A 56,252-nucleotide genomic window follows, 5' to 3' on the forward strand; every position below is an offset into this window, starting at 1 on the left:
GACATCCGTTGCACCACAAAGTGAAACGCCGTCGCATCAAGACGATTATTCAGACGGTGATCACGATGGCAGGGCGACTCGTCCGTCGATCACGACAGATCTGGATGAAACTGACGCGAAGGAGTGGGTACAGTATACTCCTACTGAATGTGTATCAAAAATGGAAAGAGGCAAGATAACAAACAGATGTTCGGGTACTCATATCCATCACTCCCCCCTGTACTTTTTTTGTCTCTTTTTTGGTTTGTATCTCCATAAAAGAGGATTTATCTCGTTTTCAAACATGAAAGTGGTGCAGGGAATCATCAAAAAAAGGGATGTATGGATCATATATCCATAGAACTAACACCAAAATCAAAGTTGATTTCCAACCATCACGGATTCAGGGACTGTAAAAGATCCTGACAAAACTCAAAATGGCTATACAGAGGCCATTCCTGGGACGGATCAAATTACTGCTGATCTTGATGTAAGCGGAAGTCCAATTAAAGATGGCTCTGTGGATGAGCCGGGTTCCGGGTCTTATGTCATTATCATAAATGATAATAATAAACTTTATTATCGCGTAAAACTAGTAAATGCGCAACGCGGGGTGCAAACAGAAAATGACAAGAAAGCTGTTGCGGAAGATAATTTGAAACGTTCTGAAGTCCGTTCATAAAAGGTGTTTTACGTAGGTTAGTTTAGAAATGGTAGAGTTAAGTATTTTCCTCTACTCCCTCCTCCTCGCCTCGTTCTTTAACGTTGTCGGGCTGCGGGTGCCGGTCGGGGAGTCAATCATCAGGCCGCGGTCGCATTGTCCGGCGTGCGGACGGACGCTATCGGCGGGGGAGCTCATTCCGGTTGTGTCGTATGTCGTGCAGCGCGGGCGGTGCAAAGGGTGCGGGGGGCGCATCTCCCCCCTTTACCCGGCGATGGAATTGGCCACCGCTGCCTTGTTTACGGCCGCGCCGATGTGGGTCGGCTGGGGCGGGCGGCTCGTTGTGGCGTGGACGTTGATCAGCTTGTTTGCCATCATTGTCGTCTCCGACCTTCGCTACATGCTCATCCCCGACCGGGTGCTTTTGGTGTTTGCCGGTTTGTTTTTGGTTGAACGGCTTGTGATCCCGTTTTTGCCGTGGGCCGATATGCTCCTTGGGGCGGCGGTCGGATTTTCGCTTTTATGGCTGATCGCCGTTTTGTCCAAAGGCGGGATGGGGGGCGGCGATGTGAAGCTGTTTGCCGTGCTTGGGTTTGTGCTCGGTTGGAAAATGGTGTTGCTCGCGTTTTTCTTGGCGACGTTGTACGGAACGGTGATCGGGCTTGTCGGCATGGCGTTGGGCCGCGTGCGGCGCGGCAAGCCGATGCCGTTTGCGCCGGCGATCGCACTCGGGGCGTTGACCGCGTTTTTCTTCGGAGAAGCGATCGTGCGCGCGTATATTTCACTCATGATGTAAAGACGGCAGAAAGGAAGCGGAATGAAGATGGCGTTATGGCGGCGAAAGGCGAAACAGGCGAACATCATCATCAAAGATCATGTCCTGCGCTATGTGGAAGCAAAGCCGGGGCAGCCGCCCGAGGCGAGGCGATGGGGCGAGCGAGCCTTGCCGCCCGGCATCATTCGCGATGGAAAAATCGCCGATCGGGAAACGTTGGCGATGATTTTGGACGAATGTGTTGACGAATGGAAACTTGACGGGCGGCGTGTCCGCTTTGTCGTTCCCGATCCGTTTGTGATGATCCGCCATTTGCCGCTTCCCGCTCATTTGTCGGACGAGGACATACGCGGCTATTTGTTTATGGAGCTTGGTGAATCGATTCCGCTTCCGTTCGCCGATCCGGTGTTTGACTACGTCGTGGCCGAGAGAACAAACGAGGTGCTGAACGTGCTGTTGTTTGCCGCGCCGGAAGAGGCGGTGGCCGAATATGCGGCGCTCTTGGAAGACGCAGGCCTGCGCCCGGTGGCGGCCGATGTGTCCCCGCTTTGCGCCTATCGCCCGTTTTTTGTTGCCGGACAAGCCGCGGCGGACGACCACATTTTGCTTGTCCAGTTTGACGAATCGGCTGTCAATTTGAGCGTCTTCCACCGCCATTTGCCGCAGTTTATGCGCCATGTGCCGCTTGAGGCGCCCGGGGAGCCGACGGCGGCGATCGTCGACCCGTTTATTGACGTGTATAAAGAAATCGAGCGGATGATGAGCTTTTATTCGTTTTCCATCCAGCAAGGAAAACAGCAAATTACGCGCCTCTTCCTCACCGGCGACCATCCGCGGCTTGACGATGTGTTTGCCGTTATGTCAGAGCGGCTTGATGTGCCGCCGGAGCGGCTTTCTCGCTCGATTGATCCGTTGCCGGACCGTTATCATCTCGCCTGGGGATTGGCGTTGAAAGAAGGAATGGCTGACCATGATCGTTGACATCAACTTGCTGCCGCGCAAAGAGCCGCGCCGTGCGGCGGGCGCCGTGCTGGCGGCCTTCGCGGTTTTGCTTCTGCTGCTTGGCGCTGGGGGAGGCTACTGGCTGATGGAGCGTGCGAATCAACGGCTCGCGGCGCTTGAAGGGGAGCTTCGGCAAGTGCGCGCCGAGCAGGCGGCGATGGAGGCGAAGGGAAAAACGACGGAGCAGCAGCAAGCTGAGCAAGAGCTTGCTAAAGCGGTCGAATGGGCGAACCGTTATCCGCTCAAAACGGTGCCGCTGTTGCGTGCGTTGGCCAAACAACTGCCGGAGCGCGGCTTTATCATGAACTTTTCGTATGCTGGTCAAAAGACGGTGACGATGACAGTGCAGTTTGATGCGGCGGAAGAAGCGGCCTATTATTTAGATCGGCTTGAGGAAGTTCATTTGGTCAAAGCCGTCAAATTGACCGGCATCTCGGCCAGCGGCGAAAGCGGCGGGGCAGAGGGGGAAACGATCGTGCCGCGGTATATCGCGCAATATGAGCTGGAACTTCAGCCGACAGGAAAAGAGGGGGACAACGAATGATGGGCCGTTTTGGAAAATGGCCGCTCGTGTTTACCGGGGTGTTTCTTCTTGCCGCTCTTTTGTTTGCCGCTTTCTATGTTTTTGTGCTCATGCCGCGCTACGAACAAATGGATCGGCTCGAGGCGGTCGTACAAAGCGAGAAAAACGTGTTGGCTGCAATGAAAAAGCAGGCGGCGGGGAATCGAGAAGAAACGGCAGAGAGCCTGGCGGCTTTGCAGAGGAAAGTGCCGGTGCGCCCGTTCGCCGACCAACTGTTGCTGACGTTTCAAAAAGCGGAATATATTTCTGACAGCCGGCTATTGAGCGTCAGCTTCGCTGAAGGGCAAGGAACCGGAGAATCTCCTTCGCAAGGGAACGCGAATGGAGCGGAAAGCAAGGCGTCCGGAGACAAGGCGTTGATTCCTCCAAGCGGCATCCAGTCTATTACCGCCCAATTGACGGTGGAATCTCCCTCCTATTATCAGCTTGAACGGTTTTTAGAGGTGCTTGAGCACTCCGAGCGCATTTTGGCGGTGGAAGGATTGACGTTTACCGGCCCGCCGGAGTTGACGTCCACCGCTGTCGACGTGCAACCGCTCGCCTATTCCATCAATGTCCGCGCCTTTTACGCGCCGCAGCTTGAGAAATGGAAGCAGCTCATTCCCATCCGCGATGTCCCTCCGCCAAGCGGTAAAGACAATCCGCTCGTGGAGGTGGCGCCGTCTTCGGACCGATAGAGAGGATGGTGGAAGTCCGATATGCTCATTCGCATGAAGAGGGGAATGACCCTCATCGAGCTCTTGGCTGTGCTTGTGATCATCGGCATTGTGGCGATGATCGTCGGTCTTGCTATGTGGACGGTGATCGACCGTGCGCGCGAGCGGGCGTTTGTTTCCAATGCGTATGGACTATGTCAACTACCCCCACTTAGCTAACGCTTGAAGTGGGGGCTTGCAACTCCCCAGAAGTACAAGCGGACTTCGTCCTCCTTCCTTGACTTGGGGTTGCATCAGGGCAGGTTGACAACTACCCAACGACGCAGGTCATGCCTGCATCGTTACCGATTCTCTCGGTGTGTCTGTTGGCAGTACTTGGCTTCCACACACAACAGACGGATCTACGCTCGATGTTTTACGGTTACAACGTTTCCTGTAACCAACTCCATACATCGAGTAGCCGTTATTGGAGTGCCTTTATTAAACGGTTTTCTCCACGCCTTTATTATATCATACACAAAAGAAAAGGGGAACGCGCATTCCTCTCCCACTTACTCCCTTTGGTCGTTGAAGTGGGAGTCTCCTGCGCGAAATAGGATGAAGCGGCGCGGCTGTATGTCGGCGCGGAAAAAGTGGAGTTTTTGCCAGCCCGTTCTTCTGCCATATTGTTGTATGGCGAATTGGTGGGCAACGGTTTGTTGGATCCAATCGAAGATCCGTTTACCGGAAATGTATTGCCGCCGGAAACAAATCCATCGTACGTGCTTGCCACAAAGCGGGAAGACGGCGGGATTGAGTACGCTGTCTGCTTGAAAGGCGAGACAAAGCAGCTTTGCACCTATGAGGGGCGCGAGCAGCCGATTCCTGTCGAAGCGCTGGGGACGGAGATGATTCGTGACCGATAATGTCGGAAAATGAAGAAAAGAAGCAGGAACAAGGCGACAAATGTCTTGTTCTTTTTTTTTCTCTTTATGGTAAGATAGGCGAAAGAAATCGAAGTGTGAAAAAGGACGGTGGCAAAATGGACAAGCAGCGTCCGGGCATTACGGTGAACATTAACGGACAATCGCGGCCGTTTACCATTGAACAACCATCGGACGAGCAACAGGATGAACCCGGCGGACAGAAGCACAGAGCGGCTTCGCCGGCCGCTTCTTCCGTTGGTGGAACCTCGGTCGGACACCTTTCGCTCAGCCCTCGGCAGGGGGGCAGCCTTCCAGACGGTGGAGACGCAACGGATCGCGGGCGCAACGGCGGACAAGAAACGGAAACAGAAGTGATGGCCGTTGCTGAAAAGGAGGGGGCTGCCGCTATGGAAGCTGATGAACCGATCTTTTCCGTTTCAGAGGCAGTCCCCAAGAAGAAAGTCGGCAAAACGCGCCGGCCGTGGCTGCCGTCGCACGTCAAGCCGCTGTTTCTCGCGGCGGCAGTCGCGGCGCTTGTCGGCATGGCATTTGGCATGGTGATGCTTCGTCTTGTCCCGAAGGAAAAAGCGGAGCCATCGCCGGCGGCGGAAGCGTTGACAGAACTGACGGAGGATGGAGCGGTTTCGGGCAGAGGACGTGCGGAAAGCGAGTTGCCCGCCCCGTTTTCGGTCGATGTCATTCAGGCCGGCGTCTACTCAAATGCGGATTCGGCGGCGCGGGCAGCCGAATCGATTCGACAGGCCGACGTGCCGGTCGTGGTGGCTGGAAAACAGCCGGCGGCTCTCTATATTGCGGTTGGCGCGGATAAGGAAGCGCTGCGGGCGGTCAACGACCAATACCGAGGAGCGGTGCCGAGCACGTACGTGAAGGAGCTGTCGTTTGCGGCCGACACGAAGGCGCGCCGGTCGGATATCGTCCAAAAAGGAGAGGCGCTATACGGAAGCATGGCAGCAGTTTCCGCCGCTTTGCTCGCCGGCAAGGATGTGAGCGACGGGGAATGGAAGGCGCTGAGCAAGGTGTACGGCTCGTTTGAAAAAAGCGAAACACCCAACGACAACACGGTCAAGAAATATGCCGAGTCGCTGAAGCAGGCGTATTTGGCGCTTGTTGCCTACAAGGAGGGGGAGGAAAAAGAGCTGCTGAACAAAACCCAGCAGCTGCTGCTTGAGGCGCTTGCCGTTTACATGGAGTTGGTTCCCCTGCGGAGCTGAACGGCTCCGTTTTTTGTTTTTTCGCCCGCCTGCAGAAATTGCCTTTCACCGCAAAATTTGCTACGATACAAATGAATCTTCCGAACCGAAACGAAGGAAAGGAGAATGACGATGCCCCCACGGTTCGTGCTTGCCTCCCGTTCCCCGCGCCGCAGGCAAATCCTCGAGCTGGCTGGCTGGGCGTTTGACGTGCAGGAAAGCCAGGCCGATGAGACAATCCCCCCCGGAATGCCGCCCGATGCAGCCGTTCAATTGCTGGCCCGCCGGAAAGTGGAAGCGGTCGCGCCGTCTGCGCCCGGTGCCTTCGTTCTTGGCGCCGACACGATCGTCGTGTGCAACGGACGCTTGTTGGGAAAACCGCGCACCGAAACAGAAGCGTTTGACATGCTGCGGCTTTTGTCCGGACGAACGCATGATGTTTGGACCGGTGTCGCGATCGCGGCGCCGCACGGAGAGATTGTGTCGTTCGCTGAAAAAACAGCGGTGACGTTTTGGGAGTTGAGCGATGAGGAAATCACAGCCTACATCGCCACCGGAGAGCCGATGGACAAGGCGGGGGCGTACGGCATTCAAGGACGGGCCGCCTTGTTTGTCAGGCGGATTGAGGGGGATTATTTGACGGTCGTCGGCTTGCCGCTGTCGCGGACGGTACGGGAGCTGCGCCGGCTTGGATGGCCGCCTTACGGAATGGAGACGTGATTGTTTCAGCAAAGGATGTTCAGTCTGGGGCTTCGCCATGGCCGCGAGACGGCATGGGGACGCGATGTGGCCAAGCAGCTGGGCGCCCGCAGCGCGCCAGCCGTTTGGTCGAACAAAAATACGAAAAGGGAGGAATACAATGGCGTGGATGATCCGCGATGTGCCGAAAGACAGCCGTCCGCGCGAACGGCTGTTGTCGTCGGGGCCGGAAAGCTTGGCAGACCATGAACTGCTGGCGATTTTGTTGCGCACCGGAACGAAGGACGAGTCGGTCGTGCAGCTTGCCCAACGCTTCCTTCGCCACTTTGAAGGGCTAAGGCTGCTCAAAGACGCAACAGTGGAAGAAATGACGAATATTAAAGGAATCGGGCCGACAAAAGCGGCGCAAATTTTGGCGGCGTTGGAACTCGGCCGCCGCATCCACCAATCCGGCTACAACGACCGCTATGTGATCCGCTGTCCGGAGGACGGAGCCAAATATGTGATGGAAGATATGCGGTTTTTGTCGCAAGAACATTTTGTTGCGATTTATTTGAATACAAAAAACCAAGTTATTTATCGCAAAACGGTGTTCATCGGCAGCTTAAACGCTTCAATTGTCCACCCGCGCGAAGTGTTTAAAGAGGCGATCAAACGATCCGCCGCCTCTGTCATTTGCGTGCACAACCACCCCTCCGGTGATCCAACCCCAAGCCGCGAAGACATCGATGTCACCAAACGGCTCGCGGAATGCGGCCGCATTATCGGCATCGAGCTGTTGGACCATCTTATCATCGGCGATCAAAAATTCATCAGTCTGAAAGAAAAAGGCTATGTCTAACGGTTCTCATTTTTTGTCGAATCAGTTATAATATCAACTATGAGTTTTTCCGAATCCGTTTAGGCGGTGCTGTACAATTTATAAATGACTGACATCCGACCAATTTGGCCAATAGAAAAATGATAATACGCATTTCGTTTCGGAAAGGAAGATCAACGATATGTTTGGGATTGGAACGAAAGATCTTGGGATCGATTTAGGGACAGCGAACACGCTTGTTTATGTCAAAGGAAAAGGGATCGTCTTGCGCGAGCCGTCCGTCGTCGCCATTCAGCGCGACACGAAGCAAATTGTTGCGGTCGGCAACGAGGCGAAAAACATGATCGGGCGCACGCCGGGCAACATCGTGGCGCTTCGTCCGATGAAAGACGGCGTCATCGCCGATTATGAAACGACGGCGACGATGATGAAATATTTCATTCGCAAGGCCGTCAAAACGAAAGGGTTGTTTGCCAGCAAGCCGTATGTGATGGTATGCGTGCCGTACGGCATCACGGCCGTAGAGGAGCGGGCGGTCATCGATGCGACGCGCCAGGCCGGAGCGCGCGACGCCTATACGATTGAAGAGCCGTTTGCGGCTGCAATCGGCGCTAACTTGCCGGTATGGGAGCCGACTGGCAGCATGGTCGTCGACATCGGCGGCGGCACGACCGAAGTGGCGGTCATTTCGCTCGGCGGCATCGTGACGAGCCAGTCGATCCGCATTGCCGGTGATGAAATGGATGAGGCGATCATTCAATACATCCGAAAAACGTACAATTTGATGATCGGAGAACGGACGGCGGAGGCGATTAAAGTCGAGATCGGCTCAGCCGGAAATCCGGAAGGAATCGGAAACATGGAAATTCGCGGCCGCGACTTGCTCACTGGGCTGCCAAAAACGATCGAAATCAGCGCCGAAGAAGTGGCTGAGGCGCTGCACGATACGGTCTATGCGATCGTCGAGTCGGTGAAAAACACGCTCGAAAAAACGCCGCCGGAGCTGGCGGCCGACATTATGGACCGCGGCATCGTCCTGACGGGCGGCGGAGCTTTGTTGCGCAATTTGGACAAGGTCATCAGCCAAGAAACGGATATGCCGGTCATCGTCGCCGAAAATCCGCTCGACTGCGTGGCCATCGGCACAGGAAAAGCGCTCGACCACATCGACTTGTTCAAAAACAAGGCGAGAGACCATCGCTGACAGCAAGAAGGTGCCGACGCATGCCACAGTTTTTCGGAAATAAGCGCCTCATTTTTTTGCTTGTCAGCATCGTCATTCTCGTCATGTTGATCGGGTTTTCGCTGCGCAGCCGCGAAGAGTTGACGTGGCCGGAGCAGTTTGTGAAAGACACGGTTGGCTTTGTCCAGCTTCTGTTCGGGAAGCCTGCGCAAGTGGTCGCGGGCTTCCTTGAAAATGTGAGCGACCTTCGCCATACATATGAGGAAAATCAATTGCTGAAGGCGAGGCTTGAGGAGTATGCGGCGCTGCAGGCCGAAGTGGAGTCGCTGCGCCAGGAAAACGAACGGTTGCGGGCGCTTCTCGATAAAAAAGAGAGTTTGCGCGATTTTATCCCCATTCAAGCGACCGTGATCGGACGGAATCCAGACCGTTGGCGGGAGACGGTGATCGTCAACAAAGGTGCGCAACACGGGGTGAAAAAAGATATGGCCGTCATTACCCCGGCTGGACTTGTCGGCAAAGTGCAGCATGCTTCCCAATTCACATCCACCGTCCAGCTGTTGAGCGCGCTTGACCAAAACAACCGCATTTCCGCGTATGTCCAAGGAAACGAAAATGTATTCGGCTTAATTGAAGGGTATGACAGCAAACGACGCGAACTGATCCTTGGCGAAATTCCAATTGACGCCAAAGTGAAGGAGAAGCAAAAAGTATTGACTTCCGGCCTCGGCGGCGTGTTTCCAAAGGGATTGCCGATCGGTGAAGTGACGGAAGTCAAACCGGATCAGTACGGGCTGACGCAAGTCATCTATGTCAAGCCGTTTGCCAACTTGTACGATGTGGACGACGTTATGATTGTGAAACGGACGATCGATGCAACACTGCAAGAAGAGGAGGAGGCAAAGTGAACAAGTGGCGTCTCCCTTTCCTTGCGGTGTTATGTTTTGTCAGTGAAAGCATTTTGGTTGATGTATGGCCGAAAGGCGATGTATACATCCGGTATTTTTTTGTTCCCCGCTTTTTTCTCATTTTTTTGGTGCTGATGGCTGTGCACTTCGGCGGAACGCGGGCGATGGGGTACGGGTTTATCTTCGGGTTTCTGTATGACGTCGTCTACACAGAGCTGCTCGGCGTTTACGCGTTTGCCTATGCGCTCATCGCCTATGGAGCGGGCAAAGTGATGAGATGGCTTCACCAGAACTGGCTCGTTCTTTTTTTGTTGTCGTTGTTGGCTGTCGCGGTGCTTGACAGTTATGTGTACGGCATCCAGCTGTTGATCGGACGGACGGATTGGCCGTTTGCCGTCTTTTGGGGGCGCCGCTTATGGCCAACGCTGCTGTTAAACGCCGTGTTTTTGCTCGTCTTTTTGCACCCGCTTGAACGGTGGATGGCAAAAATTCGCCGGTCGGAGCAGGAAGAATAAAAGAGGAAAAACGGCCCGTTTTGTAGAATTATTCGTTGGGGTGAACGTTGTGGCAAAGCAAAAGCAGCAGTACGTGACGATTAAAGGGACGAAAGACGGGCTGACGCTGCAGTTGGATGACCGCTGTTCGTACGAGGACTTGTTGAAAGAAATCGAAGAGCGGCTCATCAAACGCGCCGGCGTTGCGCCAAACAGTCCGCTCGTCTCCGTGCATCTCAAAGTCGGGAATCGTTACTTGACGCCCGAACAAGAAGAGGAGCTGCGCGCGCTCATCCGCCGTTCCAAAAACTTGGTCGTCGATTCAATCGAAAGCAATGTCATATCGAAAGCGGAAGCGCTCGAATGGGTGCAAAAAATGAAAATTTCGGCTGTCCCGCGCATCGTCCGTTCCGGGCAAGTGCTTCATGTCGAAGGGGATTTGCTGCTGATCGGCGACGTCAACCCTGGCGGAACAGTCATCGCCGGGGGGAACATTTTCATCCTCGGCGCTTTGCGCGGCATTGCTCATGCTGGGTATAGCGGGAACAAAGAAGCTGTCATCGCCGCGTCGGTGATGAAGCCGATGCAGCTGCGCATCGGCGATGTGATGAACCGCGCTCCCGACTACAAAACGGACGAAGGAAATGAAATGGAATGCGCTTATGTTGATGAACATAACCAGATTGTTGTCGACCGCTTGCAGCTGCTCATGCATTTGCGGCCGAATTTGACGCGCTTAGAAAGGAGAATGTGACCGTGGGAGAAGCGATCGTCATCACTTCCGGGAAAGGCGGCGTCGGCAAAACGACGACGACCGCGAACCTTGGGACGGCCCTTGCCATTTTGGGGAAGCGGGTGTGCCTGGTCGATACGGACATCGGGCTGCGCAACCTTGATGTTGTGCTGGGGCTTGAAAACCGCATTATTTACGACTTAGTCGATGTCGTCGAAGGGCGCTGCACCGTGCAAAAGGCGCTTGTCAAAGATAAGCGGTTCGAGAACCATTTGTATTTGCTGCCGGCTGCGCAAACGAGCGATAAATCGGCGGTCAATCCGGGGCAGATGAAAGAGCTGATCGAGCAGCTGAAGCAAGAATACGACTATGTGCTCATCGACTGTCCGGCTGGCATTGAGCAAGGATACCGCAACGCCGTCGCCGGCGCGGATGAGGCGATCGTCGTCACGACGCCGGAAGTGTCGGCCGTCCGCGACGCCGACCGCATCATCGGCTTGCTTGAAGCGGAAGAGCACGTCAAGCCGCCGCGCTTGATCATCAACCGCATTCGCAGCCATATGGTGAAAAACGGAGATATGCTCGATGTCGATGAAATCGTCATGCATTTGTCGATCGAGCTGCTCGGCATTATCGTCGACGATGAAAACGTGATCAAAGCGTCGAACCGCGGCGAACCGATCGTGCTCGACCCTAACAGCAAGGCGTCGATCGCTTACCGCAACATCGCCCGCCGCATCCTCGGCGAATCGGTGCCGCTGCCGCCGCTTGAGGAAGAGGAGAAAGGGTTGTTCTCAAAGATTCGAAAAATATTTAGCCTGAAATAGAGGAATGAGGGCAATTCCGGTAGGGAAATTGCCCTTTTTGTTTTGCCCCTCGTCTGTGCCAAGCGCCGCCAAGCTGTGCGAAAAGCCTGCTTTTCACCGCCTTTTGAGTCGCAAACCATCATTTTTCGCCGCCGCGGCTGATCACGTCTGCACCGATGGGCAGATTCAGCGCCGCGAAAAACGCCTGCTCATATTCAAACGGGTTGTCTCATAAACTAGTACAAACGTTGTTAGAAAGGTGGAGGGGGGACGTATGGACCGACGCGTTCGGGAGATGAAAAAACGGATTGAACAGCGGCGGAAAGAGCGCCGTTACCAGGTGCGGGAACGAAGGGAACCGGAGTGGGGGATGGCGGATGAAGAGCGGTACGGGCTGCCGGTCGTTACGTACGACCGCTATTCGTTTGAATCGGGGCCGCACCCGCTGTTCCGCAAAGAGTGGTTTCTTTTTCAAACGCTCATCGCCGCTTGCCTTGTGCTCGTCACCGCCATTTTGTTCAAACATCCGTCCGCTTCGCTCGAGCCGGCCCGGCAGTTTGTCGCTCGGACGATGGAGACGGAATTTCAGTTCGCCGCTGTCTCGGCTTGGTATGAACAAACGTTTGGCGAGCCGCTCGCCTTTTTTGCACCGAAAAAAGAACAAGAAACAAAAACTGCCTCATCATACGCGGTGCCCGCATCCGGCCGCGTGCTGGAGAGCTTTGAAAAAAACGGCCAAGGGGTGATGATTGAAACCGCAAACGGCGAAAGTGTGGAAGCGATGAAAGAAGGGATCGTCACCTTTTCCGGTATGAAAGAGAATCTCGGGAAAACAGTCGTCATTCAGCATGCCGACGGCAGCGAGACGTGGTATGGCCATTTAGGGACGATATCGGTGAAACTATACGATTTTGTCGAAATGGGAAAAGAGATCGGCACCGTCCAAGCGAGCGAAACGGATAACCAAAAAGGGCTGTTTTATTTTGCCATTAAGCAGGGAGATAAATTTATTGACCCCATCCAGGTGATCTCCTTTGAATAAGTATATCGGGCTGCTTGGCAAACTGCACGTTCATCCGTTGTTATGGCTGATCGGCGGCATGGCGGTGCTGACCGCCCATTTTAAGCAGCTTTGTTTGCTGTTTTTTATCGTCCTTGTTCATGAGCTCGGCCATGCGGCGGCCGCGGCGTTTTTTTCGTGGCGGGTGAAACGGATTTTGCTGCTGCCGTTTGGCGGGGTAGCGGAAGTGGAAGAGCATGGAAACCGGCCGTTTCGCGAGGAGTGGATCGTGACGCTCGCCGGGCCGGCGCAGCATCTTTGGCTCGGGGCCGCAGCGTTTTTTTTCTGGAAGGCCGGTTGGATGGATGACGGGAGCTGGGAATTGTTTTTTCGTTATAACGTTGCTGTCTTCGGGCTGAACCTGCTGCCGGTTTGGCCGCTTGATGGCGGCAAACTGTTGTTTTTGCTGCTTTCGTATCGCCGCCCGTTCAGTGAGGCGCACCGGAATATGGTCGCCATCTCAGCGGCGGTGCTCGTTGTCGGCGTGATCCTTTTGCTCGTCGCGGCGCCGCGCCAGTTGGAGTTGTGGGTGATCGCCGCTTTTTTGGCGCATGCTGTCTGGCAGGAGTGGAAGCAGCATCCGTATATCGTGATGCGCTTTTTGCTTGAACGGTATTACGGAAAAAAAGGCGACTATACAAGGCTGCAGACGATCACCGCCTCCGCCGAGGAGCGCATCTCGGCCGTGCTGCACCGCTTTTACCGTGGACAAAAGCATGCGATCGTGGTCACTGGCGGGAGCGGCGAGCGGATGACGCTCGATGAAAATGAGCTGCTGCATGCGTTTTTTGCGGAAAAGCGGACCGATGCGCCGCTAGGTGCACTCATTTATTAAAGCGGCGACCGCCGCTTTTTTGTTGGCTTTTGTGGGGAAAATAGTGGTTGACGATGGGCTGTTTCTATGTTACTATAAATGACATTGTAGACTTTTTGTCCCTTTCGGAAAGGACAAAAGAGGGCGGCTGTCGCAAAAAGACGCACCCGTACTACAACCGCTCAGCGCGGGTTGTGAAGCGTTCCATCCGGAACCGCCTTGACGCTGGCGAGTCTGAGTATTATGAAGGAGGTGCGATGCATGTACGCAATTATCGAAACTGGCGGCAAACAATTGAAAGTGGAAGAAGGCCAAGAAATTTACATTGAAAAATTGGATGCCAATGAAGGCGATACGGTCACGTTTGACAAAGTGTTGTTCATCGGCGGGGAAACGGTGAAAATCGGAAACCCGACGGTCGAAGGCGCAACCGTGACGGCGAAAGTGCAAAAACATGGCCGGCAAAAGAAAATCATCGTCTTCAAATATAAAGCGAAAAAGAACTATCGCCGCAAACAAGGCCACCGTCAGCCGTACACCAAAGTCGTGATCGAAAAAATCAACGCATAAGATGATTCGCGTCACGATTGAACGGGAGGCGGACGGTTGCATTCGCGCGTTTACGATGGAAGGGCATGCCCATTTTGCGAAACGCGGAGAGGACATTGTATGCGCCGGTGCTTCGGCGGTTTCGTTCGGCACGATCAACGCCATTGAGGAGCTCACCGGCGTCCGCCCGAATGTGTCGCTCGGCCAAGACGGCGGCTATCTTCGCTGTGAGCTTCCGGAGCTGGAAGAAGCAGCGACGGCAGAAAAAGTGCAGCTTTTGCTCAAAGCGATGGTCGTCTCGCTGAAGACGATCGAACGCGATTACGGAAAATTCATCCGTGTAACATGGAAGTAGCAGGAGGTGACTGCCATGCTGAGACTCGATTTGCAATTTTTCGCTTCGAAAAAAGGGGTCGGTTCGACGAAAAACGGCCGCGACTCGATCGCGAAACGCCTTGGCGCGAAACGCGCTGACGGCCAATTCGTCACGGGCGGCTCGATTTTGTACCGCCAACGCGGAACGAAAGTCCATCCGGGCTTGAACGTCGGCCGTGGCGGCGATGACACGCTGTACGCCAAAATCGACGGCATCGTCCGTTTTGAACGGCTCGGCCGCGACCGCAAACGCGTGAGCGTCTATCCGGTCAGTCAAGAAGCGTAATATTGTTTCGAAAAACTCTAACCGTGGCGGTTAGAGTTTTTCTTTTTCCCCTCGAAAAACCGCTCCCGTTCGCTGTCAGAAAATGCTATAGTAAAAGTAAACTGTCCTCTCTAAAAAGGGAGAAGGAAACAACAGGCGGCGCGGGAAGCTGCGCTGCATTGAATAGGGGAGCGTTGCATGGAAAAGCGATGGACTGTCGTCGAAGTGATGCGCCATGCCCGCCATGACTGGCTGAACAAAATCCAGCTCATTAAAGGCCATTTGGCGCTCAATAAAGTGGAGCGGGTGCAAGAAATCATCAACGGCATTATCGGCGAAGCGCAGCAGGAAACGCGGTTAACGAACTTAAAGGCCGAACGGTTTGCTGAGCTGATGATGACGTACAACTGGGAGCCGCACCCGATTTTTCTTGAGTATGAAATTGTCGGCGGCGAGGCTGATTTGTCGCCGTATGACGAACAATTGAGCGAATGGTGCCGCCGGTTTTTTCGTCTGCTTGAGGCGCAGGCCGATGAGCAGGCGGAAAACCATTTATGCGTGACGATTGAGATTGCGGATGGGCGGGTGGGGCTCTTTTTTGACGGCCGCGGCGCATGGCGGGATGGTGATGCCATTCGCGCCTGCCTCGAGCGCTGTGAGCCATCAGCACCGCTTCGGCTCGTGTCGTTTGCTGTCGGGGCGGACGAATTGACGGTGGAGCTCGAGCTGCCGCTCGGCTCCGGGTCGCCTTATTGGTAAGCACATATTGACAGCATTGAATTGGCTCTGTATACAATAATAAATATTAGCTACACTCATTTTGTCATGATGGAAGCGAATCGGAGGAACAGCCATGTTTGTCGATCAAGTGAAAATTTATGTAAAAGGCGGGGACGGCGGCAACGGCATGGTCGCGTTCCGCCGGGAAAAATACGTCCCGAAAGGCGGTCCGGCCGGCGGGGACGGCGGCAAGGGCGGCGACGTCGTCTTCGTCGTGGACGAAGGGCTGCGAACGCTAATGGATTTTCGCTACCAGCGCCATTTTAAAGCGCCGCGTGGCGAAAACGGCATGTCGAAAAACCAGCATGGGAAAAACGCGGAAGACCTGCTCGTCAAAGTGCCGCCTGGGACGGTCGTTATCGATGCCGATACAAATGAGGTGCTCGCCGATTTGACGGAAGCCGGACAGCGGTTTGTCGTCGCCAGAGGCGGGCGCGGCGGGCGCGGCAACACCCGGTTCGCGACTGCGGCCAATCCGGCGCCGGAAATCGCCGAAAACGGCGAGCCGGGCGAAGAGCGAAACGTCATTTTGGAATTGAAGCTGCTTGCCGATGTCGGGCTTGTTGGCTTCCCAAGCGTCGGCAAATCGACGTTGCTGTCGGTTGTTTCCGCCGCGCGGCCGAAAATCGCGGAATATCATTTTACAACGCTTGTGCCCAACCTAGGCGTTGTCGAAACAGAAGACGGCCGCAGCTTTGTCATGGCCGACTTGCCGGGGCTGATTGAAGGCGCCCATCAAGGGGTGGGGCTTGGGCATCAGTTTTTGCGCCATATTGAACGGACACGCGTCATCGTCCATGTCATCGACATGGCGGCGGTGGAAGGACGCGACCCGTATGACGATTACGTCGTCATCAACGAGGAGCTGAAGCAATACAACTTGCGTTTGACGGAACGGCCGCAAATTGTCGCCGCCAATAAAATGGACATGCCAGGTGCCGAAGAAAACTTGCGCCGCTTCAAAGAGAAAGTCGGCGAGGCGGTGCCGGTCTTTCCAATTTCAGCCGCGACAAGGCAAGGGGTGCGCGAGCTTTTGTTTGCCATTGCGGATTTATTGGAAACAACGCCGGAGTTCCCGCTCCATGAACCGGAAGAGCCGGCTGTGCAGCGCGTCGTCTATAAGTATGAGAAAGAGAAGCCGCCGTTTACGATCACCCGCGGCAGCGACGGAGCGTTTATTCTATCTGGCGATAAAATCGAAAAGCTGTTGAAAATGACCGATTTCTCGCGTGAAGAATCGGTGCGCCGCTTCGCCCGCCAGCTGCGAGCCATGGGGGTGGACGATGCGCTGCGCGAGCGCGGGGCGCAAGACGGCGACACCGTCCGGCTGCTCGATTACGAGTTTGAGTTTGTCGACGACTGGGATGAACGGTAAAAAGCGGGGGAAGGTGCGGTGGAGAAAAAATTTTACTTGGTGCGCGAAGATGTCCTGCCGGAAGCGATGAAAAAAGTCGTGCTGGCTAAGCAGCTGCTTGAGCGGAAAAAAGCCGCCTCGGTCGCCGAGGCGGCGCAACTTGCGAACATCAGCCGCGGCGTCTTTTACAAATACCGCGACGCCATTTTTCCGTTTCAGGCGGTGACGAAAGAAAATATCGTGACGTTGTTTTTCCATTTGGAAGACCGCTCGGGCACGCTGTCACAGCTGCTTGGCGTCGTGGCGGCGGCCGGCTGCAACGTGTTGACGATCCACCAGACGATCCCGCTGCAAGGGCGGGCGAACGTGACGCTTTCCGTCAGTACGAACGATATGCATGAAGACATCGATGACCTGTTGGGGAAGTTGAGAAGGCTTGAATTTGTCGAAAAAGTGGAAATTGTCGGTTCAGGAGTGTATTAAAGCAAGGGAGAGGCAAACGAAATGAAAATCGGCTATTTAGGACCGAAGGCGACGTTTACCGAAGCGGCGGTCGCGGCGCTGTTTCCGTCGGAGCCGCGCGAGCCGTACAATACGATTCCCGACTGCATCGACGCCGCCGCCGCTGGGGAAATTAAGGCGGCCGTTGTGCCGCTTGAGAATGCATTGGAAGGGTCGGTCAACTTAACGCTCGATTATTTGATTCATGAACAGCCGCTGCCGATCATCGGCGAAATTGTCGTCCCAATCGAGCAGCATTTGCTTGTGCACCCGTATCATGCCCCACACTGGCGCGAAGTGAAAGAGGTGTACTCGCACGCACACGCCATCGCCCAATGCCGCAAATTTTTACATACGGTGCTCAAAGGCGCCAGTCAAGTGCCGATGACATCGACGAGCGCTGCCGCCAAATTTGTGAGCGAACACCCCCACTTGCCGGCGGCCGCGATCGCCAACCGGCTCGCTGCCAACGAATATGGGCTGGTGATCGTCCAAGAGAATATTCACGACTATGACTACAACCATACGCGCTTCATCGTTGTCAGCCGGCGGAATGAGCCGCTTTCGCCCAACTCGCCGCTTTATGCCGGCGACAAAACGACTGTCGTTGTGATGTTGCCGCAAGACCATCCTGGCGCGCTCCATCAGGTGCTGTCGGCGTTTGCCTGGCGGCGGCTCAACTTGACGAAAATCGAATCGCGCCCAGCGAAAACGGGCCTTGGAAATTATTTCTTTATTATTGACATCGACGCGCCGATGGATGACGTCCTCATCCCGGGGGCGATCGCCGAAATCGAAGCGCTCGGCTGCACGGTGCAGCTGTTGGGCAGTTATCCATATTATTTTGCCTAAAACAGTGAAAAACGCGAACGGTGTGTTCCTGTCCGCGTTTTTTTTTCTTTACGTGCATGCGGTTTCCGTTTAGGCTTCAATTAAAAAGCCGGCTTGTTTCAAAGCGCGGCAGGCGGCATCCAGTTTCAGCGGCGAGTCGGCCTCAAGCGTATGCAAATGCGTCCCATCCGTCAGCTGGAGCAAATACGACGATTTCGTCGCTTCGATTTTGGCGATAAACTGGTCCACTTCCAGGCGGTTGCTGACCATGATCGACGCGGTCAAGTCGCCGTAGACCGGATGTTCGATTTTGACGTCTTTCACCGTCACGCCGCAGTCCACGAGCAAATACAGCTCTTCTTTCGTCCGCTCGGGCGTATGGAAGCAGGCGACCGTTCGCGTATACGTTTTGGCCGGCTCAGCCGGCTTTAAATACAGATATCCTTGGCTTGTCGCGATAATCGGTTCGTTGCGCGCCTTTAACAGCGAAATGTCTTGGACGATCACCTGGCGGCTGACGTTCGTTTTCGCCGCCAACTCGGCGCCGGTAAGCGGTGTGTCGCTTTCTTTCAGCCACTGCAAAATGAGCTGACGCCTTGCTTCCCCTAAAATTTTCTTTTCCTCCTTCATCCTGTCCATCCCCCCTTTTGCGGCAAGATCATCTGTTCGAGCGTGGATACGAGTTCGTCAATGTCAGATTGTGTCGTCGCCATGCCGAAGGAGATGCGGACGAACTGCTTCGCTTCTTCCGGCGTTTTTCCGACGGCGAGCATCGTCCGCGACGGCGCCTGCTGTCCAACCTGGCAGGCGCTGCCGGTGGAAATGGCGATGCCGGCGCGGTTGCATTCGAGCATCACCAGCTGCCCGTCCAACCCGTTAACGGTCAAACCGACAATGTGGGCGAGCCGGTAGTCGGGATGGCCTTCGACCGTGATCGGCAGCTGTTTGACGGTGATGGCGTCAAGCAGCCGGCGGCGCAGCCGTTCGAAGTGCGCTTGCTCGCTTTCCATCCGATCGTACAGCTGCTTTGCGGCTGTGATGAAGGCGGCGATGCCCGGCACGTTGACCGTTCCCGGGCGAAAGCCGGATTCATGCGTCGCTCCCCGAAACACCGGACTCCAATGGCGGCGCGGATCGATATACACCGCTCCGACGCCTTTCGGCCCGTACACTTTATGGGCGGACACCGAGATGCTGTCAATCGCCATGGCTTTGACGTCTAGCTGTATTTTAGCAAAAGTTTGGACGCAATCGCTATGGAAAAGGACGCCGCGCGCCCGCAGCAGGCGGCCGATGTCGGCAAGCGGCTGGGTGGTGCCGATTTCCGAGTTGGCGTGCTGGATGGAAGCGAGAATCGTCTGCGGCGTGATCGCCCGCTCCAAATCTTCGAGACGGATGCGTCCAAAACGGTCGACCGGCAAGTAAGTGACACGGTACCCCTCTGTTTCCAACTGTTTGAACAGATGATGGAGAGAGGCGTGCTCGATTTCCGTCGTAATCAAATGATTTCCGTTCTGCCGGCGGGCGGCGACGAGCGAACGGACCGCGAGCACGTTCGCTTCCGTGCCGCCGCTTGTGAAATACACCCCTTCCGCTTCTCCGTTAATCATGGCGGCGAGTTCGCGCCGGCATAAGGTGAGCAGTTGTTTTGCTTTCGTTCCGACGTCATGCAGGCTGCTTTCGTTGCCAAAATAAACAGCTGCTGCTTCGGCGTAGGCCGCAATGGCTTCTTGGCACATCGGTGTAGTCGCTGCATAGTCCAAATAAATCATCGTTTCCCGCCTCACTTCATTTTTTTCAGCAAACCTCTTGCCATTAGTTTAAATGTGTGTAAATATAGATGTCAAGACAGGTGAAAAGAAAGGAGCATCCCAACATGGGAGAAGGCGGCGTTGTGATTGTCGGCAGCGGACTGGCGGCGTTAACGGTCGCTTACTATTTGCCGCGGCATGAAAATGTGATGATCTTCACAAAGAAAGGCCGATCGGACAGCAACTCATGGCGGGCGCAAGGCGGGGTGGCGGCGGCGTTGGCGGAAGGGGATGGCTGGCGCAGCCATTTTCACGATACAATGACCGCCGGTTGTCTCCATAACGATGAACGAATGGTTGAGCTCATCGTCCGCGAGGGGCCGGAGCGGCTGCAGGAATGGATGAACGCCGGCATGGCGTTTGATCTCGACGAATCAGGCCGGATTTCTGTCGGTCTTGAGGGCGGGCACAGCTTCCGCCGCATTTTGCATGCCGGCGGCGACCAAACCGGAAAGGCGCTCGTTTCGTTTTTGCTTCAGCAGCTGAATGACCGTGTGCCGATCGTCGAGGGGGAACAAGTGATTGACTTGTTGATCGAAGACGGCCGTTGCGTCGGGGTGAAAACGAAGCGGGAAGACGGCCGTGTTTCGGTCTGGCGTGCGTCCGCTGTCGTATTGGCGTCCGGCGGCTGCGCGGGGTTGTACACGTTTACTTCGAATGCGCCAACGGCAACAGGCGACGGCATTGCCATGGCGTATCGCGCCGGTGCGGCGGTGGCGGATATGGAGTTCATCCAGTTTCATCCGACGATGTTGGCCGCCATGGGAAAAGCGGTCGGGCTTGTATCGGAGGCGGTGCGCGGCGAGGGAGCGGTGTTAGAGACGGAAGACGGGCGGCGCGTGATGGACGGCGTCCATCCGCTTGGCGATTTGGCGCCGCGCGATATCGTCGCGCGCGCCATCGCTGCCGAGATTGACCGCGGCGGCTGCGTCTATTTGAATATTTCCGCTGTCCCCCATTTTCGCCGCCGCTTTCCCACGATTGCCGCGCTGTGCGAAGCGCATGGGATCGATTGGGAAGCCGGCCGGCTTCCGGTCGTGCCGGGCGCCCACTTTGTCATGGGCGGCATCGTCGTCAATGAGTGGGGGCAGACGACCGTACCCGGTTTATACGCTGTCGGGGAAGCGGCATGCACCGGCGTGCACGGCGCCAATCGGCTCGCGAGCAACTCGTTGCTTGAAGCGATCGTCTTTGGATTCCGTGCGGCCTGCGCCATCCGCCGTCAAGCAGCGTGGCCGGAAACGGTGCACCGAGCGGATTCATCCAGCCCGCGTCGTTTGATTGTACCACGGCTGCCAGAGCGGGCGTTGCTCCGCGAACAGCTGTCAACGTTTGTCGGCATCGTCCGCAACGGCGATCGGCTTCGCGAAGCGGTCGACTGGTTGGAACAGTTTTCGTTGCCGGATTGGCTGGATGGCGACCTTGAACGATTGTCGGCAGAGGAGATTGAAACAGGATATATGTTGCTAGTGGGCTGGCTTGTCGCTTCATCAGCGCTTGGGCGCACGGAAAGCCGCGGCGGCCATTACCGGAGCGATTTTCCGCGTGAACGCCCGGAGTGGCGGGGGCGGCGCCTCGTGCGGACGAAAGAAGAGTGGGCCCGCCTTGGGGCTGGGAGGTAAAGCGGCAAAGAAAACGGAGGGATGAAAGATGAACCGGTTGAAGCTCGAACAACTGTTGCGACAGTTTTTTCTTGAAGATATTGGCGACGGCGATGTGACGAGCGAGACGATTTTTCCGGCTCATGAACGGGCATCAGGCATGTTTATGGCCAAAGCGGACGGGGTGGTGGCCGGCGTCGGCATTATTGCGGCGGGCTATCAGCTGCTGGATCCGCGCGTCGAAGTAACCATCATGAAACGGGACGGCGAGCGGGTCGCAGCCGGCGAAGCGATCGCCGCTGCATCCGGCCCGGTCAGAGCGCTGTTGTCCGGCGAGCGCGTCATTTTGAATTTGCTTCAGCGCCTAAGCGGCATCGCCACCGTGACGCGCCAAGCCGTCGATTTGCTCGGTGACAGTCATACGCGCATTTGCGACACAAGGAAAACAACTCCCGGGCTGCGCATGCTTGAAAAGTATGCCGTCACGTGCGGGGGCGGCTACAACCATCGCTTTGGCTTGTATGATGGTGTCATGATCAAAGACAACCATATCGCCTTTTGCGGATCGATCGCCGACGCGGTCAAAGCGGTGCGGGAGCGGCTCGGCCATATGGTGAAAATCGAGGTGGAAACGGAAACGGAAGCGGAAGTGCTCGAGGCGGTCGAAGCGGGGGCAGACGTCATTATGTTTGACAACCGGACGCCGGATGAAGTGCGTTCGTTTGTCCGGCTCGTGCCAAAGCCGATCATCACCGAAGCGTCCGGGGGAATTACGCTCGCCAACGTAGCAGCGTACGGCGCGACCGGCGTCGACTACATTTCGCTCGGATTTTTAACCCATTCCGCTCGAGCGCTTGACATTAGTTTTGATTTACAATGACGGGGGGAGAAAATAATGAACGTACTGGAGCAGCTAAAACGGCTCGATGACATGCCAGAGCGCTATAGAACGATGGAAAAAAGCGAGCTCGAGGCCCGCGCTCGGTCGATAAAAGAGCGGCTCGGCCGCCGCTTGTTTATCCCTGGGCATCACTACCAAAAAGATGAAGTCATCCAGTTTGCCGATGCGACCGGCGATTCGCTTCAACTGGCCCAACTGGCGGCAAAAAACGATGAAGCGGAGTATATCGTATTTTGCGGCGTCCACTTTATGGCGGAAACGGCCGACATTTTGACGAGAGAGGAACAAGTGGTCATTTTGCCCGATATGCGCGCTGGCTGTTCGATGGCCGATATGGCTGATCTTTTCCAAGTCGAGCGGGCGTGGGCAGCGCTCACGGATCTATTTGGCGAAACGATCATCCCGCTTGTGTATGTCAACTCGACGGCGGCGATTAAAGCGTTTGTCGGCCGCCATGGCGGGGCGACGGTGACGTCATCCAACGCGAAAAACATGGTCAAATGGGCGTTTTCGCAAAAAGAGCGGGTTTTCTTTTTGCCGGATCAACATTTAGGGAGAAACACCGCCTATGCGCTCGGCGTCAGTCTCGATGAGATGGCGGTCTGGGATCCGCGTGAAGAGTCGCTGCAATGCAGCGGGCCGGTTGACAATGTCAAAGTCATCCTTTGGAAAGGGCATTGCTCGGTGCATGAAAACTTCACCGTCCGGCAAATCGAACAAATTCGGAGGACGAAACCGGAAATGAACATTATCGTTCACCCGGAATGCAGCTGGGAAGTCGTCCAGCAGGCGGATTACGCCGGATCGACGAAATATATTATCGAAATGATCCGCAACGCCCCGCCCGGCAGTCAATGGGCCATCGGGACGGAAATGAACTTGGTCAACCGGTTAAAGAACGAACATCCGGATAAGGAGATTATTTCTTTAAATCCGTACATGTGTCCGTGTTTGACGATGAATCGGATTGATTTGCCGCATTTCGTTTGGGCGCTTGAATCACTGGAACAAGGTGTGGTCGTCAACCGCATCACCGTTCCGAACGAAGTGGCCTGTCAGGCGAAAGCGGCGCTTGACCGCATGCTTGCTCTTGCCTAGTTCCCCAACCCGGCGTGACGGAATCGCTTCCGTCCGGCCGGGGATTTTTTTATCATAAATGGGCGCTCATCGTCATACATTGTGTTGAAAGACGATATCGGGAAACAAGCATCGGTCGGATAGAGTACAAACAGTCTCGGTGTAGGAGGGGGAGCGGAGTGAAAATCCATACTGTTCAGAAGGGAGATACTCTTTGGAAAATAGCCCAAAAATATGGGGTTGATTTTGAACAATTGAAAAAAATAAATGGGCATGTAAGCGACCCGGATATGATTATGCCCGGAATGAAAATCAAAGTGCCGACGGCGGGAGTGCCGGTCAAAAAAGAAACAAAATGGCAGGCGCCGCCGAAAAAAGCGAAAATAGAAGAGCACCCATACGCGGAAGCCAAACCGTTCGTTTCGATCGACATTGATACAGAGTTCGGCGCCGTTGCTCCAGAAGGCAAAACGCCGGCGAATGACGCACCGGACAACGAAGCGCCGAAAGCGGTGGTGAAGGAAGCACCGAAGGCGCCGGACAACGAAGCGCCGAAAGCGGCGGTGAAGGAAGCACCGAAGGCGCCGGACAACGAAGCGCCGAAAGCGGCGGTGAAGGAAGCACCGAAGGCGCCGGACAACGAAGCGCCGAAAGCGGCGGTGAAGGAAGCACCGAAGGCGTCGGTCAGCGAAGCGCCGAAAGCGGCGGGGAAGGCGCCAGTCAGCGAAACACCGAAAGCGACGGGGAAAGAGGAGCTGAAAGTACCTGTCAACGAAACACCAAACGCACCAGTAAATGAAACACCGAATGTGCCGGTCAATGGGGCGCCAAATGCCGCGAACGCCGAGGGAGCGAAAACGCCGACTGTCGAACCGCCGTTTGTGCATACGATCCCGCCGGCCGCTGCGTCCTCTCACGTTTCATTTGCCAAATCGTTGTCGAATCTGCCGCCGATTCCGCCGAAGCCGAGCAATATTTTACCTGGCATTATGAAAGAGGAAACAGGAGAAAGCCCGGATAAACTGAAAGGGGAGCAGATGGAACCGGAAAGTGATGAAGCGCCGCCGCTTCCGAACATTCCATACGTTCCGGTCGCGCCGCCGCCAGCGTCGGCGTTTGGCAGTGATCAAGGATGTGTGCCGGTGACGCCGATTTTGCCGGGGCCAGGGTTTTATGTGCCGCCGTTGCCAGCGATGCCGCCGTATTCTCCGTTGCCCAATCCGCCGGCCGGGGAAAGCCCAGAAAGCGGTGCAGCACCTTATCCAGGCATCAGTGAAAGCAGCAGTGAATCGGCGGAGTCCCCACCGCTTCTTGGGCCGGGTGGACATGGGGCTGCCATCCCGCCGGCGCCGCCAGCGGGAGCCGCTTTCGCTTCGCCGGGATACGCGCCGCCCGGGGTGTATGCGCCTCCGGCTGGGTATCCGCCAGTTGCCTATATGCCTGTATATTCGCCGGTTCCGCACTATGGGGGGTATGCACCGCCTGGCATGTACGTGCCGCCGGCTCCATACGGGTATGCCCCACAACAGGCGGCGCCGCTTCCGTGGCCGGGCGTCGTCTACCCGACAAGCCCGCCTGGGTATGCGCCTTCGCCTGCTCCGCCGGCCGCCAGCCCGCGCCTGTTTGCCGGGCCGCCGGATGAGGAGAGCGAACATGGTGAAGAACCATAATCCAATCGAAAGAGACGCCGTCGGCCGTCTCTTTTTTCTTCTTGACCGCCAATATCGGCTTGTTATTCAACAAGTTGTGGCATTGAAACCGCATGTCTTCGCCATTGCCGCCCGGCAAGGAATGTTTGTCGCCAAAGCGTATCGCTTTCCTGTTGCGGCCGCGCGGCACGCCTGGCTTCTTGCCGCATTAAGGAAGACCGGTTTTTCCGCCGCGCCGGCCCCTATGCCGATCGGGCGCGGAGGAGTGGTTGAAGCCGGCGGATGCTATTGGCTGCTGACGGAATATGTAGCCGGAGCGCGTCCAATCTCGTTTGCCGCTTGGGCTGACGCCGCTGACGGACTTCATTTGCTCGAACGTTACCATACCATAACGGCAAACATCGCCAGCAGCAAGCAGGAGGCGATGGGGCTGCCGCGTGCGCAGCTGTATGACAAATGGCGGCGCCGCTATGAGGAGTTTTGCCGACATTTGCCTGTTGTTGAAACGATCATGGACAAAGAAGACATTTTATTTACGCTGCGCTGGGCGGATTACTGTCTATCAACGTGTCGCGAGCATGCTCCAGAGTTGACGGCGGATTCTGCTGCCATCATTCATGGTGATGTCGCCTCCCATAATTTTTTGCGCACCACAACCGGCCAGATGTACCTCATCGACTATGACGCGGCCGCTCTTGCCTCGCCCGGGCTTGACTATTGCCAATACGCCAATCGCCTCTTGCCGTATATCGGTTGGTCATATTCAACACTCGCCCGTTTCGCTCCGCTTCGCCGTTGGTTGGAAAAACGCTGGTTTTTGCATGCGCTCTTATTTCCGGCTGATGTGTTTCGTGAATGGCGGTCAGCCGCCGCGCGCCGCCGCCCTCTTGTGTTTGACCGCAAGCGGAGAGAACGGTTTGTCCGCAGCCTTTATGCTATGCTACAATGAGAAATGGAATCTTTGGAAAAGGAGTCGAGGGCGGATGCAAGAAAAAATTGACAAACTCGTGCAATGGTTGCGTGACCAAGTCTCCTCAGCCGGTTTAAACGGGGCGGTCGTCGGCATCAGCGGCGGCATCGACTCGGCGGTTGTCGCCCATTTGATTAAGCGTGCCTTTCCGGACGATTCGCTGGGGCTGATCATGCCTTGCAAAAGCAATCCGAAAGATATGGAAGATGCGCTGAAAGTGGTGAAAAGCTGCGGCATCCGGCATTTGGTCATCGATTTGACCGAGGCGCACCGGACGTTGTTTGGCGCGGTCGAGGCCGAGCTGAAAGCCATCGGGGAATGGAGCGAAGAGCGCGCGCGTCTCGGAGATGCGAATACAAGGGCGCGTTTGCGCATGACGACGTTGTATGCGGTCGCCAACAATTACGGCTATCTCGTCGTCGGTACGGACAACGCCGCCGAATGGCATACGGGCTACTTTACGAAATACGGTGACGGTGGAGTCGATTTAGTGCCGCTCATTCACTTTACAAAAGGCGAAGTGCGCGAAATGGGCCGTCTGCTCGGCGTCCCGGAAGAAATTATCAAGAAAGCTCCAAGCGCCGGACTGTGGGAAGGGCAGACGGATGAAAGCGAAATGGGCACGACGTATGAAATGATCGATAAATATTTAAAAGGGGAAGAGATTCCAGAACGCGATCGGAAAATTATTGAACGGCTTCATGAACGTTCGCATCATAAACGGCAGTTGGCGATTGCGCCGCCGAAGTTTTAGCTGTCATCTCGTTGGGTTGAACTGACAGCGATAAACCCCCCGCGTTTGCCGCAAGCTAAACGTAAGGCTGGCTTCATGCCAGCCTTGGGCGAAGGAAACCAAGGGGGGTTTTCCATTGAGATACGCGGTCAGATGGATCGGCGCGTTGTCGGTCGCCGGATTGCTCGCCTCATGCACCAACTACCGGGCGAATGAGGAAGGGGCGCAGCGTTATCATGATGCGGCGAGACCGATCGGTTTTTACTCGACGGAGCGAGGCGACGATTTCCGCTATGGCCGATATGGGACGAATGCGCTCAATTATGACAACCGTTATATACGGGCGCGCCGCGGTCCGGTCACCGATTATTTGACGGACGACGGCCGCCTCGGAGGACCAGCAGCGACCCGGTTTGACACGGACGTTCCGGCTCTTCCGCCCGACGTCGATTTCGGTGACAGTGATTACAACTACCATGGGCATTTGCACTCGCTAAACGTCGATCCGCACCCGTCGTACTACCGAAGCTATGCCGGCGGTTTGGCTGAGAAGCTCTCCCGCCGCGCCGCAGCGGTGAACGGAGTCGACGATGCCCGCGCGGTTGTGTATGGCGATCAGGCGCTCATCGCGATTGCCACAGACGCCCGCCATCCCGAGCGGCTTGAGAAGCGTGTCGAGCAAGCGGTCGCTCCGTACGCGGACGGCAAGCGGGTGCGCGTCACCTCGAATCCGAGCATGTACCACCGCATTCGCACGATTGACAACGCGCTTCGACGCGGGACTCCAATCAATATGGAAGAAATCCGCCGTGATTTGCGCACCATTTTTATCGATGGCACGATTCAAGAACGGCCGGAAAACACTCGGTGACAAACCGAAAAAGGCGTCCCAAAAAAGCGGGGCGCCTTTTTTCATGGCTGCTCCTTCGCTGGAGCTTGGCTGACAATTTCCGCGTTTTTTGCTATAGTAATAGTCGGAACATTCCGTTGCGATGAGAGGAGAACTGTCGATGGCTGGACATTCGAAGTGGAAAAATATCCAACGGCGGAAAAATGCTCAAGATGCCAAACGCGGCAAACTGTTCATGAAACTGGCGAAGGAAATTTATGTGGCCGCCAAAAGCGGCGGAGGCGATCCAGCGTCCAATCCGAGCCTGCGCCTTGTCATTGAGAAGGCGAAAGCGGCCAACATGCCGAGCGAAAACATCGAACGGGCGATTAAAAAAGCAACTGGAACCCAAGAACATACCAACTATGAGGAAATTCGCTACGAAGGATATGGACCAGGCGGCGTTGCCGTCATGGTCGTTTGCCTGACGGATAATAAAAACCGCACCGCCGCCAACGTGCGTGCGGCGTTTTCGAAAAACGGCGGCAATTTAGGGGAAACGGGGTGCGTCTCCTACTTGTTTGAGCGTAAAGGGCTGCTGATCGTCGATCGCGAGCAGCACGATATCGACGAGGATGAGCTGCTGCTGTTGGCGATCGAAGCCGGTGCTGAGGAGATGGAAACGACCGATGAGTCGTTTGAAATTTATACAGCGCCCGAGTCGTTTGAATCGGTGAAGGAGCAGCTGGAACAGCATGGGCTGACGTTTGCAAGCGCAGAGATCACGATGATTCCGCAAACGTATACGACGCTCGAAGGCGATGATTTGAAAAAAATGCTGAAGTTGATCGATACGCTTGAAGATGATGACGACGTTCAGGAGGTATACCATAACCTGGACGAATCGGTGCTTGACGAATGACAGCGCCCGCCAATTGTTGCTTGAAAAAGGGGTGTACGTCCGTCCGCCGTATATGGTCTATCCAAAAGAGGTGGAATTTTGTCGATCGGCGGCAACTCGCTTTGCAAAAAAGCTAAGCAGAATAGGAATAAAATGGAGAGCAACGGTGAAACTAAGAGCGTAAGGGAATCACCATGCTGGAAGAGAGGAACGGGATGATGCGAATTCTTTCCACCCTTCTGTTGGCTGTTGCCGCCGTGCTGCCGGTCCATGGGGTGTCGGCTGCGCCGGTCAAGATGACCATTGTGTTACAGCAGCATTACTTAGACGGAGAGATGAGCGAGGAGAAAGTCACGGAAACGGTCGATTCATTGACGGAAATATGGAAGAAGTACCGCGACTGGCAGCTTATCAATCTTGATGACCGAACGATCGTCTTTCGCAAAACGGTCAACGACATTTCGCCGCTGTTGAAAACGAACGGCTATTTCGGGATTACAGACGATGGCACGTTGTCCATTTTTAACGGCAAACCGGGCCGATCGAGCGAAATTATCCAGTCGTTTTTCCAAATTGACGTACAAAAGCTCGAAAGCCGTCAGCAAGAAAAGCTGAAGAAAGGAATTCGCGTCCTCTCGAAAGAGCGGTATGAACAAGTGATCGAAATGTACCACCATTTTGCGGTCGTCCAATAAACCAAGCGAAAGCCCGTGGTGCAAAGCGCATCGCGGGATTTCTTTTTGCTATAATGAAATCATATGATACAATGAAAGGACGAAAAAAGGAGAGGAGCATCCATTGATCGAGTTTATCCGCGGGTACGTCGACTACGTCTGTCCGGAATATATCGTCATCGACCATAACGGCATCGGCTACGAGATCTTTACGCCGAACCCGTTTGCGTTTCAGGAAAGCCGCGAGGCGGCGGTGACCGTCTATACATACGAATATGTACGCGAAGGTGTGCACGCCTTGTACGGGTTCCCAACGCGCGAGGAGCGCAACTTGTTCACAAAGCTGCTTCAAGTGTCGGGCATCGGGCCGAAAGGCGGCCTCGCCATTTTGGCGGCCGGGCGTCCGGATGAACTGGCGCGGGCCATCGAGGAAGAAAACGAGGCGTTTTTATGCAAGTTTCCAGGCGTGGGCAAAAAGACGGCCCGGCAAATGATTTTGGATTTAAAAGGGAAGCTCGGGGCGCTTGCGGCGCCGGCGGCTGCACGTTCGGCCGCACCGCTTTCCGGTGCGCTCGCCGAGGCGGTGGCGGCGCTCAAGGCGCTCGGCTACGCTGAACGGGAGATCGAGAAAATCATTCCGGCGCTCCGCGAAGAAGCGATGTCGACGGAACAGTATGTGAAGCGGGCGCTGGCGCTGCTTTTGGGATAAACAGCGGCCAAAGGGAGGAATGACGGTGGAGGAACGGCTTGTATCCGGGGAGGTCTTAGGGGAAGAAACTGCGCTTGAACCGAGTTTGCGCCCGCAATATTTGCATGAATATATCGGGCAAGATAAGATCAAAGAAAACTTAAAAGTGTTCATTGAAGCGGCCAAGCTCCGCGAAGAGACGCTCGACCATGTGCTGCTGTACGGACCGCCGGGGCTTGGGAAAACGACGCTCGCCGTGATCATCGCCAATGAAATGGGCGTCAAGCTGCGAGCGACATCTGGACCGGCGCTCGAGCGGCCGGGAGATTTGGCGGCGCTTCTCACTTCGCTTGAGCCGGGGGATGTGCTCTTTATTGATGAGATCCACCGGCTGCCGCGGGCGGTGGAAGAGGTGCTCTATTCGGCGATGGAAGATTATTGCTTAGATATCACGATTGGCAAAGGGCCGGATGCGCGCACGCTTCGCCTCGACTTGCCGCCATTTACGCTCGTCGGGGCGACGACGAGAGCCGGGGCGCTGTCGGCGCCGCTTCGCGACCGGTTTGGTGTCATCAGCCGGCTCGAATACTATCACGTCGACCAACTCGCCCAAATCATTGAGCGGGCGGCGGCCATCTTGCAAATCGGCATCGAGCGCGAAGCGGCGCTTGAGCTTGCCCGTCGGGCGCGCGGCACGCCGCGCATCGCCAACCGTTTGCTGCGGCGCGTCCGCGATTTTGCGCAAGTGCGCGGAGAGAGGGGAATTACGCTGCCGCTTGCTGTCGAGGCGCTCGAGCGGCTGCAAGTCGACCGGCTCGGGCTCGACCAAATCGACCATAAGCTGCTTTTAGCGATGATTGAAAAATTCGCCGGCGGCCCGGTCGGGCTTGAAACGATGGCGGCGGTGATCGGGGAAGAGGCGCAGACGATTGAAGAAGTGTATGAGCCGTACTTGATGCAGATCGGTCTCTTGCAGCGGACGCCGCGCGGGCGTGTCGTCACGCCGGCTGCGTACACCCATTTAGGAATGGAGGTTCCGAAGCGGTGAACAGCTTGCCAAAGTTGATCATGACGATTGGCGTTGTGCTCATCATTGTCGGGTTTGTCATGCAGTTTGTCAAACTCGGCCGCCTGCCGGGGGATATCGTCATCCGCAAAGGGAATATGACGTTTTATTTTCCCGTTGTGACATCCATCTTGCTGAGCGTTGTGTTATCGTTGATTTTTTACGTGCTCGGACGATTTCGCTGAAGGAAGGAGAACTGCGTCAACTACCCCCACTTAGCTAACGCTTGAAGTGGGGGCTTGCAACTCCCCAGAAGTGCAAACGGACTTCGTCCTCCTTCCTTGACTTGGGGTTGCATCAGGGGGCAGGTTGACGACTACCCAACGACGCAGGTCATGCCTGCATCGTTACCGATTCTCTCGGTGTGTCTGTTGGCAGTACTTGGCTTCCACACACAACAGACGGACCTACGCTCGATGTTTTACGGTTACAACGTTTCCTGTAACCAACTCCATACATCGAGTAGCCGTGATTGGAGTGCCTTTATTGAACGGTTTTCTCCACGCCTTTATTATATCATACACAAAAGAAAGGGGGGAACGCGCATTCCTCTCCCACTTACTCCCTTTGGTCGTTGAAGTGGGAGTCTCCTGCGCGAAATAGGATGAAAGTCGATTTGTTTGATTTTCATTTGCCGGAAGAGTTGATTGCGCAAACGCCGCTTCCAGACCGGGCGGCATCAAGGCTCATGGTGCTCGATAAACGAACGGGCGCCATTCGCCATGAAACGTTTCGCAACATTATTTCGTACTTGAATCCGGGCGACTGCCTCGTTTTAAACGATACGCGCGTCATGCCGGCGCGGCTTTACGGCGAAAAAGAGGAAACGGGCGGAACGGTCGAAGTGCTGCTGTTAAAGCAATTGGACGGCGACCGTTGGGAGACGCTCGTCAAGCCGGGAAAACGAGTCAAGCCAGGAACGAAACTCACCTTTGGCGAGGGGAAGCTTGAAGCCGTCTGCCTCGATACGCTGGAACACGGCGGGCGAGTGCTTGAGTTTTCGTATGACGGCCTGTTTTATGAAGTATTGGCCGAACTTGGGGAGATGCCGCTGCCCCCGTACATTAAAGAAAAGCTTGACGACCCGGAACGGTATCAGACGGTGTACGCCCGTGAAATTGGTTCGGCAGCGGCGCCAACCGCCGGTTTGCATTTCACCGAAGAGCTGCTTGACGCCATTCGCGAAAAAGGGGTGCATATCGTCTTCATCACCCTTCATGTCGGGCTTGGCACGTTTCGGCCAGTGCAAGTGGACGAAGTCGAGAAGCACGATATGCACGCCGAATTTTATCAAATGAGCGAGGAAACGGCTGAGACGTTAAACCGCGTCCGGGAGCAGGGCGGCCGCATCATCGCCGTCGGCACGACGTCGACACGGACGCTCGAGACGATCGCCGGCAAACATAACGGCCGATTTGTTGCAGAAAGCGGCTGGACCGACATTTTCATCTATCCGGGCTATGAGTTCAAAGGGATTGATGGGCTGGTGACGAACTTCCACCTGCCGAAATCGACGCTCATCATGCTCGTGAGTGCGCTCGCCGGGCGCGAAAATATTTTGCACGCGTATCAAGTAGCGGTCAAAGAGCGATACCGCTTTTTCAGCTTCGGTGATGCGATGCTCATCATTTGAGAAAGGAGACGAGCACGTTGACGACACCGATTCGCTTTGAACTGATCAAAACGTGCCGGCAGACGGGCGCGCGCCTTGGCATCCTCCATACGCCGCACGGCTCGTTTGAAACGCCGATGTTTATGCCGGTTGGGACGCTCGCCACGGTCAAGACGCTGTCGCCGGAAGAGCTGAAGACAATGGGGGCCGGCGTCATTTTAAGCAACACCTATCATCTTTGGCTGCGCCCGGGGCATGACATTGTCGCGGAAGCGGGCGGATTGCATGCGTTTATGAATTGGGATCGCGGCATTTTGACGGATTCCGGCGGCTTCCAAGTGTTCAGCCTCAGTGAATTCCGCCGCATCGAGGAAGAAGGCGTCTATTTCCGCAACCATTTAAACGGCGATAAGCTGTTTTTATCGCCGGAAAAAGCAGTCGAGATTCAAAATGCGCTTGGCGCCGACATCATCATGGCGTTTGATGAGTGCCCGCCGTATCCCGCGACGTACGACTATATGAAACGGTCGGTTGAGCGGACGAGCCGCTGGGCCGAGCGCTGCCTGAAAGCGCACCGCCGGCCGGACGAGCAAGGGCTGTTTGGCATCGTCCAGGGCGGCGAGTATGAGGAATTGCGCCGCCAAAGCGCCCGTGATTTAGTGTCGCTCGATTTTCCCGGCTATGCGGTCGGCGGATTGTCGGTCGGCGAGCCGAAAGACGTGATGAATCGGGTGCTTGAGTTTACGACGCCGCTTTTGCCAGCGGACAAGCCCCGCTATTTAATGGGCGTCGGTTCGCCGGATTCGCTCATCGACGGGGCGATCCGCGGCATCGACATGTTCGACTGCGTATTGCCGACGCGCATCGGCCGCAACGGCACCGTGATGACGAGCGAAGGACGGGTGGTGATCAAAAATGCCCAGTACGCTCGCGACTTCTCACCGCTCGATCCGAACTGCGACTGCTACACGTGCCGGAACTATACGCGCGCGTACATCCGCCATCTCATCAAATGTGATGAAACATTTGGCATCCGCCTCACGTCTTATCATAACGTCTATTTTTTGATAAAATTGATGGAGCAGGTGAGACAAGCGATCCGCGAAGATCGACTCGCCGATTTCCGCGAGGAATTTTTCGAACGCTACGGCTTCAACAAGCCGAATGCAAAAAACTTTTGACGACCGGAAAGGAGGGGGATTGCATGAACGCAGTGATCGCCAATTTGTTGCCGATTGTGCTGTTTTTTGTGATTTTCTACTTTTTGCTCATTCGCCCGCAACAAAAACGGCAGCGCGCCATCCAGCAAATGCAGGCGAATTTGAAAAAAGGCGATAAAATCATCACGATCGGTGGATTGCACGGCATCATCGACTCGGTCGATGAGGACAAAATCATCGTTCGCGCCGGCGACGGCACGCGACTGACGTTCGACCGCTCTGCGGTAAGAGAAGTGGTGGCGGAAAGCAAGGCATAGTGGAAGCTCAGAGGGCGGCGCCTAAGCCAGGCCGCCGTCAAAAAAGCGGCTGTTTCCCAATGAAACAGCCGCTTTTGCATTGATGCGCCCGCTTACGCCCGCTCGCGGCGCACCGGAGACAAGTTGACGCCGACGATGCCGCCGAGGGAGGCGGCAATCAAAAAGCCAAGATGGTATAGCCATTGTTCGATGGTAAACGGTTTTTCGATGCCGAGAAACTGAAACAAAAAGACAATTGCCGTAAACGAAAGGCCGGTCAGCCCGCCGGCGAGCCATCCTTTTTCTTGGCTTTTTCCGCCGGCGACAACGCCGCCGATAAACAGCGAGACAACCGAGGCGGCAAACACGATCCAGGTGAGCGATGATTCGTGAATGTCCGTCCATTTGAGCAACAACGAAAAAATGAAGCTGACGAGCGCCGCCAACACAAAAACTGTGGCGATTCCATACACCAGTGCGCTGCCAAGCCGTGACACCGCGATCCCTCCTTGGCCCAAACGCTTTTTACCACAATATATTCACCGCCGGACAGGTTTAGACGTTTATTTTCGCTTGTTTTTGCCGGCCAGCCAGTGCAGCCCCGGAAGGTAGACGAGCTCTTCGCGCCGGATGAGCCGGAACAGAACGAGGCAGGTGGCATATAGGGCGGCTGTGGCGGCCATGGCAAGCAGCGTCCAAAGCGGTGCGGGCACCGCCAAAAGCGGATGGCGGGAGAGCGCATAGCCGATTGCGCCCGCAGCGATGATGGCGCCAAGCGCTTTGATGTACTCGCGCGCATCGATGGAAAAAGACACCATCTTGACGACCGTGGCAAAGTGAAGCAACGTCACAAGAACGGTGCTGACTGCAGTCGCCAGCGCCGCGCCCATAATGCCCAAACTTGGATGGGAAGCAAGGACGAAGATGCACACGAGCTTCACCACTGCTCCGATCAAGCTGTTCGTCATGGCGGCTTTCGCCAAGTCCAGTCCTTGCAAGATCGCCTGCAGCGGGCCTTGGAAATAATACAATAAGAAAAACGGCGCCATCACTTGAATAAAGATCGCGGCTTCACTTGTGCCGTACATCCAGCGCATGAGCGGCTCGGCGAACAAGTAAAGAATGACGGTGGAAAGGCCGCCGGTGATAAGCGACAAGCGCATCGCCTGGGTGATCCGGTATTCGACCAAAAGCAGCTTGCGTTGCGCCATGGCTTCGCTGATGGCCGGCACCAGGGTGGTCGAAAGCGCGTACGTAATAAACGACGGCAACGTCAACAATGGCAGCGCGTAGCCGACAAGCTGTCCGTATTGCCTTGTGGCAGTGGAGGCGGCGATGCCGGCCAATGCCAAGCTGTTGGCGACGACGATTGGCTCAAAAAACCAAGAAAGCGAGCCGATCAAACGGCCGCCGGTCGTTGGCAAGGCAATGCGCATGAGGCGGACGAACGTCTCTTTGCCGGCTTGGACGTAGTGAAAAAACTTTGTCCGCAGGCGAATCGATTTTTTAACCTTAAATAAAAACAGCAAATACAATAATGCTGCCAGCTCGCCGAGAACGGAAGACGCCATAGCGCCGGCGGCGGCATATTCGACGCCGTACGGCAAAAGAGGCTGTGTGCATAAGGCGATCAAGCTGATGCGGACGACTTGTTCAATCAAAAGCGAGTAGGCGTACGGTTTCATTTGCTGGCGTCCTTGAAAGTAGCCGAGCAGCACCGAAGAGATGGCAGCGATCGGCACAATTGGAGCGATGGCAAGAAGCGGATAGTACGTGCGCGGGTCGGTGAACATCGTCCGGGAGAGCCATGGCGCAACAGCGATGAACGCCGGCAGAAGCACGATGCTTAGCGCGCCGGTGGTGGCCAGCGACACGACGAGAATTTGTTTCACCCGCTGCCGGTCGCCGGCCGCCTCTGCTTCGGCGACGAGTTTGGAAATGGCGACCGGCAGCCCGATCTGCGTCGCGGTAATCGCTAAAAAGAGCGTCGGCACGGCCATCATGTACAGCCCGACTCCTTCATCGCCGATCATGCGGGCGACGACAATTCGGTTGATGAAACCGAGAATTTTCGTAATAAAGCCAGCGACGATTAAAATGACCGTACCTTGTAAAAATTTAGACATTTTCTCCCCCTGCCTTCTCAAATGCCTCCATCTTTTATACAATATATGCAAGGCCCATGGCCAAGCATGACAAGATTGGCAGGCGGCAATGGATACAAGGGGGTATGGGGGATGGATGAAAACCGGAAGCTGCGCGAACAGCTCATGCCGGCGCTCGAGTCGAAGTGCGATGAGTTTCGTCTTCTCGGCTATACGCAAGTGACGATGGACGGGCTGTGGGAATGTTTATGTTCCCGCAAGTGGAAACATCGGCCGGCGGAAAAAAAACTGCATGAGTTGGTCAGCGACATTTTCTCTCTTTCGCCGAGCGAGTATATGATGTTTTTGACGATGCGTTCGTATAAGCAGCAGGCGGCCGGCGATGATGAGTTGGAGCGGGTTTTAAAGGAATTGTTATAGTGGAAAATTGACACTTGCCGGCTGCTGTTTCATAATGGAAGGCGAGGCCAATGTTTTGCTTGGCGTTGCGGCGGACGGCGCCGAGGCAAGTTGAAGGAGGATCTTAAGGAGAATGGTAAAACGAAGCCGCATCGTCGCCTTTTTTCTGCTCCTGCTTTTGTTCGCCGGAGTGATGGGGCCGACGATTCAAGGAATTGTACATAACATCAAACTGGGCCTTGACTTGCAAGGCGGTTTTGAAGTGCTGTATGAAGTGAAGCCGGCCAAAAAAGGCGATAAGATTGACCAAGAGACGCTGCAAAGCACCGTCAGCGCGCTGAATAAACGGATCAACGTCCTTGGCGTCAGCGAGCCGCGCGTTGACATCGAGGGAGGAAACCGCATCCGCGTCCAGCTCGCCGGGGTGAAAGATCAAAATGAGGCGCGCGAAATTTTGTCCACGCAGGCGAAATTGACGTTCCGCGATGTCAATGACAACGTGCTTATGGATGGAAGCGACCTCGTCCAAGGCGGAGCGAAGCTGTCGTTTGATGAAAACGGCCGGCCGAGCGTCGCTCTGAAATTGAAAGACGCCGACAAGTTCCGCCAGGTGACGGAAAAAGTATATAAAATGGGGCCGCCAAACAACATTTTAGTCATTTGGCTCGATTTTAAAGAAGGGGTGGACTCCTACCGGAAAGAAGCGGGCAAAGCGGATCCGAAATTTATTTCCGCCGCTTCAGTCAACCAAGTGTTCAATCAGACGGATGTGTCGATCGTCGGCAATTTTACGGTCAAAGAAGCGCAACAGCTGGCCGATTTGCTCAATGCCGGCGCGCTGCCGGTCGAGCTGCATGAAATTTACTCCACGTCCGTCGGCGCTCAGTTTGGGAAAAACGCCCTGCAAAAAACGGTGTTGGCCGGCATCATCGGTATCGCTGCCATCTTCGTGTTTATGATTTGGTTTTACCGGCTGCCGGGAGTCATTGCCGTCATTACGTTGTCCGTCTATATTTATTTGATTTTGCTGTTGTTTGATTGGATGAACGGCGTCTTGACGCTGCCGGGCATCGCCGCTCTCATTTTAGGGGTCGGGATGGCGGTCGATGCCAACATTATTACGTACGAGCGAATCAAGGAAGAAATTAAGCTCGGCAAGTCGATGCTGTCGGCGTTTCGCGCCGGCAACCGCGGCTCGTTTGCGACGATTTTTGATGCCAACCTTACGACGATCATCGCCGGCGCTGTTCTTTTTATTTACGGGACAAGCTCGGTCAAAGGGTTTGCGACGATGCTCATCATCAGCATTGTCGTCACCTTCGTCACGGCGGTTTACGGCACGCGTCTGCTGCTCGGACTGCTTGTCTCGAGCCGCTGGTTGGATAAAAAGCCGGAATGGTTCGGGGTGAAACGGTCAGAGATCTTAAACATCGCTGAAACGACCGATGAAACGGAAGTGCCGACGAAGTTTGACCGCTGGGATTTTGTCAAACATAGCAAAAAGTTTTTCCTGTTCTCCGGCGCCTTGACGCTTGCCGGCGTCATTTCGCTGGCAGCGCTCGGGTTGAATCTCGGCATTGATTTTACAAGCGGGACGCGCGTTGAGGTGACGAGCAGCCAGCCGATCGATGCGAAAGAGTTGAGCGGCTATTTCGAGCGGCTCGGCTACAAGCCGGAGGATGTCGTCCTGTCCGGCACGGATGGGAAAACAGGCGTCGTCCGCTTGATTGGCGTGCTCGATAAGCAAGAAATTGCCAAGCTGAAAAATGAATTGAAGCAAGCGTATGGCAACGAACCAAACATCAGCACCGTCTCTCCGGTCGTCGGCAAGCAGCTGGCCCGCAATGCGCTCATTGCTGTGCTGATTTCCTCGATCGGCATCATTCTTTACGTGACGATCCGTTTTGAGTGGCGGATGGCGTTGGCGGCGATCGTCGCCCTGTTGCATGACGCCTTTTTCATTGTCACTGTGTTCAGCTTGACGCGTCTTGAAGTCGATTTGACATTCATCGCCGCGGTGCTGACGATCATCGGGTACTCGATCAACGATACGATCGTCACGTTTGACCGCATCCGGGATTTGATGAAAAAGCGGAAAGTGAAAACGGTTGACGACTTGAAGTATATCGTCAACCGGGCGTTGCAGCAAACATTTACGCGCTCGGTCAATACCGTATTGACCGTCTTGTTTACGGTCATCGCGTTGCTCATCTTTGGCAGCGAAGCGATCCGCAATTTCAACCTCGCCTTGCTCGTTGGACTTGTGTGCGGCGTCTATTCGTCGCTTTGCATCGCGTCTCAGCTTTGGGTCGTTTGGAAAGGACAGGAGCTCAAAAAAGGGAAAGGAGCCAAAAAAGCGGCGGCCGAGGCCGAACCGCAGGTGTAACAGCGCGCCGGAAAAGTGAATGTGCTTTTCCGGCGCCTTTTTTGTTCGGGGCAATGCTCGGGGCGAAAAATGGATACACTAACCGTCAGATGCAACATAGGCAGCGTGTGAGGCTGCTGAATGCAAAGGTGGGGGAGATGGCCATGGAACACGAACAGCGATTCAAGCAGGCGAAAACAGCAGCGGTCGTCGGCATCGCCGGCAACATGGCGCTCGCTGTCGTCAAGGCGGCCGTCGGCATATGGAGCCAAAGCCAGGCGTTAATTGCTGACGCCGCTCATTCGGCGTCCGATGTCGCCGGCTCGTTTGCTGTTTGGGTCGGGCTGCGCGCCGCGGCGTGCCCGCCGGATGAAGACCATCCGTACGGGCACGGAAAGGCGGAATCCATCGCCGCCATTATTGTGGCGGTTCTTCTGTTTCTCGTCGGGCTCGAGATCGGGCGTTCCGCGCTTGAATCCTTTTTTGCCCCGCTGTCTCCGCCGGGGGTCGCGGCCATTTATGTTCTGTTGTTGTCGATCGTTGTCAAAGAAGCGATGTTCCGCTACAAATACCGGCTCGGAAAAAAACTGCAAAGCGATGCATTAATCGTCAACGCTTACGAGCACCGCTCCGACGTTTTCTCTTCACTCGCCGCGCTCGCCGGCGTCGGCGCCGCCATTCTCGGCGGAAAATGGGGGATCGGCTGGCTTGTGTACGCTGATCCGCTTGCCGGGCTGTTCGTGGCGATTCTTGTGTTGAAAATGGCATGGGAGCTTGGACGCCATTCGATCCATACGGCGATTGACCACGTGCTGCACGAGGAAGAAACCGGCTATTTGCGCGAGGCGGTCTTGTCCATTCCCGATGTGCGGCAAATCAATGAGCTGCATGCACGAGAGCACGGCCATTACGTCATCGTCGATTTGAAAATCGCCGTCGATCCGCGCTTGACGGTCGAAGAGGGGCACCGGATCGGAAAGAAAGTGAAAGAAAAACTGCTGACGCTGCCGCGCGTCCGCAATGTCATGGTTCACATCAACCCGTACAACCCGGAAAAAAAACCGTAATGTCGTTGCCTGCCCTTTTCTCCTTTTTGTATAATAAGGAGAGTTGAGGTGGGAGACATGTTGAAAGCGAAAACGCGTTGGGAGGTGGAGCGCCTCGATGAGCAGGCGGTGAGGCGGCTGGCTGAGGAAGCCGGCGTCACGCCCTTATTGGCGAGGCTTCTCGTCCGCCGCGGGGTGCGGACGGTCTCGGAGGCGGCGTCGTTTCTCAATCCGCTTGAGCAATCGTTTCATGATCCGTTTTTGCTTGACGGGATGGAGCGCGCGATTCAGCGTCTAAAGCGGGCGATCGACGCGGGTGAACGCGTGTTGGTATACGGCGATTACGATGCCGATGGCGTTTGCAGCACGTCGGTGATGGTGAGTGCTCTCAAGGAGGCGGGAGCGTCGGTCGAGTTCTACATTCCGAACCGATTTACGGAAGGATACGGGCCGAACATGGCGGCGTTTCGCTCCGCAAAAGAGCGCGGCGTTTCCGTCATTGTGACCGTCGACAATGGGATTGCGGCGGTCAAGGAAATTGCGGCCGCCAACGAGTGGGGGATGGATGTCATCGTAACGGATCACCACGAGCCAGGTCCGGTGTTGCCGGAGGCGCATGCGATCATTCATCCGAAGCAGCCGGGAAGTACATATCCGTTTCGCGATTTAGCCGGCGTCGGCGTTGCGTTTAAGGTAGCCCATGCCTTGCTTGGGCGGGTGCCGCGCCATTTGCTTGATTTGGTGGCGATTGGAACGATTGCCGATTTAGTGCCGCTCGTTGGGGAAAACCGGATTCTCGCCGCCCAAGGACTTGAAGCGCTGCGAGAAACGAAGCGCGCCGGTCTGCGCGCCCTTTGGCGGCAATGCCGCATTGATGCGGCGGCCATCAACGAACAGACGGTCGGATTTGTCATCGCTCCGCGCTTGAACGCGGCGGGGCGCCTCGGCGGCGCCGACCCGGCGGTGGCGCTCTTAATGACGGACGATGAGGACGAAGCGGCGCAACTGGCGGCGGAGATGGACGAGTTAAACCGCGAACGCCAGCAGTTGGTGGCGCAAATTGCGGACGAGGCAGCCGAGATGGTGCGCCGTCAGTTTCCCCCTGAAGAACACCGCGTGCTTGTTGTCGCCGGCGAAGGGTGGAATGCCGGGGTCGTCGGCATTGTCGCCTCCAAGCTCGTCGAGCAGTTTTACCGTCCGGCGGTGGTGTTGGCGGTTGACCGGGAAAAAGGGATCGCCAAAGGGTCGGCACGCAGCATCCACGGGTTCGACTTGTTCGCCAGTTTGTCGCGGTGCCGCGACCTGTTGCCGCATTTCGGCGGCCATCCGATGGCCGCAGGAATGACGTTGGCGCTTGACGATGTAGAACCATTGCGGCGGCGGCTGAACGCCATCGCCGCGGAAACGCTGTCCGATGACGACTTGACGCCGCTGACGTTTATTGACGCCTCTTGTTCGGTCGCTGAGCTGACGCTCGACGCCGCCCGCGGGCTCGAACGGCTCGCTCCGTTTGGCGTCGGCAATCCGCGGCCGCTTGTTCTCATTGAAGGGGCGTCCGTTGAAACGATGCGGCGCGTCGGAGCGAACGGCGCCCATATGAAGGCGGTGTTTGCGCAGGAGGGCGCCTCAGTCGACGCCATTGGTTTTGGCCTCGGACCGCTGTGTGAGGAAATCGCCCCGGGGGCGCGCGTTTCGGCAGTCGGGGAGCTTTCCGTGAATGAATGGAACGGGCTGGCGAAGGCGCAGCTGTCGCTGTGTGATCTGGCGGTCAGCCACTGCCAGCTGTTTGACATCCGCGGCTGCCGCGACGTCCGTCCCTTTCTTGAGCGGTTGCCAAAAGAAAAGCGGCTGCTTGTCATGTTTCGCCAAGGAACGGGCGCGCGCCCTGATTTAGCCTCGTTTCGCGGGGAACTTCGCTGCGTGCTGACGGACGAAGAGGCGGGTGCGCTGGAGATTAGCGGCCGTTACGTTGTGCTGCTTGATTTGCCGCCGACGCTCGGGCGGCTTGCCGCCTTGCTTGGGGGCAAGGAGCCGGCGCGCATTTATGCGCTGTTCGCCCAGCCGGAAGCCCGATTTTTCCGTACGTTCCCGACGCGCGATCATTTTAAATGGTTTTATGCGCTGTTGCACAAATACCGTTCGTTCCCGCTTGCCGAGCGGGGCGGGCAATTGGCGCGCGCCCGCGGTTGGACGGAAGAGACCGTTCATTTTATGGCGAAAGTGTTTTTGGAGTTGGAGTTTATTACGGAGCAAAACGGCGTCATTTCGCTCGTCCGCGCGCCGGCGAAGCGCGATTTGCACGAATCGCCGACGTACCGCCGCTGGCGGGACGAGCTTGAGGTGGAGCAACAGTTATTATATTCTACTTATGAGCAGCTTAACCGCTGTTTGGCGGAAATGACACGTTCGCAAACGCACGAGGAGGCAAACGTATCATGGACTTAAAACAATACATTACGATTGTGCCCGATTTCCCGAAGCCGGGCATCATGTTTAAAGATATTACAACGCTGATGGACAACGGTCTGGCGTACAAATACGCGATCGACCAAATTGTTCAATATGCGCGCGAAAAACAAATCGATATCGTCGTTGGTCCGGAAGCGCGCGGCTTTATCATCGGATGCCCAGTCGCCTACGCGCTTGGCGTCGGGTTTGCGCCGGTGCGCAAGGAAGGGAAGCTGCCGCGCGAAGTCGTCCGTGTGGAGTATGGCCTGGAATATGGAACAGATGTCTTGACGATGCATAAAGATGCCATTAAGCCAGGGCAACGTGTGTTGATCACCGACGATTTGCTCGCGACGGGTGGGACGATGCGGGCGACGATCGATTTGGTGGAACAGCTCGGCGGAGTGGTGGCCGGATTGGCGTTTTTGATTGAGCTCACCGAGCTTGGCGGCCGCAAAAAATTGGAAGGCTACGACATTTTGACGCTGATGCAGTTTTAAACAGTCGACATTGTTCGCATCTTCGGATACAATAAAGAAAAAAGGGGCACTCACACATGAGTGCTCTTTCTTATTAACCGTATGAACGCAACGGACCTCTGTGCTTTGCAGCTTCAATTTTAATCGATTAAAAAGGTGATTCAACCCTATGGCCAATGAACAAGTGCTGACAGCGGAGCAAGTGTTTGAACGAGCGAGCTGCTATTTGTCGGAGCAGGATGTCGCCTTTTTGAAAAAGGCGTATGAGTTTGCCAAGCACGCCCACCGCGACCAATTTCGGAAATCGGGCGAACCATACATCATCCACCCGATTCAAGTCGCGGGCATTTTGGTGGACTTAAAGATGGACGCGACAACGATCGCCGCCGGGTTTTTGCATGATGTCATCGAAGACACTGAGGCGACAAAAGAAGACCTTGAGCGCGAGTTCGGCGCGGAAGTGGCGATGCTTGTCGACGGGGTGACGAAGCTTGGGAAAATTAAATATAAATCGCAGGAAGAACAGCAGGCGGAAAACCACCGGAAAATGTTTTTGGCCATGGCGCAAGATATCCGGGTCATTTTGATCAAGCTCGCCGACCGGCTGCACAATATGCGGACATTGAAACATTTGCCGGCCGAAAAACAGCGGCGCATTGCCAATGAGACGCTCGAAATTTTCGCTCCGCTCGCGCATCGGCTCGGCATTTCGAAAATCAAATGGGAGCTTGAGGATACGGCGCTTCGCTATTTAAACCCGCAGCAATATTACCGCATCGTCAATTTGATGAAGAAAAAGCGGGCTGAGCGCGAGCAATATTTGGAGGAAGTCATTCAAGAAGTGCGCGAACGGCTCAACGAAGTGCATATTCCTTGCGAAATTTCCGGGCGTCCGAAACATATTTACAGCATTTACCGAAAAATGGTAATGCAAAACAAACAGTTTAATGAAATTTACGATTTGCTTGCCGTCCGCATCATTGTCAACAGCATTAAAGACTGCTACGCGGTGCTCGGCATCATCCATACATGCTGGAAGCCGATGCCAGGGCGCTTCAAAGACTACATCGCCATGCCGAAGCCGAACATGTACCAGTCGCTCCACACGACGGTGATCGGCCCCAAGGGCGAGCCGCTCGAGGTGCAAATCCGCACATTCGAAATGCATCAAATCGCCGAGTTCGGAATTGCCGCTCATTGGGCGTACAAAGAAGGAAAGACAATCAAACCTAATTCATTTGAAGAAAAGCTGTCTTGGTTTCGGGAAATTTTGGAGTGGCAAAACGACGCGAGCAATGCCGAAGAGTTCATGGAATCGCTCAAGATGGACTTGTTTTCCGATATGGTGTTCGTTTTCACGCCAAAGGGCGACGTCATCGAGCTGCCAGCCGGGTCGGTGCCGATCGATTTCGCCTATCGCATCCATTCGGAAATCGGCAATAAAACGATCGGCGCCAAAGTGAACGGCAAAATAGTGCCGCTTGACTATAAGCTTCAGACGGGCGACATCGTGGAAATTTTGACGTCGAAACATTCGTACGGTCCAAGCCAGGACTGGCTGAAGCTCGCCAAGACGTCGCAGGCGCGCAACAAAATCCGACAGTTTTTCAAAAAACAGCGGCGTGAAGAAAATATCGAAAAAGGAAAAGAAATGGTCGAAAAAGAAGTGCGCAGCCTCGGTTTTGAACCGAAAGAAGTGATGACGGCGGACAACGTCAAGCGCGTTGCGGAAAAATTTAATTTTTCGAATGAAGACGATATGTATGCGGCAGTCGGCTATCATGGCATCACAGCGGCGCAAATCGCCCATCGGTTGACGGAAAAATGGCGGAAGCAGCGCGATTTGGAAGAGCAGGAGCGGAAGCTGGCCGAAGCCGTTTTTGAAGCGAAGCTGCCGGCTGGAAAAAAGCGCGACTGCGGCATCCGCGTCCAAGGAATGGACAACTTGCTCATCCGTCTGTCGCGTTGCTGCAACCCGGTGCCGGGGGATGAAATCATCGGCTTTATTACCCGCGGCCGCGGCATTTCCGTCCACCGCGCCGACTGCCCGAACGTCAAGACCGAAGAAGCGGCCGACCGGCTCATTGCGGTCGAATGGGAAAGCGGCACAGGCGGCGAGCGCGAGTATAACGTCGACATTGAAATCACCGGGTTTGACCGCCGCGGCTTGCTCAATGAAGTGCTGCAGGCGGTGAACGAAACGCGCACCGATATTTCCGCCGTCTCCGGCCGCTCGGATCATCGCCATAAAATTGCGACGATCCATATGACGATCGCCATTCATAATATCAGCCATTTGCAAAAAGTGGTGGAACGCATTAAGCAAATTCCCGACATTTATTCGGTTCAGCGCCTCATGAACAATTAGAGGCGGCGAAAGGAGGAAGACGATGAGAGCGGTCATTCAGCGGGCAAAGCAGGCAGAAGTCACCGTCGACGGCGAGGTCGTCGGGGCGATCGCCGCCGGGCTTGTGGTGCTTCTTGGCGTCACGCACGACGACACGGAAGCCGACGCCGCCTATTTGGCAGAGAAAATCGCCCATTTGCGCATTTTTGAAGACGAACAGGGGAAAATGAACCGCTCGCTGCTTGAGGTCGGCGGGGCAGTGTTGTCCGTGTCGCAGTTCACCCTTTACGGCGACTGCCGAAAAGGCCGGCGCCCAAACTTTATGGCGGCGGCAAAGCCCGACCATGCCTTGCCGCTGTATGAAGCGTTCAACGCCGCTTTGCGCGAAAGAGGCGTTCATGTAGAAACCGGCGTATTCGGTGCGATGATGGGCGTATCGCTCACAAACGACGGGCCGGTCACCTTGATCATCGACAGCAGCGAGAAACCGGGAAACCGATAAAGTTTCCCGGTTTCTTTTTTATTTTCGGCGAAAAATGGGAAAGATGAAAACAAGTGCGGCAATAAGAAAGGAGGAGCGCGATGCGGCAAACCAAAAGAGGCGAGCAGGCGCATCGGGCGGACGATGTGTTGTCCGCCGACTTTCACGAATGGGTGCGGCTCGAGGCCCAATATAGAGCGTTTGAGTTGGCATCCGAATTCGGTGTGGCGCCGAAAGACGTACAAATGTTGAAAAAACAGCAGCCCCGTCCGTAAACATGGCGAGTTGGAAGGAGCGCACGCGGCGTGTGGATGTTTCGTGGGCCGAGGCGGTGTAGCCGTTCAGACGAAACAGCTGCGAATGAGCGCTGCGCATCCGCTCAACACTGATCCGGATCGGTAGAGGAAAAAATCCATTGCATATGTATTGACAAACACATGCCCCTATATGATAATAAGTATTGGTTTAAAATTATTATAAACTAACAGTCACAGGAGGTAGATGAAGAATGTCACTCGTAGGGAAAAAAGTGCAACCATTCCGTGCCCAAGCGTATCACAACGGCGAATTCATTGAAGTGACAGAGCAAGACTTCATGGGAAAATGGAGCATCGTTTGCTTCTATCCAGCGGACTTTACGTTCGTCTGCCCGACGGAGCTCGAAGATTTGCAAGACCACTACGCGACGTTCAAAGAACTTGGCGTAGAAGTGTACTCGGTTTCGACCGACACTCACTTTACTCATAAAGCATGGCACGATACATCGCCAGCTATCGGCAAAATCGAATACGTGATGATCGGCGATCCTTCGCATCAACTGTCGCGCATGTTTGATGTGCTCGATGAAGAACAAGGATTGGCGCAACGCGGCACGTTCATCATTGACCCAGACGGCGTCATTCAAGCGGTGGAAATCAATGCGGACGGCATCGGCCGCAACGCCAGCACGCTGATTGATAAAATTAAAGCGGCCCAATACGTGCGCAACCATCCGGGTGAAGTCTGCCCGGCGAAATGGAAAGAAGGAGCGGAAACGCTGAAGCCGAGCCTTGACCTTGTCGGCAAAATTTAAGGGGGCTTAGGAGATGCTGTTGGATGCTGATATCAAGGCACAACTAGCTCAGTATTTGCAATTGCTTGAAAATGATATTGTCTTGACGGTAAGCGCGGGAGACGACAACGTTTCCCGCGATATGCTTGCTTTAATCGATGAATTAACGGCGATGTCGCCGAAAATCAAAGTGGAAAAAGCGAAGCTGGAACGAACGCCAAGCTTCAGCGTCAACCGGGTCGGCGAAAACACCGGCATCACCTTCGCCGGCGTGCCGCTCGGCCATGAATTTACGTCCCTCGTTTTGGCGCTGCTTCAAGTGAGCGGGCGGCCGCCGAAAGTCAGCCAAGACGTCGTGGACCGCATTCAACAAATCAGAGGCAAACATCATTTTGAAACGTACGTCAGCCTGACCTGCCACAACTGCCCGGACGTCGTGCAAGCGCTCAACATTATGAGCGTGTTGAACCCAGATATTTCGCATACGATGATCGACGGGGCGGCGTTTAAAGAAGAAGCGGAGCAAAAAGGGATTATGGCCGTACCGACGGTGTTTTTAAACGGCAAACTGTTCGCGAGCGGCCGCATGTCGCTTGAAGATATCCTCGCCAAATTAGGGAGTGCTCCGGACGCTTCTTCCTTCGCCAACAAAGAGCCGTTTGATGTGCTGGTGATCGGCGGCGGCCCTGCAGGTGCGACAGCAGCCATTTACGCAGCGCGCAAAGGCATTCGCACTGGCATTGTCGCGGAGCGCTTCGGCGGACAAATTTTAGATACGCTCGGCATTGAAAACTTTATCAGCGTCAAATATACGGAAGGACCGAAGCTTGCGGCCAGCATTGAAGAACATGTAAAGCAATACAACGTCGACATCATGAGCTCGCAGCGGGCAAAACGGCTCGAGAAAAAAGACTTGATTGAAGTCGAGCTGGAAAACGGCGCTGTGTTGAAAAGCAAAACCGTTGTCATCGCAACGGGCGCCCGTTGGCGCAACCTTGGCGTGCCGGGCGAGGAAGAGTTCAAAAACAAAGGGGTCGCCTATTGCCCGCACTGCGACGGCCCGCTGTTCGAAGGGAAGCACGTGGCGGTCATCGGCGGCGGGAACTCTGGAGTCGAAGCGGCGATTGACCTCGCTGGCATCGCCAGCCATGTGACGCTGCTGGAGTTCGCCCCTGAACTCAAGGCGGATGCTGTGCTGCAAAACCGGTTGTACAGCCTGCCGAACGTAACGGTGATAAAAAACGCGCAAACGACGGAAATCACCGGCACGGACAAAGTCAACGGCTTGACGTACATTGACCGGGAAACAGGAGAAGAACATCATATCGAATTGCAAGGTGTGTTCGTGCAAATCGGCCTTGTTCCGAACACCGAATGGTTGGGAGGAACGGTGGAACGGAATCGCTTCGGTGAAATTATTGTCGATAAACGCGGCGCGACGAACATTGAAGGCGTCTTTGCCGCGGGCGACTGCACGGACAGCGCCTATAAGCAAATCATTATCTCGATGGGCTCGGGTGCAACCGCGGCGTTAAGTGCGTTTGATTACTTGATTCGCCATTAAAGAGAGCCGAAGGTGGACCGCCTCTTCGATCCCATGAAGGGGCGGTTCAATGAATCGTCTCTCTTTTTTTACAACAAGGAGAAAAATGCGATGAGACATCAAGGTTTTTCTCTTTGCGAACAACCATGGATCACAGCTGCTAGGACAACTTGACAAACGGGCGAGATTGTCCGTAATATAAAATTACATCTTTCTCATACGGAACAACCGATGATGGAGAAAAGTAGTTAAGGTCCACATGGCCAGAGAGGAAGCGCCCAAGGCTGCGAGCGCTTCTCCATGATGGTTTAACGAAAGACACTCCGTAGGTTTCCCTTTGAACGCGCTTTGCGCCAGTAAAGGGGAACGTGTGCCATGCGTTAATGGCGACAAGCGGAAGCCGGATCGGCTTCAATTAGGGTGGCACCGCGGGAATGACGCTCTCGTCCCTATGATCATGGGGACAAGGGCGTTTTATTTTGGGCAAAGGAGGATGAGCATGGCTTTTCAAATTCCAAGAGGGACACAAGATGTGCTGCCGGGTGACTCGGAAAAATGGCAATATGTCGAGCACATTGCCCGCAGCCTCTGCAGCCGGTATGGGTATCAGGAAATCCGGACGCCGATTTTTGAACATACGGAGCTTTTTTTGCGCGGCGTGGGGGATACAACGGACATTGTGCAAAAAGAAATGTACACGTTCGAAGACAAAGGGGGGCGCGCGCTGACGCTCCGCCCGGAAGGAACGGCGCCGGTTGTCAGAGCGTTTGTCGAGCATAAGCTGTACGGCAGTCCGAACCAGCCGCTGAAATTGTATTACAGCGGGCCGATGTTTCGCTACGAGCGTCCGGAAGCGGGACGGTTCCGCCAGTTCGTCCAGTTCGGCGTCGAGGCGCTCGGCAGCAGCGATCCGGCGATTGACGCCGAGGTGATGGCGCTAGCGATGCATATTTACGAAGCGCTTGGCTTAAAACGGATCCGGCTTGTCATGAACAGCTTGGGCGACCTTGACAGCCGCCGGGCGCACCGAGAGGCGCTTGTTCGCCATTTTTCAAACCGCATCCACGAGCTGTGCCCGGACTGCCAGACGAGGCTTCATACGAATCCGCTCCGCATTCTCGACTGCAAAAAAGACCGCGATCATGAGCTGATGGCGACGGCGCCGTCGATTTTAGACTATTTAAATGACGAATCGCGTGCCTATTTTGAGAAAGTGAAACAATACTTGACAGCGCTCGGCATCCCGTTTGTCATCGATGCGCGGCTCGTGCGCGGGCTTGACTATTACAACCACACGACGTTTGAAATTATGAGCGAAGCGGAAGGATTTGGCGCGGCGGCGACGCTGTGCGGCGGCGGGCGTTACAACGGGCTTGTCCAAGAAATCGGCGGTCCGGAGACGCCGGGCATCGGCTTTGCCTTGAGCATCGAGCGGCTGTTGGCCGCCCTTGACGCCGAAGGAGTGGAATTGCCGGTGGAGAGTGGGCTTGACTGCTATGTCGTCGCTGTCGGTGAGCGGGCGAAAGACGAGGCGGTCCGCCTCGTTTATGCATTGCGCCGCTCCGGATTGAGGGTCGATCAAGATTATTTGGGTCGAAAATTGAAGGCGCAGCTGAAGGCCGCCGACCGGCTTGGGGCATCGTTTGTCGCCATTATCGGCGATGAAGAACTCGAGAGACAGGAAGCGGCGGTAAAGCATATGGCGAGCGGCGAGCAAACGAATGTACCGCTCGGCGAGTTGGCGCACTTTTTGCATGAACGGATCGGGAAGGAGGAGTGAGCGAATGGAACGCACATATCATTGCGGAGAAGTGCCGGAAACGGCCGTCGGCGAGCGCGTCGTGCTCAAAGGCTGGGTGCAAAAGCGCCGCGACTTAGGCGGCCTCATTTTCATTGACTTGCGCGACCGAACGGGCATCGTCCAAGTTGTCGCCAGCCCCGATGTCTCGGCCGAGGCGCTGGCGGCAGCGGAACGCGTGCGGAGCGAATACGTTTTAAGCGTCGAAGGAACGGTCGTCGCCCGCGCGCCCGAGACGGTCAATCCGAACATCGCGACCGGCCGCATTGAAATTCAAGCGGAACGAATCGAGATCATCAACGAGGCAAAAACGCCGCCGTTTTCGATTTCCGATGACACGGATGCGGCGGAAGACGTGCGCTTAAAATATCGGTATTTGGATTTGCGCCGCCCAGTCATGTTTCAAACACTGGCGCTTCGCCACAAAATCACAAAGACGGTGCGCGACTTTTTGGATAGCGAACGCTTTTTGGAAATTGAAACGCCGATGTTGACGAAAAGCACGCCGGAAGGGGCGCGTGACTATTTGGTGCCAAGCCGCGTCCATCCGGGCGAATTTTACGCCTTGCCGCAGTCGCCGCAAATTTTTAAGCAGCTGCTCATGGTCGGCGGCGTGGAACGGTACTACCAAATCGCCCGTTGCTTCCGTGACGAGGATTTGCGCGCTGACCGCCAGCCGGAATTTACGCAAATCGACATCGAAATGTCGTTTATCGAACAAAAGGATATTATGGATTTAACCGAACGGATGATGGCTGCCGTCGTGAAAGCAGCAAAAGGGATCGACATCCCGCGCCCGTTTCCGCGCATCACGTATGACGAGGCGATGAGCCGCTACGGCTCGGACAAGCCGGATATACGCTTTGGCCTCGAGCTCGTCGACGTATCGGAAATCGTCCGTAATTCAGCATTTCAAGTGTTCGCCCGCACGGTCAAGGAAGGCGGGCAAGTGAAGGCGATCAACGCGAAAGGCGCTGCAAGCCGCTATTCACGCAAAGACATCGACGCGTTAGGCGAATTTGCGGCCCGCTACGGGGCGAAAGGGCTCGCCTGGCTGAAAGCGGAAGGAGATGAGCTGAAAGGGCCGATCGCCAAGTTTTTCACCGATGAGGAACAGGCGGCGCTGCGTCGAGCGCTTGCTGTCGAAGACGGAGATTTGCTTTTGTTTGTCGCCGACGAAAAAGCGATCGTCGCAACGGCGCTTGGGGCGCTCCGGCTGAAGCTTGGCAAAGAGCTCGGCTTGATCGACGAAGCGAAGCTCGCGTTTTTGTGGGTGACGGATTGGCCGCTTTTGGAGTATGACGAAGAAGAAGGGCGCTATTACGCCGCCCACCATCCGTTTACGATGCCGGTGCGCGACGACATTCCGCTGTTGGAGACAAACCCAAGCGCCGTTCGCGCACAGGCGTACGATTTAGTGTTAAACGGGTACGAGCTCGGCGGCGGTTCGCTCCGCATTTTCGAGCGCGACGTGCAAGAAAAAATGTTCCGCGCCTTAGGGTTCAGCGAAGAAGAAGCGCGCCGCCAGTTCGGATTCTTGCTTGAGGCGTTTGAATACGGCACTCCGCCGCACGGCGGCATTGCGCTTGGCCTTGACCGGCTGGTGATGTTGCTCGCTGGGCGCACGAACTTGCGCGATACGATCGCCTTCCCGAAAACGGCGAGTGCGAGCTGCTTATTGACGGAAGCGCCGGGGCCGGTCAGCGACAAGCAGCTCGAGGAGCTGCATTTGGCCGTTGTGCTTCCTCGTGAGGAATAATGGCGCCGTTGGAAGGAGAAACATTGGCGGCAGAGGTTCACAAACGCGAAAAAATATGATACAATCAAAGCAACACACCGTCCTAATGTGTTCGTCGAGTCACCCATCGTTTTGACCGAACAGTAGATGATCCGGGAGCCCGGGGTTTCCAAGCGGCGTGCACGCCCCTTCGTCACAGGGGAAGCGCAAACCTTGGAACAGGGCACCCACCTATGGGAGAGCGGGTTCAAAACGAAGGCATCGACGGCACGATTGGGACTGGCGACATTAAGGAATCAACAGCATTTCCCCTATGCGGATGGCCGCATAGGGGTTTTGTTTTGCCAGCAAAATGCCGTTGCCTCTTTTGCTGTCTTGATGGTAGGATAAAAAGCGGCATAAACATCAATTTTGAAGCAAACGGAGAGGAGAACGATGCTGCACCAATTTTCCCGCAATGAGCTCGCGATTGGCCCTGAAGGGTTGGAACGCTTAAAAAACGCCACCGTCGCCGTCCTTGGCGTCGGCGGCGTGGGGTCGTTCGCCGTCGAGGCGCTCGCCCGCTCCGGCATTGGCCGGTTGGTGCTTGTTGATCGCGATAACGTCGATATCACCAACATCAACCGGCAAATCCATGCGTTGCTCTCGACCATTGGGCGTCCGAAAGTGGAGCTCATGAAAGAGCGCATCGCCGACATCAACCCGGCGTGCGAGGTGATCGCTTTGCAAATGTTTTATACGGAAGAGACGTATGAGCAATTTTTCGCCTATGATCTGGATTTTGTCATCGATGCGTCCGACACGATTGTGTACAAAGTGCATTTGATGAAACAATGCCTCAAGCGCGGCATTCCGATCATTTCCAGCATGGGTGCGGCGAACAAAATGGATCCGACCCGCTTTCGCATTGTCGACATTTCAAAAACGCACACCGATCCGATTGCGAAAGTCATCCGCGCCAAGCTGCGCAAAGAAGGGATTCGCCGCGGCATTCCGGTCGTCTTTTCCGATGAGAAGCCGGTGAAAATCCGCGAAGACGTTCGCCAAGTCGTCGGCAACGATGCTTCGCCGATCCGCAAAGCGAAAATGCCGCCATCATCGAACGCGTTTGTTCCGTCGGTTGCCGGGCTTATTATGGCGTCTTACGTCATCAATGAATTGTTAAAAGACATCCCCATCGCCCGCGTCGGCGAATGAGGAAACGATGGGCAGACAAGGGGCGATGCATGCCATTGCCTCTTGTTTTGTTATGAATGGGCCATCGGTTCGACTTGTCCGCCCGTTTCGGAGAGAAGAAGCTGGGCGAGGGAAAAGCGGTCGCCTTCTTCGGAGGCAAGCTGACGGGCGCGGGCCATAATTTTGACGAGCGCCTCGTAATCTTCGTGCACCGTCGTCTGGCGCACTTCCAAGCGTTCGGCCTTTTTGGCCAACTGTTCATTGCGAGCCTGCCACTCCGCCCGTTCCCGTTTCAGTCGCTCGTTTTCCCGGCGGGCGGCTTCCAGCTGCTCAACGTCGTTCCGCAGCCTTTGCAAAAAGGAAATGCACTCGTCAAGCGTCAACGGGGCAGCCGGGAGAAACGGGGACGATCCCTCGGCAAGCTTCGGATCGTCAGGGGCGCCGAACGATACGGCGGCCGCCTCCTTTTGCCATTTTTTCATCATTTCCAATGCCCGTTTCCGTTCTTTTCGCTGTTTTTTTGCCTGTTCAATGGCTTCAAGGTGCCGTTTCCGCACCTCGGCGTTCCAGCGGAACCCGCATGCCGCCGCTGTGCGGTGCAGTTGTCTCCCAACGACTTCAAAAGCGGCAAGTTGCGTTTTTCCTTCGCGTATATATTGCAGCACCGTTTCAGCCAACAGTACATCTTCTTCATGTGACCAAGCATCCTGTCTTGTTTTCATGTTGTCCACCCCATCAAATGGTAATGTTGATATGGTCATAGTTTTTCCGTTTGATTTCCACTTTAAACTTCGCCCTTTTCATTTTTCCCATTTTCATGTATCATAGAAATAGTTTTGTATGACCGGTCAGTTCAAAACAATTAGACTGATTGGTCAAAATCGTAGGATGAAAGGTGGCATGATGACGTTTTTGACCAGGTTCAGTTTGAAAAATGCGGCAGCTGTGTTTGTATGTTCGTTTTTGCTCATGTTTCTAGGACTGTATTCCTTCTCCTCCTTGAAGGTCGATTTGCTGCCGAACATTGAATTTCCCCAGTTGTCGATTGAAGTGGTCTATCCTGGGGCTTCTCCGCAAGACGTGAATGAGGAGGTCACGGCCAAGCTCGAGGAAAAACTGAAAGAGGCGGACGTGTATACGTCCATTCAAAAGCTGGACGGAAAAGTGTTTGCCCGCGTATCCGCCCAGATTGTCGGCGACAACATTCAGAAAGTAACGAATGATATTTCGAAACATGTAAATGATTTGAAGATCCCATCCGATGTCACAAGAAGGAGTAAGGAAGGAGAAAACATTGGGACGGAAAGAGGACATCATTGAAACGGCGATGAAATTATTCGCCGAAAAAGGTTATCACGCTGCCTCCATGCAGGAAATAGCCGAGCGGAGCGGAGTAGCCAAAGGTTCGATTTACAATTATTTCAAATCAAAAGAAGAGTTGGCTGTATCGATTTTCCGCTACCATTATGAAGTTTTGTTTCGCCAGCTTAAACAAATCGAGACTGATCCCGCCTTAACCGCGCGCGAGCGGTTTTGCCGTCAGTTGACTGTACAAATCCAGCTGTTTGACGAACATAAAGAGCTGGTGCAAATGCAGTTGGGCGAACAAGCTGTGAAGGTGAGCCATGAGGTGCAGCATCTGGTGTTTCGCATCCGCGCCCATACGCTCCACTGGTATCGCCGGGCGATTGAAGACATATACGGCGAACAAGTGCGTCCAGTTTCGTTTGATTGCGCGACGATGCTCAACGGAATGCTGAAAGAATATCTGATTTACTTGGCGGTAGACCGAAAGCCGCTGCTTCCTGAGAAGCTTGCCCCCTTCTTGCTCGATCGGCTTGATGCCATCGTTGCCAGCCTGCTTGACGGCAAGACGGGATTGCTCGATGAAACGGTGATGGCGGATTACATTGCTGCGGCGACCCAAGAGCGGAGTCAATGGAAAGAACGGGCCATCAGCTGTTTAGAGCGCATGGCGGCGCTGCGTCCGGTTGAAGACGATATTCTTCGCTCGCTGCGCTTATTGAAGGAAGAACTCGAGAAAGGGGAGACAGCTAGGCGGTTTATGGTGGAGGCGCTTCTGCTCTATTTGGCGAAATACTCGCTTCCGCTGTACAATGAGTTGAAGGAGGCCATTGAACGCTATTTTTATTAAAACCACCGATTTTCCCACGGGGAGACGCCCCATTCGCCGAAAATGAATAGGCGGCATCGGAGGATGTCTGTGAACATAGCGTCATCAATCTCAAGGAGGGGGTCGGCATGCCCAAAACGACGGAGCCGCTTGCTTGGCGGATGCGGCCGCGGACGATCGATGAGATCGTTGGGCAACAGCACATCATTGGCCCTAGTACGCCGCTTTATAAAATGGTCAAAAAAGGTCATGTTCCATCGCTTTTGCTTTACGGAGAGCCGGGGACAGGGAAGACGTCGCTCGCTTACGCCATTGCCCGCACCGCCAGGCGCGAATGGGTCGCTATCAATGCGACGGCCGCCGGCAAAAAGGAAATCGAAGAGGCAGTCGAAGCGGCGCGCTGGTCAGGGAACGTCGTGTTGTTTATCGACGAAATCCATCGGCTGAATAAAGCGCAGCAAGACGTTTTGTTGCCGCATCTCGAATCCGGGCTCGTGACCTTGATTGGCGCCACAACGGAAAACCCGTTTCACGAGGTCAATCCCGCCATTCGCAGCCGCTGCGGGCAAATCCAACAACTGAAACCGCTCAAGCCGGATGACCTCATGATCATTCTGAAGCGGGCGCTCGCTGATCCGGAACGAGGGGTCGGCGAGCCGCCAGTTGTCATTAACGAGTCGTTGTTATGGCGCATCGCCGAGGCAGCCGGTGGGGATGCGCGCGTCGCGCTTTCGCTTCTGGAGGCGGCGGTTGCGGCTGCCGATGAGCGCCACGGCCGCTTGTATATTGATGAGGATATCGTGGCTTCATGCACCGCAAACCGCGGTTTTACCCATGACAAATATGGCGATCATTATTATTCGTTGTTGTCCGCGTTTCAAAAAAGCGTGCGCGGCAGCGATGCCGATGCCGCGCTTCATTATTTGGCCCGTCTGCTTGAAGGCGGAGACTTGGCGTCCGTTTGCCGGAGATTGCTTGTGATGGCTTATGAGGACATCGGACTTGCCAATCCGATGATGGGAGTGAAAGTACAGGCAGCGGTCGAAGCGGCGGAACGCCTCGGACTGCCGGAAGCGCGCATTCCGCTCGCGGTTGTGACGATTGAACTCTGTTTAAGCCCGAAATCCAACAGTGCTTACAAGGCGCTGGACGCTGCCATTGCCGATGTCCGTTCCGGCAAGCTTGGCGATATTCCGGATCATTTAAAAGACGCTCATTACAAAGGGGCGG

Annotated in this window: 57 protein-coding genes, 1 other RNA gene, 3 pseudogenes and 2 other annotated features (1 of these 63 running past the window's edge); of the genes and pseudogenes, 56 read left to right on the plus strand and 5 right to left on the minus strand. The window is 55.3% G+C overall.

Features of this window, described 5'->3' with window-relative positions; genetic code table 11:
* The 24 genes and pseudogenes from ETC02_RS04300 to pheA form a co-directional block, all read left to right on the plus strand.
* Window positions 1-179, plus strand: a pseudogene (locus ETC02_RS04300) (IS1380 family transposase); the annotation flags it as partial.
* A 510-nt stretch (window positions 180-689) separates the two neighbouring features.
* Window positions 690-1,436 (plus strand): prepilin peptidase, encoded by a 747-nt coding sequence (locus ETC02_RS04305; protein WP_171698086.1) that lies wholly within the window; start codon window positions 690-692, stop codon window positions 1,434-1,436.
* Window positions 1,437-1,457: 21 nt separating this feature from the next.
* Entirely contained in the window at window positions 1,458-2,396 is a 939-nt protein-coding gene (pilM, locus tag ETC02_RS04310; RefSeq protein WP_015375504.1) for a type IV pilus biogenesis protein PilM, read from the plus strand.
* A complete protein-coding gene (locus tag ETC02_RS04315; protein ID WP_013144607.1) occupies window positions 2,386-2,961 on the plus strand; it encodes a fimbrial protein in 576 nt (191 codons plus the stop codon). The genes pilM and ETC02_RS04315 overlap by 11 nt, the downstream gene beginning before the upstream one ends.
* Window positions 2,958-3,677, plus strand: a complete 720-nt coding sequence (locus ETC02_RS04320; protein WP_063211558.1) for a hypothetical protein — start codon at window positions 2,958-2,960, stop codon at window positions 3,675-3,677. Before ETC02_RS04315 ends, ETC02_RS04320 begins: the two co-directional genes overlap by 4 nt.
* 21 nt (window positions 3,678-3,698) lie before the next feature.
* On the plus strand, window positions 3,699-3,875 hold the full coding sequence (locus tag ETC02_RS04325; protein WP_253264083.1) for a type II secretion system protein: 177 nt from the start codon (window positions 3,699-3,701) through the stop codon (window positions 3,873-3,875).
* A gap of 380 nt (window positions 3,876-4,255) precedes the next feature.
* Window positions 4,256-4,561 (plus strand): annotated as a pseudogene (locus ETC02_RS04330) (pilus assembly protein PilE); the annotation flags it as partial.
* Window positions 4,562-4,677: 116 nt separating this feature from the next.
* Window positions 4,678-5,793 carry a hypothetical protein gene (locus ETC02_RS04335; protein ID WP_063211562.1) on the plus strand — a complete coding sequence of 372 codons (1,116 nt, stop codon included), beginning with the start codon at window positions 4,678-4,680 and terminating at the stop codon, window positions 5,791-5,793.
* Between the two features lie 111 nt (window positions 5,794-5,904).
* Window positions 5,905-6,492 (plus strand): Maf family protein, encoded by a 588-nt coding sequence (locus tag ETC02_RS04340; RefSeq protein ID WP_050367614.1) that lies wholly within the window; start codon window positions 5,905-5,907, stop codon window positions 6,490-6,492.
* Between the two features lie 139 nt (window positions 6,493-6,631).
* A complete protein-coding gene (gene radC, locus ETC02_RS04345; protein ID WP_050367613.1) occupies window positions 6,632-7,312 on the plus strand; it encodes a RadC family protein in 681 nt (226 codons plus the stop codon).
* A 160-nt stretch (window positions 7,313-7,472) separates the two neighbouring features.
* Window positions 7,473-8,495, plus strand: a complete 1,023-nt coding sequence (locus ETC02_RS04350) for a rod shape-determining protein (RefSeq protein WP_171698087.1) — start codon at window positions 7,473-7,475, stop codon at window positions 8,493-8,495.
* Between the two features lie 20 nt (window positions 8,496-8,515).
* Entirely contained in the window at window positions 8,516-9,382 is an 867-nt protein-coding gene (mreC, locus tag ETC02_RS04355) for a rod shape-determining protein MreC (RefSeq protein WP_047818804.1), read from the plus strand.
* Complete coding sequence (gene mreD, locus ETC02_RS04360) at window positions 9,379-9,897, plus strand: rod shape-determining protein MreD (RefSeq protein ID WP_050367612.1); 519 nt, start codon at window positions 9,379-9,381, stop codon at window positions 9,895-9,897. Before mreC ends, mreD begins: the two co-directional genes overlap by 4 nt.
* 40 nt (window positions 9,898-9,937) lie before the next feature.
* Window positions 9,938-10,630, plus strand: coding sequence for a septum site-determining protein MinC (gene minC / locus ETC02_RS04365; RefSeq protein WP_033010588.1), 693 nt, complete (start codon window positions 9,938-9,940; stop codon window positions 10,628-10,630).
* Between the two features lie 2 nt (window positions 10,631-10,632).
* On the plus strand, window positions 10,633-11,436 hold the full coding sequence (minD, locus tag ETC02_RS04370; RefSeq protein WP_033010585.1) for a septum site-determining protein MinD: 804 nt from the start codon (window positions 10,633-10,635) through the stop codon (window positions 11,434-11,436).
* Window positions 11,437-11,689: 253 nt separating this feature from the next.
* Window positions 11,690-12,457: a M23 family metallopeptidase gene (locus ETC02_RS04375; protein ID WP_044744812.1), complete on the plus strand. Its 768-nt coding sequence runs from the start codon at window positions 11,690-11,692 to the stop codon at window positions 12,455-12,457.
* Window positions 12,450-13,310 carry a M50 family metallopeptidase gene (locus ETC02_RS04380; RefSeq protein ID WP_050367611.1) on the plus strand — a complete coding sequence of 287 codons (861 nt, stop codon included), beginning with the start codon at window positions 12,450-12,452 and terminating at the stop codon, window positions 13,308-13,310. Before ETC02_RS04375 ends, ETC02_RS04380 begins: the two co-directional genes overlap by 8 nt.
* A gap of 145 nt (window positions 13,311-13,455) precedes the next feature.
* Window positions 13,456-13,535 (plus strand) — a sequence feature (ribosomal protein L21 leader region).
* Window positions 13,536-13,550: 15 nt separating this feature from the next.
* Window positions 13,551-13,859, plus strand: a complete 309-nt coding sequence (gene rplU, locus ETC02_RS04385) for a 50S ribosomal protein L21 (RefSeq protein ID WP_033010949.1) — start codon at window positions 13,551-13,553, stop codon at window positions 13,857-13,859.
* A 1-nt stretch (window position 13,860) separates the two neighbouring features.
* A complete protein-coding gene (locus tag ETC02_RS04390; protein ID WP_033010951.1) occupies window positions 13,861-14,193 on the plus strand; it encodes a ribosomal-processing cysteine protease Prp in 333 nt (110 codons plus the stop codon).
* Between the two features lie 15 nt (window positions 14,194-14,208).
* The gene (rpmA, locus tag ETC02_RS04395; RefSeq protein ID WP_008881065.1) at window positions 14,209-14,499 is read left to right on the plus strand and encodes a 50S ribosomal protein L27; all 291 of its coding nucleotides are present in this window, start codon (window positions 14,209-14,211) and stop codon (window positions 14,497-14,499) included.
* Window positions 14,500-14,676: 177 nt separating this feature from the next.
* The gene (locus ETC02_RS04400) at window positions 14,677-15,237 is read left to right on the plus strand and encodes a sporulation initiation phosphotransferase B (RefSeq protein ID WP_033010953.1); all 561 of its coding nucleotides are present in this window, start codon (window positions 14,677-14,679) and stop codon (window positions 15,235-15,237) included.
* 94 nt (window positions 15,238-15,331) lie between these two features.
* On the plus strand, window positions 15,332-16,633 hold the full coding sequence (gene obgE, locus ETC02_RS04405; RefSeq protein ID WP_033014266.1) for a GTPase ObgE: 1,302 nt from the start codon (window positions 15,332-15,334) through the stop codon (window positions 16,631-16,633).
* An 18-nt stretch (window positions 16,634-16,651) separates the two neighbouring features.
* Complete coding sequence (locus ETC02_RS04410) at window positions 16,652-17,095, plus strand: ACT domain-containing protein (RefSeq protein ID WP_033010955.1); 444 nt, start codon at window positions 16,652-16,654, stop codon at window positions 17,093-17,095.
* Between the two features lie 21 nt (window positions 17,096-17,116).
* Window positions 17,117-17,965 carry a prephenate dehydratase gene (gene pheA / locus ETC02_RS04415; protein WP_050367610.1) on the plus strand — a complete coding sequence of 283 codons (849 nt, stop codon included), beginning with the start codon at window positions 17,117-17,119 and terminating at the stop codon, window positions 17,963-17,965.
* A 69-nt stretch (window positions 17,966-18,034) separates the two neighbouring features.
* Here pheA and ETC02_RS04420 read toward each other — a convergent pair whose 3' ends face one another.
* Both ETC02_RS04420 and ETC02_RS04425 read right to left on the minus strand, forming a co-directional pair.
* On the minus strand, window positions 18,035-18,574 hold the full coding sequence (locus tag ETC02_RS04420; protein ID WP_033010958.1) for a transcription repressor NadR: 540 nt from the start codon (window positions 18,572-18,574) through the stop codon (window positions 18,035-18,037).
* Entirely contained in the window at window positions 18,571-19,716 is a 1,146-nt protein-coding gene (locus tag ETC02_RS04425) for an IscS subfamily cysteine desulfurase (protein ID WP_044744842.1), read from the minus strand. Before ETC02_RS04425 ends, ETC02_RS04420 begins: the two co-directional genes overlap by 4 nt.
* A 104-nt stretch (window positions 19,717-19,820) precedes the next feature.
* Between ETC02_RS04425 and nadB the strand changes: the two genes are divergently transcribed.
* The 15 genes from nadB to yajC all read left to right on the plus strand — a co-directional run bounded on the left by nadB (window position 19,821) and on the right by yajC (window position 33,933).
* Window positions 19,821-21,377, plus strand: a complete 1,557-nt coding sequence (nadB, locus tag ETC02_RS04430; RefSeq protein WP_044744808.1) for an L-aspartate oxidase — start codon at window positions 19,821-19,823, stop codon at window positions 21,375-21,377.
* Window positions 21,378-21,405: 28 nt separating this feature from the next.
* Window positions 21,406-22,236, plus strand: coding sequence for a carboxylating nicotinate-nucleotide diphosphorylase (gene nadC, locus ETC02_RS04435; protein ID WP_044744807.1), 831 nt, complete (start codon window positions 21,406-21,408; stop codon window positions 22,234-22,236).
* A 15-nt stretch (window positions 22,237-22,251) separates the two neighbouring features.
* Window positions 22,252-23,355: a quinolinate synthase NadA gene (gene nadA, locus ETC02_RS04440; RefSeq protein ID WP_049624749.1), complete on the plus strand. Its 1,104-nt coding sequence runs from the start codon at window positions 22,252-22,254 to the stop codon at window positions 23,353-23,355.
* A gap of 158 nt (window positions 23,356-23,513) precedes the next feature.
* The gene (gene safA, locus ETC02_RS04445) at window positions 23,514-25,004 is read left to right on the plus strand and encodes a SafA/ExsA family spore coat assembly protein (protein WP_171698088.1); all 1,491 of its coding nucleotides are present in this window, start codon (window positions 23,514-23,516) and stop codon (window positions 25,002-25,004) included.
* On the plus strand, window positions 24,988-25,932 hold the full coding sequence (locus tag ETC02_RS04450; RefSeq protein ID WP_050367608.1) for a phosphotransferase: 945 nt from the start codon (window positions 24,988-24,990) through the stop codon (window positions 25,930-25,932). Before safA ends, ETC02_RS04450 begins: the two co-directional genes overlap by 17 nt.
* A 34-nt stretch (window positions 25,933-25,966) precedes the next feature.
* On the plus strand, window positions 25,967-26,707 hold the full coding sequence (nadE, locus tag ETC02_RS04455; RefSeq protein WP_033014805.1) for an NAD(+) synthase: 741 nt from the start codon (window positions 25,967-25,969) through the stop codon (window positions 26,705-26,707).
* A 115-nt stretch (window positions 26,708-26,822) separates the two neighbouring features.
* On the plus strand, window positions 26,823-27,557 hold the full coding sequence (locus tag ETC02_RS04460) for a YhcN/YlaJ family sporulation lipoprotein (protein WP_050367607.1): 735 nt from the start codon (window positions 26,823-26,825) through the stop codon (window positions 27,555-27,557).
* 139 nt (window positions 27,558-27,696) lie between these two features.
* Window positions 27,697-28,437, plus strand: coding sequence for a YebC/PmpR family DNA-binding transcriptional regulator (locus ETC02_RS04465; RefSeq protein ID WP_050367606.1), 741 nt, complete (start codon window positions 27,697-27,699; stop codon window positions 28,435-28,437).
* A gap of 197 nt (window positions 28,438-28,634) precedes the next feature.
* Window positions 28,635-29,111 (plus strand): intercompartmental signaling factor BofC, encoded by a 477-nt coding sequence (locus ETC02_RS04470; protein ID WP_050368703.1) that lies wholly within the window; start codon window positions 28,635-28,637, stop codon window positions 29,109-29,111.
* A gap of 103 nt (window positions 29,112-29,214) precedes the next feature.
* Window positions 29,215-29,799: a Holliday junction branch migration protein RuvA gene (gene ruvA, locus ETC02_RS04475; protein ID WP_050367605.1), complete on the plus strand. Its 585-nt coding sequence runs from the start codon at window positions 29,215-29,217 to the stop codon at window positions 29,797-29,799.
* A gap of 25 nt (window positions 29,800-29,824) precedes the next feature.
* On the plus strand, window positions 29,825-30,826 hold the full coding sequence (gene ruvB / locus ETC02_RS04480; protein WP_063210352.1) for a Holliday junction branch migration DNA helicase RuvB: 1,002 nt from the start codon (window positions 29,825-29,827) through the stop codon (window positions 30,824-30,826).
* A complete protein-coding gene (locus ETC02_RS04485; RefSeq protein WP_013524224.1) occupies window positions 30,823-31,029 on the plus strand; it encodes a DUF2905 domain-containing protein in 207 nt (68 codons plus the stop codon). Before ruvB ends, ETC02_RS04485 begins: the two co-directional genes overlap by 4 nt.
* 419 nt (window positions 31,030-31,448) lie before the next feature.
* Window positions 31,449-32,477, plus strand: coding sequence for a tRNA preQ1(34) S-adenosylmethionine ribosyltransferase-isomerase QueA (gene queA, locus ETC02_RS04490; RefSeq protein WP_023633730.1), 1,029 nt, complete (start codon window positions 31,449-31,451; stop codon window positions 32,475-32,477).
* Window positions 32,478-32,494: 17 nt separating this feature from the next.
* Complete coding sequence (gene tgt, locus ETC02_RS04495) at window positions 32,495-33,637, plus strand: tRNA guanosine(34) transglycosylase Tgt (protein ID WP_050367604.1); 1,143 nt, start codon at window positions 32,495-32,497, stop codon at window positions 33,635-33,637.
* Between the two features lie 23 nt (window positions 33,638-33,660).
* Window positions 33,661-33,933: a preprotein translocase subunit YajC gene (gene yajC, locus ETC02_RS04500; RefSeq protein ID WP_050367603.1), complete on the plus strand. Its 273-nt coding sequence runs from the start codon at window positions 33,661-33,663 to the stop codon at window positions 33,931-33,933.
* 92 nt (window positions 33,934-34,025) lie between these two features.
* Here yajC and ETC02_RS04505 read toward each other — a convergent pair whose 3' ends face one another.
* On the minus strand, window positions 34,026-34,409 hold the full coding sequence (locus ETC02_RS04505) for a TIGR04086 family membrane protein (RefSeq protein ID WP_050367602.1): 384 nt from the start codon (window positions 34,407-34,409) through the stop codon (window positions 34,026-34,028).
* 66 nt (window positions 34,410-34,475) lie between these two features.
* Complete coding sequence (gene spoVB, locus ETC02_RS04510) at window positions 34,476-36,038, minus strand: stage V sporulation protein B (RefSeq protein WP_050367601.1); 1,563 nt, start codon at window positions 36,036-36,038, stop codon at window positions 34,476-34,478.
* A 111-nt stretch (window positions 36,039-36,149) separates the two neighbouring features.
* Between spoVB and ETC02_RS04515 the strand changes: the two genes are divergently transcribed.
* From ETC02_RS04515 to ETC02_RS04580, 14 genes are all read left to right on the plus strand, one after another.
* A complete protein-coding gene (locus tag ETC02_RS04515) occupies window positions 36,150-36,437 on the plus strand; it encodes a post-transcriptional regulator (protein ID WP_013524218.1) in 288 nt (95 codons plus the stop codon).
* 112 nt (window positions 36,438-36,549) lie between these two features.
* Window positions 36,550-38,802: a protein translocase subunit SecDF gene (gene secDF, locus ETC02_RS04520; RefSeq protein WP_050367600.1), complete on the plus strand. Its 2,253-nt coding sequence runs from the start codon at window positions 36,550-36,552 to the stop codon at window positions 38,800-38,802.
* A gap of 137 nt (window positions 38,803-38,939) precedes the next feature.
* Window positions 38,940-39,848 (plus strand): cation diffusion facilitator family transporter, encoded by a 909-nt coding sequence (locus ETC02_RS04525; protein ID WP_171698089.1) that lies wholly within the window; start codon window positions 38,940-38,942, stop codon window positions 39,846-39,848.
* Between the two features lie 57 nt (window positions 39,849-39,905).
* Complete coding sequence (gene recJ / locus ETC02_RS04530) at window positions 39,906-42,272, plus strand: single-stranded-DNA-specific exonuclease RecJ (protein ID WP_171698094.1); 2,367 nt, start codon at window positions 39,906-39,908, stop codon at window positions 42,270-42,272.
* Window positions 42,263-42,775 (plus strand): adenine phosphoribosyltransferase, encoded by a 513-nt coding sequence (locus ETC02_RS04535; RefSeq protein ID WP_033014788.1) that lies wholly within the window; start codon window positions 42,263-42,265, stop codon window positions 42,773-42,775. Before recJ ends, ETC02_RS04535 begins: the two co-directional genes overlap by 10 nt.
* 148 nt (window positions 42,776-42,923) lie before the next feature.
* Window positions 42,924-45,122, plus strand: a complete 2,199-nt coding sequence (locus ETC02_RS04540; protein ID WP_050367598.1) for a RelA/SpoT family protein — start codon at window positions 42,924-42,926, stop codon at window positions 45,120-45,122.
* A 22-nt stretch (window positions 45,123-45,144) separates the two neighbouring features.
* Complete coding sequence (gene dtd / locus ETC02_RS04545; RefSeq protein WP_171698090.1) at window positions 45,145-45,603, plus strand: D-aminoacyl-tRNA deacylase; 459 nt, start codon at window positions 45,145-45,147, stop codon at window positions 45,601-45,603.
* Between the two features lie 80 nt (window positions 45,604-45,683).
* Window positions 45,684-45,857: a hypothetical protein gene (locus ETC02_RS04550; protein ID WP_015375481.1), complete on the plus strand. Its 174-nt coding sequence runs from the start codon at window positions 45,684-45,686 to the stop codon at window positions 45,855-45,857.
* A gap of 233 nt (window positions 45,858-46,090) precedes the next feature.
* Window positions 46,091-46,654 carry an alkyl hydroperoxide reductase subunit C gene (ahpC, locus tag ETC02_RS04555; RefSeq protein ID WP_013144645.1) on the plus strand — a complete coding sequence of 188 codons (564 nt, stop codon included), beginning with the start codon at window positions 46,091-46,093 and terminating at the stop codon, window positions 46,652-46,654.
* A gap of 13 nt (window positions 46,655-46,667) precedes the next feature.
* A complete protein-coding gene (ahpF, locus tag ETC02_RS04560) occupies window positions 46,668-48,197 on the plus strand; it encodes an alkyl hydroperoxide reductase subunit F (RefSeq protein ID WP_050367596.1) in 1,530 nt (509 codons plus the stop codon).
* 201 nt (window positions 48,198-48,398) lie between these two features.
* Window positions 48,399-48,630, plus strand: a binding site (T-box leader).
* Window positions 48,631-48,675: 45 nt separating this feature from the next.
* Complete coding sequence (hisS, locus tag ETC02_RS04565; protein ID WP_050367595.1) at window positions 48,676-49,956, plus strand: histidine--tRNA ligase; 1,281 nt, start codon at window positions 48,676-48,678, stop codon at window positions 49,954-49,956.
* 4 nt (window positions 49,957-49,960) lie between these two features.
* Window positions 49,961-51,733, plus strand: coding sequence for an aspartate--tRNA ligase (gene aspS, locus ETC02_RS04570; RefSeq protein WP_050367594.1), 1,773 nt, complete (start codon window positions 49,961-49,963; stop codon window positions 51,731-51,733).
* A gap of 76 nt (window positions 51,734-51,809) precedes the next feature.
* Window positions 51,810-51,996: non-coding RNA, 6S RNA (ssrS, locus tag ETC02_RS04575), on the plus strand.
* Between the two features lie 151 nt (window positions 51,997-52,147).
* Window positions 52,148-52,909 carry a tRNA threonylcarbamoyladenosine dehydratase gene (locus tag ETC02_RS04580; protein ID WP_050367593.1) on the plus strand — a complete coding sequence of 254 codons (762 nt, stop codon included), beginning with the start codon at window positions 52,148-52,150 and terminating at the stop codon, window positions 52,907-52,909.
* Window positions 52,910-52,959: 50 nt separating this feature from the next.
* Here ETC02_RS04580 and ETC02_RS04585 read toward each other — a convergent pair whose 3' ends face one another.
* The gene (locus tag ETC02_RS04585; protein ID WP_050367592.1) at window positions 52,960-53,610 is read right to left on the minus strand and encodes an RsfA family transcriptional regulator; all 651 of its coding nucleotides are present in this window, start codon (window positions 53,608-53,610) and stop codon (window positions 52,960-52,962) included.
* Between the two features lie 181 nt (window positions 53,611-53,791).
* Here ETC02_RS04585 and ETC02_RS18345 point away from each other — a divergent pair.
* The 3 genes and pseudogenes from ETC02_RS18345 to ETC02_RS04600 form a co-directional block, all read left to right on the plus strand.
* Window positions 53,792-54,014, plus strand: a pseudogene (locus ETC02_RS18345) (efflux RND transporter permease subunit); the annotation flags it as partial.
* A gap of 168 nt (window positions 54,015-54,182) precedes the next feature.
* Window positions 54,183-55,043 carry a TetR/AcrR family transcriptional regulator gene (locus ETC02_RS04595; protein ID WP_050367590.1) on the plus strand — a complete coding sequence of 287 codons (861 nt, stop codon included), beginning with the start codon at window positions 54,183-54,185 and terminating at the stop codon, window positions 55,041-55,043.
* 107 nt (window positions 55,044-55,150) lie between these two features.
* Window positions 55,151-56,252, plus strand: partial view of a replication-associated recombination protein A gene (locus ETC02_RS04600; RefSeq protein WP_050367589.1) — the 5' portion only. 194 nt of this gene lie beyond the right edge of the window; only the first 1,102 of its 1,296 coding nucleotides appear in the window; its start codon is at window positions 55,151-55,153; its stop codon lies off the right edge, out of view.

Source organism: Geobacillus sp. DSP4a (genome assembly GCF_013096875.1).
In the GTDB taxonomy this organism is placed as follows: Bacteria; Bacillota; Bacilli; order Bacillales; family Anoxybacillaceae; genus Geobacillus; species Geobacillus thermophilus.

Excerpts from the sequence above, each read along its gene's own strand:
- ETC02_RS04305 (WP_171698086.1), top strand. The coding sequence starts at position 690 with ATGGTAGAGTTAAGTATTTTCCTCTACTCCCTCCTCCTCGCCTCGTTC.
- pilM (WP_015375504.1), top strand. The coding sequence starts at position 1,458 with ATGAAGATGGCGTTATGGCGGCGAAAGGCGAAACAGGCGAACATCATC.
- ETC02_RS04315 (WP_013144607.1), top strand. The coding sequence starts at position 2,386 with ATGATCGTTGACATCAACTTGCTGCCGCGCAAAGAGCCGCGCCGTGCG.
- ETC02_RS04320 (WP_063211558.1), top strand. The coding sequence starts at position 2,958 with ATGATGGGCCGTTTTGGAAAATGGCCGCTCGTGTTTACCGGGGTGTTT.
- ETC02_RS04325 (WP_253264083.1), top strand. The coding sequence starts at position 3,699 with ATGCTCATTCGCATGAAGAGGGGAATGACCCTCATCGAGCTCTTGGCT.
- ETC02_RS04335 (WP_063211562.1), top strand. The coding sequence starts at position 4,678 with ATGGACAAGCAGCGTCCGGGCATTACGGTGAACATTAACGGACAATCG.
- ETC02_RS04340 (WP_050367614.1), top strand. The coding sequence starts at position 5,905 with ATGCCCCCACGGTTCGTGCTTGCCTCCCGTTCCCCGCGCCGCAGGCAA.
- radC (WP_050367613.1), top strand. The coding sequence starts at position 6,632 with ATGGCGTGGATGATCCGCGATGTGCCGAAAGACAGCCGTCCGCGCGAA.
- ETC02_RS04350 (WP_171698087.1), top strand. The coding sequence starts at position 7,473 with ATGTTTGGGATTGGAACGAAAGATCTTGGGATCGATTTAGGGACAGCG.
- mreC (WP_047818804.1), top strand. The coding sequence starts at position 8,516 with ATGCCACAGTTTTTCGGAAATAAGCGCCTCATTTTTTTGCTTGTCAGC.
- ETC02_RS04375 (WP_044744812.1), top strand. The coding sequence starts at position 11,690 with ATGGACCGACGCGTTCGGGAGATGAAAAAACGGATTGAACAGCGGCGG.
- rplU (WP_033010949.1), top strand. The coding sequence starts at position 13,551 with ATGTACGCAATTATCGAAACTGGCGGCAAACAATTGAAAGTGGAAGAA.
- ETC02_RS04390 (WP_033010951.1), top strand. The coding sequence starts at position 13,861 with ATGATTCGCGTCACGATTGAACGGGAGGCGGACGGTTGCATTCGCGCG.
- rpmA (WP_008881065.1), top strand. The coding sequence starts at position 14,209 with ATGCTGAGACTCGATTTGCAATTTTTCGCTTCGAAAAAAGGGGTCGGT.
- ETC02_RS04400 (WP_033010953.1), top strand. The coding sequence starts at position 14,677 with ATGGAAAAGCGATGGACTGTCGTCGAAGTGATGCGCCATGCCCGCCAT.
- obgE (WP_033014266.1), top strand. The coding sequence starts at position 15,332 with ATGTTTGTCGATCAAGTGAAAATTTATGTAAAAGGCGGGGACGGCGGC.
- pheA (WP_050367610.1), top strand. The coding sequence starts at position 17,117 with ATGAAAATCGGCTATTTAGGACCGAAGGCGACGTTTACCGAAGCGGCG.
- ETC02_RS04420 (WP_033010958.1), bottom strand. The coding sequence starts at position 18,574 with ATGAAGGAGGAAAAGAAAATTTTAGGGGAAGCAAGGCGTCAGCTCATT.
- ETC02_RS04425 (WP_044744842.1), bottom strand. The coding sequence starts at position 19,716 with ATGATTTATTTGGACTATGCAGCGACTACACCGATGTGCCAAGAAGCC.
- nadB (WP_044744808.1), top strand. The coding sequence starts at position 19,821 with ATGGGAGAAGGCGGCGTTGTGATTGTCGGCAGCGGACTGGCGGCGTTA.
- nadC (WP_044744807.1), top strand. The coding sequence starts at position 21,406 with ATGAACCGGTTGAAGCTCGAACAACTGTTGCGACAGTTTTTTCTTGAA.
- nadA (WP_049624749.1), top strand. The coding sequence starts at position 22,252 with ATGAACGTACTGGAGCAGCTAAAACGGCTCGATGACATGCCAGAGCGC.
- ETC02_RS04450 (WP_050367608.1), top strand. The coding sequence starts at position 24,988 with ATGGTGAAGAACCATAATCCAATCGAAAGAGACGCCGTCGGCCGTCTC.
- nadE (WP_033014805.1), top strand. The coding sequence starts at position 25,967 with ATGCAAGAAAAAATTGACAAACTCGTGCAATGGTTGCGTGACCAAGTC.
- ETC02_RS04465 (WP_050367606.1), top strand. The coding sequence starts at position 27,697 with ATGGCTGGACATTCGAAGTGGAAAAATATCCAACGGCGGAAAAATGCT.
- ETC02_RS04470 (WP_050368703.1), top strand. The coding sequence starts at position 28,635 with ATGCGAATTCTTTCCACCCTTCTGTTGGCTGTTGCCGCCGTGCTGCCG.
- queA (WP_023633730.1), top strand. The coding sequence starts at position 31,449 with ATGAAAGTCGATTTGTTTGATTTTCATTTGCCGGAAGAGTTGATTGCG.
- yajC (WP_050367603.1), top strand. The coding sequence starts at position 33,661 with ATGAACGCAGTGATCGCCAATTTGTTGCCGATTGTGCTGTTTTTTGTG.
- spoVB (WP_050367601.1), bottom strand. The coding sequence starts at position 36,038 with ATGTCTAAATTTTTACAAGGTACGGTCATTTTAATCGTCGCTGGCTTT.
- ETC02_RS04515 (WP_013524218.1), top strand. The coding sequence starts at position 36,150 with ATGGATGAAAACCGGAAGCTGCGCGAACAGCTCATGCCGGCGCTCGAG.
- secDF (WP_050367600.1), top strand. The coding sequence starts at position 36,550 with ATGGTAAAACGAAGCCGCATCGTCGCCTTTTTTCTGCTCCTGCTTTTG.
- ETC02_RS04525 (WP_171698089.1), top strand. The coding sequence starts at position 38,940 with ATGGCCATGGAACACGAACAGCGATTCAAGCAGGCGAAAACAGCAGCG.
- recJ (WP_171698094.1), top strand. The coding sequence starts at position 39,906 with ATGTTGAAAGCGAAAACGCGTTGGGAGGTGGAGCGCCTCGATGAGCAG.
- ETC02_RS04535 (WP_033014788.1), top strand. The coding sequence starts at position 42,263 with ATGGACTTAAAACAATACATTACGATTGTGCCCGATTTCCCGAAGCCG.
- ETC02_RS04540 (WP_050367598.1), top strand. The coding sequence starts at position 42,924 with ATGGCCAATGAACAAGTGCTGACAGCGGAGCAAGTGTTTGAACGAGCG.
- dtd (WP_171698090.1), top strand. The coding sequence starts at position 45,145 with ATGAGAGCGGTCATTCAGCGGGCAAAGCAGGCAGAAGTCACCGTCGAC.
- ETC02_RS04550 (WP_015375481.1), top strand. The coding sequence starts at position 45,684 with ATGCGGCAAACCAAAAGAGGCGAGCAGGCGCATCGGGCGGACGATGTG.
- ahpC (WP_013144645.1), top strand. The coding sequence starts at position 46,091 with ATGTCACTCGTAGGGAAAAAAGTGCAACCATTCCGTGCCCAAGCGTAT.
- ahpF (WP_050367596.1), top strand. The coding sequence starts at position 46,668 with ATGCTGTTGGATGCTGATATCAAGGCACAACTAGCTCAGTATTTGCAA.
- hisS (WP_050367595.1), top strand. The coding sequence starts at position 48,676 with ATGGCTTTTCAAATTCCAAGAGGGACACAAGATGTGCTGCCGGGTGAC.
- aspS (WP_050367594.1), top strand. The coding sequence starts at position 49,961 with ATGGAACGCACATATCATTGCGGAGAAGTGCCGGAAACGGCCGTCGGC.
- ETC02_RS04580 (WP_050367593.1), top strand. The coding sequence starts at position 52,148 with ATGCTGCACCAATTTTCCCGCAATGAGCTCGCGATTGGCCCTGAAGGG.
- ETC02_RS04585 (WP_050367592.1), bottom strand. The coding sequence starts at position 53,610 with ATGAAAACAAGACAGGATGCTTGGTCACATGAAGAAGATGTACTGTTG.